Consider the following 57,671-nt stretch of genomic DNA (forward strand, 5'->3'; position numbering starts at 1 on the left):
GCTGGCTGCACACCTCGCGAAGCCGCATCGCAAGCGTGATGCGGGCTTCGCCAGCAAGGGCGCCAGTTCCCTTCTCGCGGAACTGGAACAGCGTGATGCCGCCGGCGATGGCTTGGCGCAGCACATCCACAGGGTCCAGCGTTGTATTCACGCTGCCCATCACCAGGTACACCTGCATGGCCTGGCGTACCGCCTCTGCATCCCATCTGCGCATCATTGCTCACCCCGCTGTCTGCGCTGATACGCAAAATGATTCGTTGGCCCGTGTCCGGCCCCAATCCCCAGTTCATCCTCAATGGCTGCTTGAATGAATGCTCGCGCAGTAGTTACGGCAGCCAGGACAGACGAGCCCTTGGCCAGTTCGGCCGTAATGGCGGCAGAGTACGTACATCCGGTCCCATGGGTGTGGCGTGTCACAATGCGTACGTTCTCCAGATAGTGAAAGGACGTGCCGTCATAGAGCACATCAACAATCATCCCGTTACCTTCAGCATGTCCGCCTTTGACCAGAGCATACGCAGAGCCCATGTGCACGATTCGTCTGGCGGCTTCTTCGCGATCCGCCAGATTGCGGATGGTCATTCCGGTGATCAGTTCGGCTTCCGGAATATTCGGCGTTGTGATTAATGCATGTGGAAGCAGATCCGTGATCAGGGCGTGCACCGCCTCCTGCTGAAGCAACGGGGCACCACCTTTCGCTACCATGACCGGATCAATGACCAGATTGGTCCAGCCGAATTGCCGCCATTTCTCGGAAACCATCCGAATGGTTTCTGCACTGAAGAGCATGCCTGTTTTTACCGCTCCGGGCTGGAAATCTTCACCTGTGGAATCGAGCTGCTGGGCAATACCTTCCAAAGGAACCGGATAGACTCCCTGAACGCCTAGTGTATTCTGTGCGGTAACGGCTGTAATGACAGACAAGCCGTAAGCGCCCAGCTCCTGAAAGGTTTTCAGATCCGCCTGAATGCCGGCCCCGCCGCCATTATCCGACCCGGCAATCGTAAGTGCCTGCGCCATACTCATTGGGTATCACCACCAAGCTGTCGAATCCGAGCCTGCTGAGCGACCCCGTCCGGAGTTACCAGCGCAAGCTGGTTTAACAGCTCGATCTGGAAACTGCCTGGCCCGAGATGGGCTGTGCGCGCTGCCGCGATCTCGGCTGCAACGCCATAGAAGGCAAGTGCTTCAACAACACTGCTTAGCAATTCTTCTCCTGAAGGTGCAATCGCAGCAAAGGCACCTATGATGGAGCTAAGCAAACATCCTGCACCAGTGACCTGGGTGAGCAGGGCATGTCCATTTTGCGTCAGGAACGTGGTCTGCCCATCCGTAATGATATCCTCGCGTCCAGTGATAACGACAATGCAGCCGAGCTTCTGCGCTGCCCGCTCGGCGATCCCGGTGCGGTCACCTTCGCCTTGGCCTGCATCGACACCCTTGATGCTCCAGTTCTCGCCTATGACATTGGCGACTTCCGCCACATTACCGCGCAGTACGGTAAGTCGAAGCTCGCGCACGAGCATCTGAACCGTATCCGTGCGATAGGCCGTAGCGCCAGCTCCCACCGGGTCAAGTACAACTGGCACATGATGGGCATTGGCTGATTGTCCGGCGAGGCGTATGGCCTGGACAACCTGGTCATCGAGTGTGCCAATATTGAGCACGACCGCTCCGGCTATTTTAGCAACATCGGCTACCTCTTCATGCGCGTAGGCCATGAAGGGAGAGGCGCCAAGTGCGAGCAGACCGTTGGCCGTAAAGGGAGCAACCACGAGGTTGGTGATATTGTGAACCAGTGGATTTTGAGTACGAACACGTGCTAGATATGACATTTGAAATTCCCTCCTGATAAGCCAATATTTTTTAGCAGCAACTGTACTTTTTATTTATCCTGCAAGTTGATAAACGCATCCACGGCCTGTACCGAATCCGGAATCAATTCACGTTGTACCAACCACATCCGCACGTTTTCCCAGGAGGAAGACTCCTGCCAGCCGAACGGGATACCTTCTTCAGTCATGAGCGGAAGCAGAATGTCCAGGCTCTTTGTTTCAATTTCCCGATCCAGCGGGGACGTCTCATTTTCGTGTGTGAGCAGGATGTTCAACGCTTCATCGGGATGCTCGGTCACATAGTTCTGACCTTCCTGGATCGCTTTGACGAAGCGGGTGAGCTGATCCTTCTTCGCCTCAATTCCCTCGTCGCTTGCCGTGAGAACGAGTTCGTAATAATCCGGCACGCCGTAATCGACGGGGTTAATTGACTTAACGGGATGACCTTCTTTCTCGAGAATCAACTGTTCATGATTGATAAAACCACCCATGATCGCATCGGCCTGACCGGAGGCCAGTGAAGGGATCAGATCGAAACCGACATCCACCAAATTCATGCGATCCGGATCACCGCCATCCTGACTAATCATCGTACGCACCATGGCTTCATATAGGGGAACGGAGGAATACCCTACCGTCAGTCCTTCAAGATCCTTGGGTGAGTTCACCCTCCCGTCCGTTTCTGTCAGCAGATGAACGAGTGGATGCCGAACGACAGCGGCAATGGATCGTACGGGGATGCCTTCTCCACGGGCTAGCAGAATTTGCGGCTGATAGCTCAGCGCCAGATCGACTTTGCCAGCGGCTACAAGTTTGAGCGCATCATTCGTATCGGCAGGCATCTGAATGTCCACATCGAGCCCTTGGTCTGCGAAGTATCCCTTTTCCTGAGCTGCGTATATAAAGGAATGGACTGCGTTCGGATACCAGTCAAGCATGATGGACAATGAATCATGGTCACCAGACGATGATCCGGTTGCTGTTGAATCTGTGCTCTGTACCTGGGGATCGGAATCGGACGATGATGGGTTCGCACCCGTATTGCCACAACCGCTGACGATCAGCAATAAACAGATGAGGGCAGGAAGCAGGATATGAATGAGTTTCTTTTTTCTCATGGATAAATGGGCCTCGTTTCGTTCATTTTTGTTTGGTTCCAATCGCTGATATGTTTCAAAGAGATCTACAGGAAGGAGCACGTGTTATCTCATTGCGATTGCCTTTTCATCGACTTTCCTCTGCCTGCATGGTCTGCATTCCGTTTCAATCCGAGGGTTCGCTCCAGCCAGGCTATATACACGAACAGTCCGATGCCCAGCAAGGATAACAGCAGAATGGAGGCAAACATGGCATCGGTATTCATGCTGCTGGACATTCTGCGGCTGAAATAACCAAGACCTTTGCTGCCTCCGAGCCATTCGCCAATGGTTGCGCCGACCACGCAGTACACCACCGACATCTTCAATCCTGAAAAGAAAGAGGGCAGCGCAAGAGGTACCTGAAGCTTGCGAAACAGATCCCACTTGCTTGCTCCCATGGTCATCAGCAGTTCGCGCTGTTCCGGGTCGCCTTGACGGAGACCATCATAGGTGCTGACCACAATCGGGAAGAATGCGATCAGAAATACCACAGCAACTTTGCTCCAGAGTGTGTAGCCAAACCACAGAATGAATACAGGAGACAGGGCAATCAGTGGAATGGTCTGGCTGATTACGATGAAAGGATACAGCGCCTTTTCAATCGAAGGGCTGAGGTGCATGCCCGCTGCCAGAGCGCTTCCGGCCACGATGGACAAGCCGAAGCCAACTGCTACCTCCATCAATGTGGCAGGTAGATGGGTTCCGAGGAGCAGACGCCGATGCTCAACTAGAGAACTTACTATCGATGTAGGTGCAGGGATAATGAAAGAAGGAACCCAGCCTAATCGAACGATGCATTCCCAGCTGGCAAGCATCAGGAGGAGAAGCGCAGCGAACAGGCCATAGCGGGCAAACCATCTGCTGACGTTAAAGCTTCGCATGTAATTGTTCCTCCAACCGTTGTCGCATCCGTATAAGATCCGGATCGTAGACCATGCCCGAATGTCTCGGACGGGGCAGAGGTACCGTCATGTCCAGCAGCTGCCGACCGCCAGGAGTGAGAAGGATAATCCGGTCACTTAATAACAGGGCTTCTTCGATATCATGCGTGATAAACAGTACCGTTTGGCGGAGGCTTTCCCACAATTCAAGCAGCCAGCGATGCATCTCCCGCTTGGTCATGGCATCGAGCGCGCCGAAGGGCTCGTCCAGCAGCATCAGCTGTCCTCCCGTCAGCAAGGTACGCAGCAGGGCGACCCGCTGCTTCATGCCGCCGGACAGTTCGTCCGGGTAGGCATGCTCATAGCCGGATAAGCCGAATCTGTCGAGTCCGGCCATAATGTCAGCTCGCAGCTTCACCTTGTCCTGCTTCCTCGGGGCAAGCTCCGAGGGAAGCAGACAGTTCTCCATAACCGTCCGCCAGGATAACAGCAAATCCTTCTGCGGCATGTAGGCAACCCGCCCGAGTCGCTGTCCTGGCGGCACCCCAGCAATTTCGATCGTGCCATCTGTGGGTTCAAGCAAGCCTGCCAGCAGCTTGAAGAGTGTACTCTTGCCCGACCCGCTGGAGCCGATCAGCGAGACGAATTCTCCCTTTTTTACACACATCGACACATTGGAGAGCACGGGGGAATGTCTCTGATCCGGAAAAGTGAAGGTCATGTTGTTAATCTGTACATCGTTGCTCATCTGGTTCCTTGACCCCCTTGGAATAAAAACTGCCTGAACGGAAATGCACGTTGTTTGCGATCTGTTGTAAGTAAACGCGAAAAAGCCCGCCCATTTCCGGAGAAATGAGTGGGCTTGTTAAGTTCAACCGACATTCATGTACATATGAATATGAAGAAAATCCGTTAACTGAAAGTCCGCTCCACTTCCCTCCGCTGGTATGATCCAGATCAGGTTCAAAGGGTCCGAATACATTCATTCGTCTCAGCCGCAAGGCTCCCCTAGTGCAATCGTTCAAAATATGCAGTTGTGTACACAGCATATATCACGTGCCCGCGAGATGTAAAGAGGGCTTAGTGACAAAAGTTAAACGTTAAACCCATTCGCGGATTTACCTTGGCTTCCTAACCCGATATAATGGTGATGGCACATATGGGCCGGATTACAAATGAGGGTGGGACTGTTCTCCCTCCTAAGCAGAATGGGGACCCCGAGTTGAAAACGTTCAAGAAAGTATATATTGAAATTACAAGCATATGTAACCTGGCATGCAGCTTCTGTCCGCAGACCAAGCGTGCCAAAGGATTCATTGACCCTGAAGTCTTCAACAATATATTGGATCAGATTAAGCCACATACCAAACACATTTATTTGCATGTCAAAGGGGAACCGTTACTTCACCCCAAAATTGATTTGTTACTGGATTCCGCACACGAGAAGGGATTCAAGGTAAACATAACAACGAACGGAACATTGCTGCCCAAGACCCAGCATAAGCTGCTTGGCAAACCGGCGTTGCGACAAATGAACTTCTCGCTGCACAGCTTCGACGGGCACGAGGGATCGACGGACCGTGAGGGTTACCTCAGCAACATTCTATCTTTTGCCCGGGAAGCTGTGAAACATAATGTGATCATCTCGTTCCGGCTCTGGAATCTGACGCAGGATAACTTCACGAATGCCCAGATGAATCGGAACCGGGAAACACTGGAGGTACTGGAGCGCGAGTTCAATCTGGATTTCCGCATTGAGGAAAAGGTGGTTCCAGGCAGCGGCGTCAAAATTGCGCCGAATGTCTATCTCAATCAGGACCACGAGTTCCAATGGCCAAGTCTGGATGCACCAGAGGATGATGGCAAAGGTTTCTGCCACGCGCTGCGCAGTCAGGCGGCCGTACTGGTGGATGGAACGGTTGTTCCGTGCTGCCTCGATGGCGAAGGTGTCATTAATCTCGGTAACGTCCATGAGAAGTCATTCTCGGAGATTGTCGAAGGTGAGCGGGCGAACAATCTGGTTTATGGTTTTTCCAAGCGGGAAGCCGTGGAAGAACTATGCCGGAAGTGCGGATATCGTCAGCGGTTCGGAGCCTAGTCAAATAAAAATGTGTTTAGAGCGTGCCATTCGAATCTTTATTTCGGGTGGTGCGCTTTTCTATTTTTATTGCAGAATAGTTTAGATGATAAAAATTGAAATCAATCCAGGATAAAAACTTTTTTGTAAAATCATAGTTTAATAAACTTGTTTTTATGAGTTTACATGGTATTATTATCCTATTGATCAGGAGGTGATATAGTTCCTAAGATTCATATGTTGTTATTCTTTTTTACTAGAAGTCTATTGAGGAGTGTGTTTTAGTTTTGAATTCAAAATGGAAAAAGTTTAATCGCAAACTATCATTAATGCTTTCTACGTCGCTGGTTGTCTCCATGTTATCTCTTAATTTATCCGTATCGGCAGAAGTAGCTACTTCTAAGAATTCTTTTACTGATATTGATCATTCGTATGCCAAAACTGAAATAACCAAATTGGTGGAACAAGGAATACTTACAGGTTTTTCTGATGGGACCTTTAAGCCTTCTGATTCCGTAACAAGAGCTCAACTGGCAAAAATCATGGTTGGTGCGCTTCATTTAAATCCGGATACTGCTGAGGCAAGCCAATTCAAGGATGTTAAGGAAGATCAGTGGTATGCCGGGTATGTAGGCGCACTTGTCAAATCTGGTATTGCTCAAGGTACTTCGAAAGATAGCTTTTCACCTAATAAGAACGTAACAAGAGAAGAATTAGCTGTATTTTTCGTTAGAGCTTTTGGTTGGAAACAGCAAAACGTACCGAATCCGTCATCCAAACCTCAACTTTTTGATTTGGATCAAGTATCGAATTGGGCAAAAGATTCTGTGTCACTGGCCTACCAATCTGGTTTCATCAAAGGATTAGTTCAAAAAGATGGAACAGTAAAATTTAATCCTTCGGGAATTGCAGATCGCCAAGCATTAGCGAGACTTGCATATGAGTTTGTAATGAATAAATCTACATATGATAGTTACATGACTCCTGCCAAGACAGGGGATGAAACTGAAGATTCTAATGAAGCCAAACCGGAAACGACAAAACCTTCTGAAGGTAGTAGTAAAGGAAGTAGTGGTAGCAGTTCCGGAGATAAAGGGAACGGTAGTAACAATGGTGGAAATAATGGAGGCGGGGAACAAGCTCCTAGTAAAAACCTTACCGCTCCAGGTGAATATACGCTTGGGGATGTAACTGGAAATGTAACTATTAGCTCGCAAGGTGTCACTCTAAAAAACACCAAAATAAATGGTAATTTGAAAATACTTGAGTCCGTAGAAAACGGTGACGTGACTCTTGATAATGTTAATGTTACGGGAACCACTGAGATTTATGGCGGAGGACCTAACAGTATTCATGCGGTGAACTCCGTTCTAGCAACAGTGATCGTTGACAAAGCTGATGGCAGTATCCGTCTGGTCCTTGAAGGTGGAAGTGATGTTCAGCAGATTGAAATTAGATCTGGTGCGATTGTACAGAATGTTTCCACGGGTCAGGTTGGACCAATCGATATTGCTGAGTCGGTTCCGCATAATGCTTCGGTAGCTCTGAGCGGCAGTTTCGACTCCGTAATGGTTCATGCGGAGCAAATTTCAGTGGAATTCGGAGATAACTCCACCATTGGCAATCTCGAAGTATTCGAACAAGCATTGAACACCTCGTTTAAAATTAACCATGGTGCGGTAGTGAATCGGGCGATATTGAATGCAATCGTACAATTTTCTGGAGAGGGAGCATTACATTCGGCTCTGGTTAATGTAGAAGGCATTGATTTCAGTCAACTGAATCAGTCCCCAACCATTGAAGCAGATCCTACGGTGACGAGTGTCGTTTATTCACCGGAAGCAGCAGAGTTTTCAGCAATTGACTCGACACGTCAGATCGTGCTCACGGGCAACGCTGGCTCAGCATTCAAAGATATTACTTCCTTTGCAACATGGGAAGTCGATGATAGCAACATCGCCGTCGTTAACTCAGGCAAAATTCAGGCCAAAGGTAACGGTACGACTGTTGTAAAAGCTGAATATGGAGATTTCAAGATTCATGTTCCAGTAACCGTTGCAGTTTATAACGAAGGAGCAGCCTATCCAACACTCACAGGGATTCAAGTTACCAATGGAAGTGCCAAATTGGTATTTACTGAAGGGTTTGAGATCTCTGAACTAACAGCAGATGATTTTGTAGTTCATGCCTATTTGAATGGTGCAGAACAACAATTGAATAATTTGCAGTACGATAATGGCGAGTTTACTTTTGACGCTGTTAACAGTTACGGGTCCACTTTATACATCACAGTAGAGTCAGATGTTAATAAAACACATTTTGCAGGAAGCCAAAGTGGTGCGATTAAGCTGACCGGATTCGGCGGTCACATCAAAGATGTTGCTGGAGAAGCAGTTGCTAATTTGCAAATTGCATTTAGAAAAGGTCTGGATAACAAAACAGGTGAAGTTGTGGGTACTGTAACAACCGATACTTATGGTAACTATCGCATTTATCTTCCACCAGGCATCTACACAGGTGAACTGGGAGGGGGAGATACGAAATATATTAAAACGTATCTGATTGGTGTTTCGGCAGTAAATGTGGAAAATAGTAATGAAAATCAAACAGCTATTGAAATACCTACGCAAGATGAAACACGTATTGTTATGACATGGGGGAAAGACCCAGCCGATTTGGACTCACACCTTGTAGGTCCTGCAGGTGACAACGGCGTGTTCCATACGTTCTTCGCGGATAAGCAATACTATAATAATGACGAACTTATGGTAGATCTGGACTTGGATGATGTCACGTCCTATGGACCTGAAACGACTACAATACGTCACCTGCTTCCTGGAACATATACGTTCTATGTGCATCATTTTTCAGGAGTGAGTACAATCAAGAGTTCTGGCGCCAAAATTGAAGTGTTCCACGGAGCTGTAGCTGCACCAAGTGCCTCGTTTACAGTAGAGGAAGGGAGCGGCAACGAGAGATACTGGGTCGTTTTCAAAATGATCGTATCGGATAATGGTTCAGTAACATTTGAATCTGTGAATACATTTACGGATATCAACCCGTACAGCTCTCTTCAATCACCTATTGAAAATAGTGAGGAAGAATTGTAGATATTAATAGCATTTGGCAACCATCATGACACAATAGTATTTATAGAAACCCTGTCTTTCATAGACGAAGGGTTTCTTTTTTTATTCTACGTTTTTTTACAGATTGTAAATGAAGCATACCGAAAGTTAAGATCAGCACATTCCATGCGGAATGGATCGACAAATAATGCGAAGAATGCAGGTATTATGCCGACAATTGGATACCTAATCTAATGATTATTATCATTACACTCCTGTTTTGGTAGGATCAGGGTAGGGTCCAGGAAAGAGGTGCACCTCTTAAGGGATCCGGGAAGACAAGCTGGCTTGAACACTAATATATCCGTATAGGGAGGATTTACGCATGAGAAAAATGTTATCGCTGCTGCTCTCTGCAGGTCTGGTCGCTTCAGTATTTGGTGCATTACCCGTGTCTGCTGCTCCCGAGATTGTGAAGACAACGATTATTGTCAAATCAGGTGAGACTTATGATGGCAAAGGCAAAAGCGTAGCCGCAGATCCGAACACATTGGGAGATGGCAGTCAGGCCGAGAATCAAAAACCCATTTTTCGACTTGAGGCAGGAGCTACACTGAAAAATGTAGTGATCGAGGCACCGGCTGCCGATGGCGTCCATTGTTATGGCAACTGCAATATTCAGAATGTAACCTGGAATGATGTCGGTGAAGATGCACTCACGCTTAAATCCGCAGGTACGGTTAATATTACGGGCGGTGCCGCTTACAAAGCATATGATAAGGTGTTCCAGATGAACGCTTCGGGGACAATTAACATTAAAAACTTCAGAGCTGATGATATCGGCAAGCTGGTACGACAAAATGGGGGAACCTCTTACGCGGTTACCATGAACGTGGACAGCTCCAACATTTCCAATGTGAAAGATTCCATTCTGCGCACAGACAGCAGCTCGACGGTCGGCAAAATAACGAATACCCGTTATTCCAAAGTGCCTACCCTGTTTAAGGGATTCGCATCGGGTAAGACAAGTCAGTCGGGGAATACGCAATATTAAGGATAGCCATGTCAACGAAAAGATAGAGCGGGGACAATTGCATAGTTCAGACCCTCTTAAGTTTATATTACGCAAAAAGGCACCCTCAAGGATGCCTTTTTGCGTTTACCATAAAACTAGATGAAGAGATTTTGAAAATGCTGCATTCTCTGCTATCTTTCAGTAGTCATTCGTTTTCTTCTGGAACGGCAACGATGATTTTGTCTTTTTCCGGGGCAGAGGAACCTGAATCAATGGAGCCAGACTTATTTATGACCTCATAGGAAGTCTCTTCGAGCATGCGAGAGTATTGGAACGATACAAGAGTTTGGCCTGCTGCCGATGGTCGTTTCCCTGCTTCTGCTAGAGCTTTGGTTTTGATGAAGAATAGATCTCCGATTGTTCCGGCTGCACTGCTCACGTTGGCCTGCCATTTCAGCAGGGCAGTTCCATTTTTGATTTCGTAGTAACTGATGAGATCATTATCTTCGTTGACGAAAAAGCGGTCCTTCTGTCCTTTTTCAAAAATGTAAGTCATCGATGAGTCGACAGGACCCAGTGGATTACGGATGTCCAGGCGTGCCTGTTTTAAATCCGAAAAACGCGGAAGACGAAGCGCAGCCTCACGTGCGATGGTCAGGTCAGAACTGTTGTACTCCTCAATAATCGATACATCTGGCGTATAGATATAAGCTTCTTTGGCCGCCTGATTCCATCGAACTTCTGCACCGAAGGTTTCACCGATTGCACGAAGCGGTAGCATCGCTTTGCCATTAACCAGAATCGGAGCAGAGGACAGCGCCGCATCCTGGCCGTTTTTCTTAATGGTTTTACTGTTAGGAGTAAGTATATACTTGTCGCTTCCTGTACTAATGCTAATTTGTTTCGTTTTGTTGTTGTACCCGAAAGTATAGTCACCCAGAAATTTCAGTTCAGTGAGCGCCACATACGTAACTCCCTGACGAATAACCATATCATATTCGGCAGGAATATTGTTAATATAGGCTGCAGGCTGGTGTATTGCTGCCGCTTCCACTACATGGGATGACATTAGTGCAGGTGCCGTTCCTGCGGTAACGATCGAAGCGGCAAGGATCCATTTCCACTTTTTTTGCTGCCAGGTTGTGTTGGTTGTATTCATATCATCAATCCCCTTTCCCGTATATAGACGGCCAATATCTCCTAAATGTTTCATATTAATGGAATTGACATCCTTTCTTTAAACGGATTTCTCCAGTGAGAAACTTTGTCCGACTTATATGTTATTGCCACAAATACCCATGTGGTGTACATTAGTAGCAATGAAATAAAGTGAACCGGGAGCTCAATGAAGTTGGGCTGAGATTGGGGCCTTATGCCGCTGACCGTATATCTGATCTGGGTAATGCCAGCGTAGAGAACATGAATTCATGATAAGTAACTTGGGGGATGAAAATGGGAACGGTTGATCTCGGAATGCGAGCGGAAGCAGGCTTGCCTCGTGAATTGACCGGATTTCATTTTATTCTGAGTTACTTCAATCATGATATGTGACACTGTGCGTAAGGCTTTCCCGGAACCGGGGAGGCTTTTTTTATTTTCGTTTCATAACCTTATGGGGAGCAGAGAAAGGAAGTAGAGAACATGTCAACAACAGTGCGCAGCAACAAATTGAAGTTAACCGATATTTTGGTGACGATCGTGATCGCGGTCGTATTCGGGGTCATCTACAAGATATGGGGGCCGACGTATGATCTGATGAAGCCTTTCGGCGTGCATGCGGAACAGATGATCTATGGCATGTGGTTTATGGCGGGCACGTTCGCCTATATCATCATTCGCAAGCCGGGAGTGGCTATTTTGGCTGAAGTTGCAGCCTCAACCGTCAGTGCTTTTCTCGGGAGTGAATGGGGGATGTCCACCTTGGTATACGGTCTGTTACAGGGGCTGGGCGCAGAGATCTTCTTCGCCGCATTCCTGTACCGCAAAACGAATCTGTTCGTCACCTGCCTTGCAGCCATTGGGGCAGCAGCGGCTTCGCTTTTGCTCGATTACCAGTACGGTTATATTGACTCGTTATCAGCGTGGAATTACACATTGTTTATCGGCTTCCGCTTCATTGGAAGCATTCTGATTGCTGGTGTATTTGCGTATTATCTTGCGAAAGCACTTGAACTCACAGGCGTGACCCGGTCATTGAGACCGGTCTCCAAGCAGGATTATGAGGCACTGGACTAAATGAACGGAGAAGGGAATACGCAGGCGGTAGGCGTTACCAATCTAAGGTGCAAGTTCCCGGGAGAGCAGGACCTGGTATTCCAGGGCTTGTCTCTCTCCGTGCATAAAGGGGAAAAAGTGCTGCTGCTCGGTCCAAGTGGTTCAGGCAAGTCCACCCTGCTGCAAATATTGAGCGGTCTTATTCCGCGTTCCGTGGAGATCCCCATGAAATGCGATGAGATTCAGGTGCCGATTCAGCCAGGCATTGTATTCCAGGACCCGGATACCCAATTTTGCATGTCCTATACGGATGAAGAGATTGCGTTTGTGCTTGAAAATCGGAATATCCCAAGGGACCGGATGCCTGAGCTGATTCAACATTATATGGAGCTTGTTGGCCTTTCTTTTGAACATAATCGTGCATGGATTCAATCGATGTCCCAGGGGATGAAGCAGCGCCTTGCGATTGCCTCTATTCTTGCCATGGAGCCGGATGTCCTGTTTCTGGATGAACCAACTGCACTGCTTGATGATGAGGGAACCACGCAGGTGTGGGATACGGTGAAGCAGGTCGCACAAGATAAGACGCTCATTATCGTGGAACACAAAATTAATGAGGTTGTGGACGTGGTTAACCGAATCATCGTGCTATCACCCGAAGGGAAGATTGTGGCCGACGGACAGGCGGAACAGGTCTTTGCTAACGAGAGGGATATGCTTAAGGAGTATGGCATCTGGTATCCGGGAGTATGGGAGGAACGTGGTGCCCGGAAGCTGGAAGCGAAACCGCAGGATTCTCAAGATGCCTTTAAACATATGACGTCCGGATCCGGCAGTCGCGCAGAAGTCGAAAAAGATGATTCCAGGGAATCGGGTGTATACCATCCAGCACTCGAATTGAGGCAATTCACAGGGCTGCGAGGGAAGAATCCGGTTGTACAGATCGATCATGCTGAGGTATTTCACGGGGATTGGGTAGGAATCGTTGGAGTTAATGGCGCTGGAAAAAGTTCATTATTGCTTTCCCTGATGAATATCCTGAAGACGACAGGGCATTATCGTGTTGAAGGACAACGGCCCGGCAGGACCAGAGAGCTGGCTGACCGCATTGCATTCGTGTTTCAGAATCCGGAATTCCAATTCGTTACGAATTCAGTTCTGGATGAGGTGGAATTTTCCTTGCTCGGAGGAGAACTTACTGCGAAAGAGCGACGGGCCAGAAGCATCGATATGCTGGAGGAATTTGGACTCAGGGAGCTGTCTGGGAGGCATCCGTATCAATTGTCGATGGGACAGAAACGCCGTCTGAGTGTAGCTTCTGCTATGATTCGCAGACAGCGGATATTGCTGCTGGATGAGCCCACATTTGGACAGGATGCACGTAATACGTTTGCGATGCTGGAACAACTTGAGCGCCTGCGTCGCGCGGGGACGGCCGTTGTCATGGTGACACATGATCAGGAGATCGTAAACAGATATTGTACGAAAGTGTGGACTGTAGAAGAAGGGAGGGTTACGCATGCAGCTGTCGTTTCCCCATCGTGAAACCTGGCTGCACGCCGTGAATCCGGGCCTTAAAGTTATTTTCCTGACGCTGATGTTTATCCTGGTTATTCTTATTCACAATCTGAACGTCATGATCAATGTAGCGGTTGTCATGCTTCTGTTACTATGCTGGACGGGGCATCCTTGGCATCGGCTGCTGCTCTATGCGTCGCCTTTTATATTGATCTTTATCTCTACCTCCACAGGCATGATGATGTTTGGTAAAGGCGAGACGACGTGGTATAAATATGGACTGATCCATATCACGGAAGAGAGCTTCTATCGTGGGCTGCACCTGGGGTTTCGTTCCCTGAGCATGGCGGCTGCTGGATTGTTGTTTGGCCTGACGACACGTCCGGTTCGTCTATTCTACTCGCTGATGCAGGAGTGGCGTCTGCCGCCCAAGTATGCCTATAGCTTTTTGGCCGCCATGCGCATGATTCCCATTCTGCTGGACGAATTCCAGACGCTGCGTTATGCCATTCGCATCCGCGGTACGCAGCAGCGTGTCTCATACTGGAACGTCTATGGAACCTTGAAGCGGTATGCGATTCCCCTGCTTGCGCAGAGCATTCGGCGGGCAGAGCGCATGGCCATCGCCATGGAGGCAAAAGGATTCGCAGATGGCGCCAGCCGGACGTATTACATCCAGACCGGGTATTCCCGTGCAGATCTGTATTTTGTGTTTTATTTTATAACAACCCTTACTATGGCTTACACGCTAGGCTGGCAATTCCCTTATTACCCGGCAATGCTGGATGTCAGATGAAGAGAAGGGACAGACATTTTATTTTGGCAGTCCAGTAACTTTTTCTTGTTCAAAACGTCTTTAATGGAAATAACTTCAAAAGGATGGAGTGAACCAGCGTGAAGACAGGCGGGAACTGGCGAAAAAAGGGTTACAGGTGGATCACCATTACCGGAGTAGCTGCTGTGATCGTTACAGGATACATGCTGCTGGATCTGAATGTGGCTGCCCGTGAAGGCCAAGCCCCAGAATCAGTTACACAAGCCCTATCGGCATCCATAACCTATAAAGCTGGAGAAACCGTCACTTTGGGAAAAGGCCTGCCTAGGTATGCCCAACCGATTGATCACAAGGTTCCCGTCGATCTGATGAGAATATCTACATATACCTCCGGCGGGGAAAAGATGAAAGTACAGGTTGTTCGCGGAGATTGGATTAGGTTGAATCATAGCGAGTTCGCGAGTTTCTGGGTACCGGGATGGTACGCATCCAAGGAAAGCCAGACGATGAAAAGGTCCACTCCACAGAACTTTACACTCCGGGCGGGAAGTAAACTGTATCTGTATCCTGGAAGCCAGACAACCTGGCCTTCTGCCAGTTCTCTAACGGATCATGCGCTAATTGTTGCATCGACGAAGGATTGGTATGGTGTCTCCGTTCCTCCGCGGACCTGGAACAAAGAGTCGAACGTATACCGTCCAGCCATAATCTGGGTTAGGGCGAAGGACGTACAGCAGCGCGTGAACGTAACGGACGGCTGGTTCGGGAATCAGGCCTCCATGTCTACAACGGATGTTCGTCATCTGACGGATATTTTATTAGATAAAAGCACGACTTCAAAACAAGCTGCACAGTGGCTCGGGGAGCCGGATTGGAAAGAGCATTCCCAGAATCTGAATGAAACCAATGTTTCCATGAGTATTGGACAGACCTGGCGATATGAGCGGGAAGATGCACAGCTTCTGGTCACGTTCAGCAAGACGGGAAAGCTGGTGCAGACACGCTGGAACCTCCCGGTGGATGATCGTAATAATGTGGTCCCTTCGGATTGGAATTTTAGTCGTTCGGACGACTATCAGTTCACAACCAAAATTCTTGGCCAAACACTCCCTGCAACGTTACCGTGGAAATCCACATGGACCAATCAGGGCAAGCTGAATTATCCCTTTTTGCAAGCAGCAACAGCGGATGTGCTTCTGATGAAAGGAGACGACGGTGGATTTAGCGGCATGCATTATGATAAATCCGTGTACGCCCTCGATCGATATACCGGAAAAAATGTGTGGGAGATCCATGCAGGCTACGGCGCACTCCAAGCGCAGGTGGATACGAAACGCGAGGGTGTGACAATCTATACGTCTTATGCTCCGGGAGATAAAGAGTACAAGGATCACATACGCCACATTAGACTATCGGATGGGAAAGTGCAGTGGGAGTACAAAACCGGCTCCAAACTTTCACTTCGTGGTATTACAGCTGCGGAGAATGTTGTGGTGGTGGATAGCCCGGTTAAGGAAGGCTCCAGTCAGGGACGAATCACCGTGCTGAACAGTTCTAATGGCAAAACCCTATGGACAAGGAAGCTAAGTGCCGGATATCAATTGTTTAACCAGACGGCAGCTGACCCGTATGTGATGTATTGGGAGAAAAATCAACTGGTTGCAGCTGACCCGTTATCAGGTCGTACGGTATGGAGTATCAAAACGGGTAAGCCTACTGTGGATCATATCGAGAATGATCCGTACTTCGACGGAATAACCCGTCTTGATCCATTCACAGAGCCAAAGCCTGAACGTTGGATGCTGCTCGGGGATCAGTGGGTGTTGCTCGATCTGAATTCAGGCAAGAAACTTGCTCACTTTCAAGCCCGGAATGGACAACGCTTCGAGGTGCTGAATGATGGCATGCTGTTGATCCGCGAAAATAAGCAAGGTGAGCATTACGGGGATTATTCCGATTTCACAACGATGCTGTATGATGCCAAGAACGATAAAAAACGATGGACGTTAAATGACAAGGTTGAGCGAGGGCTTGTGGCAGACGATCGGATATATGTAATCAAGAACGGATATCCGGCTGCACTGGATTATCATACGGGAAAAACGCGCTGGGACGCACGATATACGATCTCTTCCTTGAGATACCCTACCAACCAGGGAAGTTACCTGGTTATCGATGATCAACTTCTGTTACCCATGGGTGAGGATCTTCTGATCATGAATAAAGAGGATGGTACGCTGGTCGGCCGAGTGCATGACGTGGTCATGGGATCGCCGGAACACCGCGATCGGGATGCCAAGAATGGCACAATAAATCGGGTAGGGGATGAAATCTACATCGGTTCTTCGAACGGCAGATTTAGCTTGTATCATGTAAACGATTTAAAAACAGATATCTCTCGTTAAGGCTTGTTTCACACAGAATGTTGCTTTATTATAAATGAACAGGATTGCTCGCGCTCCGGTTATCGGCTGTGCGGGCTTTCTTCATGTGTTCTCGAAGGACCATGCATGATTAATCGCAGGAGGAATCTCCATGATTTCATTATACGGCGTAAGCAAGCGTTATAACGAACGCGGGTCCCGGGCTGATCAGGGATTCGAGGCGTTAAGCTCTGTCTCGCTTGAAGTGGGACAGGGAGAGATTCACGGTATCATTGGTTCCAGCGGTGCGGGCAAATCAACGCTTCTCCGCATGCTGAACGGGCTTGAAAAGCCGGACTCCGGTGAAGTAACCGTAGGCGGACAGCAGCTGACCCGGATGAGCGAAAGTGCTCTTCGTCAGGCGCGTCGTTCCATCGGCATGATTTTTCAGCACTTTAATCTGGTGAGCAACCGAACGGTGATTGGCAATGTATGCATGCCTCTTGAACTGGCGGGTGTTTCCCGGAGTGAACGGGAAGAACGCGGACTTGAGGTGTTGAGATTCGTGGGTCTCGAGGATAAGGCGAAACAATATCCCGCCCAGCTAAGCGGAGGACAGAAGCAGCGCGTGGCTATTGCGAGGGCTCTTGCGAGCCGGCCTGATGTATTGCTCTGCGATGAACCAACGTCCTCGCTCGATCCTCAGACAACGAACGGTATTCTGGATGTGCTGCGCCATGTCAATGATACACTGGGTGTGACCATCGTACTGGTTACGCATGAGATGGAGGTTGCGCGCAGACTCTGCCACCAAATTTCCGTGATGAAGGAAGGGCGCATTGTCCGAACGCTAACGGAAGCGGAAGTTCGCAGTATTCCCGCACCACAGCGGGATTTGCTGACGTCCTTGCTTACGGGTGAAGAGGCGGCACCATGGGAAACGGAGGACGAGGAACGATGATACCTGAATCCATATTGAAGTACCAGGATGAGATATGGAAGGCGATCGGAGAGACCTTTGTCATGGTTGGCATCTCGATTGGAGCAGCTGTCCTGATTGGGCTTCCACTCGGCACGCTGCTGTATTTGTTCCGAAGAGGACAACGTTATGAGAACAGGCCGCTGTTCACGATTCTGGGCAGCCTGGTCAATATCATTCGTTCGTTCCCGTTTCTGCTGCTGGTCGTATTCATGATTCCGTTCACGCGGATGATTGTGGGAACGGCGATGGGGACATTGGCAGCGGCGGTGCCGCTTTCCGTTATTGCGATTGCCTACTATGCCCGCCTAGTAGAACAGGCACTGCTCGATGTGCCCAAAGGTGTGGTTGAGGCGGCATCGTCGATGGGTGCATCAACCATGCAGCTTGTGCTGAAATTTTTGTATGTGGAAGCACGTTCAGGTCTCGTACTCGGACTGACCACGGCAACGATCAGTTTTATCTCCTATTCCACGGTGATGGGCATTGTCGGCGGTGGAGGTGTTGGCGATTTTGCCATTCGTTACGGATATCAGCGGTTCGAGACGGAGATCATGGTATTTACGATCATTATTATGATCATTCTGGTGCAGATGATCCAGTTTACCGGAAGCAGATTGTCCCGCTGGCTTGATCGCAGATCATGAGGTACACAAGGTTAACAGACGAGAAGAATTTAGGATGACATTACAGATTACACGATGAAGGGGTTAGAATGAAAATGAAATCAAAAATGATCCTTATGCTGCTCGCAGTCATGCTGGTTGTATCCGCATGCGGCAAAAAAGAAGAGACACCCGCTGCGGAGGGGAATAATGAAGGCAGCCAAGCGACTCAGGAAGTGACGTTGAAAGTGGCTACATTGATTCCACCAATGACCGATGTACTGGATATTGTGAAGCCGCTGCTTAAGGAAGATGGTGTGAATTTGGAAGTTGTCGTTCTATCCGATAACGTTCAACCGAATACGGCATTGAAAGACAAGGAAGTAGACGCTAACTTCTTCCAGCATGTGCCTTACATGACTCAATTTAACGAAGCCAATAATGGGAATCTGGTTGCCGTACAGCCGATCTACAACGCGATCTACGGTGCTTATTCCAAAAAGTACAAAACCACTGAAGAACTGCCTGAAGGGGCAACGGTTGCTATTGCCAATGACCCTTCCAACATTGGACGTTCACTCGTGATGATGGAACAAAACGGTCTGATCAAGCTGAAAGAAGGCGCAGGATTCAACGCAACACAGGCGGATATTATCGAGAATCCGAAGAACTTCAAGTTCCAGGAAGTGGACCTGCTCATGCTGGCCCGCATGCTGGATGATGCAGATCTGGTTGCCATGACACCGGCGTATGCAAGCCCGCTGGGACTTACACCGAAGAAGGATGCGCTGTTCACGGAAAAGGATGACTCCCATTTTGCCATCACTTTGGTTGCACGTGAGGACAACAAGGATTCCGAAGCCATTCAGAAGCTCGCCAAACGCATGGCAGGCCCTGAAGTGAAGGCTTTCTTCGAAGAGAAGTATGCAGACATCGCCATTCCGGCGTTCGAATAACATTTGCTATGCGTAGATTGATCTGATCCATATCCGATGAAAAGGGCTGGATGATCACCAAAAAAGATCCGAGCGAAACCGCTCGGATCTTTTTTCGTTTGGTTGCATTGGAATGCCGTTTAAACGTTAGGTCTGGCTTGACGCTCCTTCTCACGTTCCATAAGGCGCACCAATTTCCGCTCGGTGGCCGTATCCTGTGCAGGAGTGTATATACTGCATCGCAGATCGGTATTACCCTGAACCTGCAACGAGGTCAGATTGAACAACATTTTGCCGGCTCTGGAATGTCTGAATTCAATCAGTACGTCTGGTGCACTGCTCACGCTGCTTTGTTTCCACAGGGACTGGAATTCCGGATATCGGTCCATCATTTCATTCAGAAACAGATTGTACCATTCATCGTCGACATATTGGCCGTAATAGGCACGGAAGATCGCAAGGTATCCGAGGACAAAATCCTCCCAGTTGACTGCCAGTCTCCGAAATTCCTTTCGTTCAAATAATAAACTAATCATGTTTCGCTGTTCGGCAGGAATCTGCTCAAAATCAATGAAGACATGACTGGCTGCTTCATTCCAGCCAACAATGTAGCAGCGGCGATCAGAAATAATGGTGGGACAATTCTGGAGCTCCTGCAGTATTTTTTGCAGGGAAGGATGGAGCTGGTAAGGTTCTTCCTCACGGATATGCAGTTCGGAGTAATGCTCCATGGCAAGGGAGAACAAGTACTTGCGTTCATCAGGGGTCAGTTTGAGTGCAGAAGCAATGTTATCCAGCACCGAATGGGAAACCTGAATATCTCTTCCTTGTTCAAGCCAGGTGTACCAAGTTGTGCTTACGCCCGCCAATTGGGCTACCTCTTCTCTTCTAAGACCCGGTGTTCTGCGCCGGGTGCCTTCCGGCAAACCGACTTCTGCGGGAGCTATTTTGGCACGTTGAGTTTTCAAAAATACGGATAATGCCTGAAGCCTGACATCCTGGTTCATCTTATTCCACCCCAACCTCATTTATCATGGTAGTCATTATACTATTATAATTCACAACTTGTAATAGGATACTGCACATGCCAATATAAATGCAGAAGTTCAGTCGGTTAGCCTGAATGGCTAGGGAGGATGAGTTAGATATGGAACGCGAACGTGTTGTGATTACGGGTATGGGAATTGTCTCGCCGCTGGGCAATGATGTAGATACATTTTGGAACGGACTTGTGAAAGGGCAGTCAGGAATATCATTAATTAAAAGCTTCGATACCACTTCATATAAAACCAAAATGGCAGGTGTTGTCCGAGATTTTGACGGAGAGGGCCGATTCGGACGCAAGGAAGCCCGCCGTATGGATCGATTTTGCCAATTTGCTGTAGCGGCAGCTGACGATGCTCTTGTGCATTCGGGACTGGATATGGAGAAAGTGGACAGGGAACGGGTTGGTGTATACATTGGTTCCGGCATCGGCGGCATTCAAACACTGATGGAGCAAGGAAAACTGTTATCCGAACGTGGTCCCGGAAGGGTTAGTCCGACCCTTGTGCCAATGATGATTTCCAATATGGCAGCTGCCATGGTGAGCATGAAATTCGGATGTTGGGGACCGACTCTTTCACCTGTGACTGCCTGCTCCATTGGAAATACAGCCATAGGTGAGGCCTTCCGGCTGATTCGTGACGGAGGTGCAGATGTCATTATTGCCGGGGGAACCGAAGCAGCCATCACGGAAGTTTCGCTGGCCAGCTTCGGTAATGCTACCGCGTTATCCACAAGAAACGAAGCCTATGAAACGGCGAGTCGCCCCTTTGACGCTGGAAGAGATGGGTTTGTGATGGCTGAAGGTGCTGGGATTGTGGTGGTAGAGTCTCTATCACATGCCCTGGCTAGAAACGCAAATATCCTCGCTGAAATTGTTGGATATGGTGCCAGTTCAGACGCATATCATATGGTAGCAACCCATCCGGAAGGACGCGGAGCATTCCTGGCCATGAGAGCTGCACTTGCTGACGCGAAGCTTCAGCCTGATGACGTGGATGTGATTAATGCCCACGCAACCAGTACCGAAGCAGGAGATCTCTCGGAGACCCGAGCGATTAAACAACTCTTCGGTGAAGCTGCTTATCGTATTCCCGTGACGGCCAATAAATCGATGACTGGGCACATGTTAGGAGCCGCCGGTGGAGCGGAAGCTATCTCACTGATTCAAACCTTGCAGCATGGCATCATTCCACCAACGATTAACCAGGAGCAGCAGGACCCGGACTGTGATTTGGATTATGTACCTAATGAAGCCAGAGAGGCAGAGATGCAGATCGGAATGTCCAATTCTTTTGGTTTTGGCGGGCATAATGCCGTCGTTGTTTTTCGCAAATATTCATCCTGACAACAAGAGAACAGCAGCAGCCGAAGGGCTGTGCTGTTCTCTTTTTAGATGCGATTAGTCACCTGTATTCTTTATGACGAGAGGGATGTGGATTCCGTTTTGCTGGTAAAAGATTTCTTCAGCCATTGGCCGCGCCATTTGGACTGCATAACCAGTACGAGCAGCATGGATGCGGCTGCGATTAGACTAAGGATGACGAATCCCGGCGTATAGGACTGGTAGGAACTGTACAGTTGACCAAGAATCAGCGGGAGTGCGTATCCGCCCAGGCCACCTGCCGCGCCGACAATGCCTGTCATCAGACCGATTTCATTGCCGAAACGTTGTGGAACCAATTGGAACACGGAACCATTACCAGCCCCAAGGCACATCATGCCCAGGAATAACATGACGACGACCACAGGAAGTGGAGGGAGGAAAGATACACCTACAAGCATGACACAGGCACCAGTGTATAGGAATGTCAGCATCCGCGTACCACCGATCTTGTCTGCCAAGTAACCGCCAACAGGTCGGAAGAAGCTTCCGGCAATAACGCAAAAGGTTGTGATATCAGCGGCTCGGACAGGAGATAAGCCATATTGGGTGTTGAAGAAGATGGTCAGATAGTTACACAATCCCACGAAACCCCCAAAGGTAACACAATAAAATGCACAGAATACCCAGGCATCCCTTTGTTTCAGCAAGGTGCCGTACTCAGAGAGCTTCTTCGGTGCTGGCCGGTTGGGACTGTTACGGGCGAAGATGGAGAAAAGGATGAAAACGACCACGATTGGTATGATGGCGAGTCCAAAAACGACTTCCCAGCTGCCGAAATGAGTAGCCAGCCGATTGGCAAACAGAGTAGCGAGTACAGTACCGCTATTCCCTGCGCCGGCAATCCCCATGGCAAGTCCCTGATGTTCCTTGGGATACCATTGCCCTGCGAGTGGAAGAGCAGCGGCAAATGAGGCACCTGCAACGCCAAGCAGGAGGGCAACAACGTATAACTGGCTTAGCGAGTCTACCCACAGCCAGCCCAGCAATAGAGGTATGAGCGTGACGCCCATGCCGATCTGAGCCGTGAGCTTTGGACCGATATAATCGGACATAAAACCAAGTACAAGTCTAAGAATGGAGCCGCCAAGGATGGGCAGTGCCACCAGGTTGGCTTTTTCAAGAGGGGTCATCGGGTAATCCATGGCAATAACAACCGCGAGGGGGCCAAGCATGCCCCAGATCATAAAACTGATATCAAAATACAGAAATGCCCCGAACAGGCTGGGCTTATGCCCGCTCTTCCAAAAACTTTTGCTCTCCACCATTCAGCATCGCTCCTCATCCAATTGAATAATCTTACCCTGTCTTTGTGCAGTTCAGGCAGAAAAAGGCCGCAATTCGTCCAGATGATGAACGATTTGCGGCCTCATTGCCGGCAGGCAGGACACGTCATTGTGTTCCTGCACCTGATTTGATCACAGCACGGTGATTTTGATTCAAATTATAAAAAGAGAATTTATGTATGTCAAGAAAAATAACATTAAATTTTTAAATAAATCATTTTGAAAGTTAATTCAGAATTATATGTTAATTTTGTTGACATATAATATGGTTTGCCGTAATCTGAATCTAATATGAAATCACACAATGGCGTGTGAATTCCGGAGGCAACGGTGCCCTTTTCCGATCCATGGAGAAGGGATTTTTCTGTTTATTTTTAACTCAATATGTCACAGAGACAGGGGGCAGCCCATGAGCAAGAAGAGACTGGTCGTTATCGGAAACGGGATGGCAGGTGTTAGGTGTGTGGAAGAGATTATAGCCGTATCTCCGGATACATATGAGATTGTCATCTACGGAAGTGAACCACGTCCCAACTATAATCGGATCATGTTATCCAAAGTGCTGCAGGGTGAACACGATCTGCAGGACATTATCATTAACGACTGGAGCTGGTATGAGGATCACGGCATCCGGCTGTGTGCGGGAGAGACGGTCCACAAGATTGATACTCCGTCCAAAACGATTGAAACGTTATCCGGAATGAGGGAGTCCTACGATATTCTAATCCTTGCGACAGGGTCTGCTCCATTTATTCCACCCATTCCTGGTGTGGATAAAGAGAGGGTGATGTCTTTTCGCACCATAGATGACTGCACACGTATGTCCGCGTATTCCAAAGTACATCGTAAGGCGGCCGTTATTGGTGGCGGATTGCTTGGGCTTGAAGCTGCCCGCGGACTCCTGCATTTGGGGATGGAAGCCGTTGTGGTACATAACGCACCTTACATTATGAATCGGCAGTTGGATCTACAGGCAGCGACCATGCTTCAGCATGAGCTGGAAGCTCAGGGTATGACTTTCCTATTAAACAAAAACACACAAAAAATTGTGGGTCGGTCCCAGGCTCAGGGGCTTCAATTTACAGATGGAACCAAGCTTGAAGCACAGGTAGTCGTTGTGGCCGTGGGCATTCGTCCCAATGTTGATGTGGCCAGACGGAGCGGAATCAGGACCCATCGGGCGATTGTGGTCGACGATTACATGCGGACCAGCGTACCTGATGTGTATGCTGTCGGTGAATGTGCCGAACATCGGGGTATCAGTTACGGTCTGGTAGCCCCCTTATATGAGCAGGGTAAGGTACTCGCACGTTTTTTATGTGGGCAGGCGACAGCAGAGTATAAGGGTTCTATTCCATATTCCCAACTGAAGGTCTCTGGCGTTGACGTGTTCTCGGCCGGAAACATTAGCGGAGAAGAAATGCGGACAGCTGTACAGATGCTTGATGGTATTCGCGGTACGTATAAGAAAGTATTGATGAAGGAAGGACATGTAAGTGGAGCGATCCTGTTTGGGGATACGACGGAGAGTGCCAGCCTATTGGGACTTGTTCAGCGTGGGGCTGGCATCGAAGAACTCGCTCCCCGCGAGGAAGAGACGAATCCAGCCGAGAAGGCGGCAGCAGCATTGCCTGATCAGGAGACGGTGTGCGCCTGTAACAATGTGAGTAAGGTGATGATCATGAGGGCCATAAAGGATAAGGGGCTGCAGACTGCTGAACAGGTTAAGGAGCATACCAAAGCCTCCGGTTCCTGCGGCGGATGTCGTCCAATGGTTACGGCACTGGTGAAGCATACGCTGCATCTCCAGAAAAACGGCGGTGGTGCAAGCGAAGCAGCAGCTGCGGCGAAAACGACAGAATGGCCCGTTTGCAGTTGTACGGATCTGGGTCATGCCTCACTGAAAGAAGCGCTCAATCGGTTGTCAGATGGTAATTCCTCTGAGCTTGCAGCTTCGACAGACCATCACCATCTGTATGCCATTCAAGAGGGTGATGGAATGAGAAGAATCATGCAGCAGCTGGACTGGAGAACAGAAGAAGGCTGCGATATCTGCCAATCTGCACTTCGTTACTATTTGAAGATAACCGGAAAGTGGATAAGTGTGCAGCAGCCTGATCGGGCTGGAAACCGGAACGATATCCTGCGGGGTACGGTTGTGGGTATCGAGGTCCATGCAGGCGATCTGACGTTCGAAGCCATGGCAGAAGACCTTCAATTCAGGTGGGTCAATGCGGATATGCCTGCTCCCGTGAAGGTGGCGCTGTCGGGTGGAGCAAGCTCATGGATAAGCCCGATTGTGCAGGATATCGGTTTGCAAGAATCTCCCGCTGGCTGGGAAATTTACGCGGGTGGTCACGCAGCCCATCCGGTAAAGGAGGGGGGACTCCTCGGACTTGCCGAAACGGAAAAAGATGCAGTGCGGCTGATCTCGGCATGCCTGGAGTGGTATCGCCGAACGGCCTGGTACGATGAACCCCTCTGGGCATGGGTAGAGCGATTGGGGTTCATATCGATCCGCGAAAATCTGCTGGATCAACAATTCCAGAACGAGCTGGCGGGCAGAACGGTAAGCGAATTGAGTTTTACTTGATCCAAAAGGTAGGGAAGGGAGTGAAGATGGGAATGAAGACATCAATGGAAGACAGTTCGTTTGTTTCAAAACTGCATGTACGGGAGACACAATGCCCCTATTGCAGCGTACAGTGCAAAATGACCGTCGAGGAAGTGGCTGGGCCCATCGCTGGTGAGCGCCGTGCCGCGTACATCGTTGAAGGCGTGCCGAATGAAGCTTCACAGGGAAGATTGTGTGTCAAAGGCATGAATGCACATCAGCATGCACTGAGTGGACAGCGACTTCTGCAGCCTCTCATCCGCCGGGATGGTGAACTGATACCTTCTTCATGGCCTGAAGTCACAGCATATATCGCAGGACGTTTTACAAGTCTTCAGAATCAATACGGTGCCGATGCAATCGGTGTATATGGAGGGGGTTCCCTCACTAATGAGACAGCCTATTTGCTAGGAAAATTCGCAAGGGTTGCTCTAGGGACACGATATATTGATTATAACGGTCGCTTCTGTATGTCTGCCGCTGCCTCTGCAGGAAGTAAGGTGTTTGGCATGGATCGAGGGCTGACATTCCGCTTATCCGACATCCCGCTGGCCCAGTGCATTGTACTTGCAGGGACAAACATTGCAGAGTGCCAGCCCACTCTGCTGCCTTATTTCAACCAGGCGAAGGAAAATGGAGCGTACATTATTGTTATTGATCCGCGCAAGACAGCTACTGCAGCCATTGCCGACCTTCATTTGCAGATCAAACCGGGTATGGATGCACTGCTTGCGAACATCATGCTGAAGGTCATTATGGAAGAGGGACTTGTGAACGAGCATTTTATTGATGCAAGAACCCAAGGCTATGAGAGTTTGCAGAATGCACTGAGCGAGATAGACCTGGAAGAATCCGCAGTGCAATGCGGGGTGGACTTAACCCTGATTCGTCAGGCCGCAATGGCCTATGGTCAGGCAGAGACAGGCATGATCATGACTGCGCGCGGAGTGGAACAGCAAACGGATGGACATCTTGCGGTCCGTCATTTTCTTAACTTGGTACTGGCAACTGGAAAAATCGGCAGACCAGGTTGTGGTTATGGCGCGATCACTGGACAGGGAAACGGACAGGGCGGAAGAGAGCACGGGCAGAAGGCCGATCAATTGCCGGGATATCGTTCCATAGAAAATGCACAGGACCGCGCACATGTAGCATCCGTCTGGGGAGTTGCACCTGAGACCTTGCCGGGAAAAGGTGTATCTGCCTATGAAATCATGGAACGGGTTCACGAGCAGGAGATCCGAGCCCTGCTTGTGATGGGCTCCAACCCGGTTGTATCCAATCCCAATGTGCGCTTGGTGGAAGAAGGGCTTCGTAAGCTGGATTTTCTGGTCGTGGCAGATATGTTTCTGTCCGAGACAGCGAAGATGGCTGATGTGGTGCTTCCAGTCACGGCTTATCTGGAGAACGAAGGTACGCTGACCAATCTGGAAGGCCGGGTGCTGTTACGAGAACAGGGCAGACCGGCACCGGGAGGGACCCGCCATGATTGGGATATTCTATGCTCCATTGCCAGCGGACTCGGCAAAGCGTCTTATTTTCAATATGCATGTGCTGAGGATATCTTCAATGAACTCAGACTGGCCAGCCAGGGCGGGGTTGCAGATTACTATGGAATGACCTACGAACGTCTACGGAGGGAGAAAGGTATCTACTGGCCCTGCGTTTCTCTGGAGGATGAGGGTGAAGGGCTGCTGTTCAGTGAGCGATTTGCTCATGAGGACGGCAGGGCTACATTTACAAGTGAATTAAGTGCTGGTTGGCATGATGTCTCGCGGGAATTTCCTCTGATTCTGACCAATGGCCGCGTCCTTCCTCACTATCTGACTGGCGTACAGACCCATCGGAGCCCAACACTGGAAGCCCGTGAACTGGAGAATTTTGTGGAACTTCATCCGGGTACAGCTGCACGTCATCGAATTATGGATGGGGAGTGGGTCGAGATTCAATCAGTGCATGGGAGCTTCACGGTACGTGCCCGTATTAAGGAACATATTCGCGAAGACACGCTGTTTGTACCGATGCATTGGGGCGGCATTCAGAACGTCAATCGGGCGACAAGGCCCGATTTGGACCCTTATTGCCGTATGCCAGGCTTCAAAACGGCGGCTGTAACGATTCGCCCTATGCGATTGGCCAGATGAATCCAAAGCTGTTCTCATAACACAAATCAGGTCTGATTGATTGAATGCTGATGTGGCTGGGAGTTCCAAGGTAATTGGAACAACCCGGCTTTTTTTTGCGTAAGTACGTTGGGGTTCAGTAGTTCGCAGGTTTCAGGTAAACGTGAGGAATGGCTCATGATTGTGTCGGAAATATTGGTTATGATGCTAATAAGGGGTACATGTGTACGTATTTTTAGTTTTTACTAGACTGGTGAGACGTAGCTAGTCAGTTCATATAGAAGAAGGAGGGGGCGTTGTGAACGTATGGGTCACGGTCAAAAGCCTGGGCAAACGCAAGCCTGCACTTGCCAAGCAAGCCAAAGAACTTCCGGAAACAACCGGAACGTTACGAGAGCTAATCAAACATATGGTACACGTGCAGGTGAACGCTCTTCAGGAGAAGAAAAACAGTGCGGCATTACTCACCTATCTTATGCCTGAGGAGATTCAACGTAAGGGATCAACGGGAAAAGTCGGTTTTGGTGAAGTGTACAATGAGGAGATTCAAGACCTGGAGCATGCGGTTCAAACGGCTATGATCGCTTATGAAGATGGACTGTACAAAGTCTTCCTCAATGATGAAGAATTGTCCGAATTGGATGCACCACTGGAGTTGCAGGAAGATGACGAATTGGTGTTTATCCGGTTTACCATGCTTGCCGGCCGCTTGTGGTAATAAACGATAAGGAGGAGATTGGATGAATCAGAAAGATAATGAACAGGTGTATATCAACGGAATGCAAGAGAAGGCAGAGTCATTGAACGGGTCCTGGCAGGAGCTTGCAGGATATGTGGTGGAGATGGCTGGTTCCACGTATTTACGCGGAGATGAAAAAGTATATCTGAATACAGAGAAATTTCTGCAAAAGCAGGCAGCTGAAACGGGAAAGCCCTTATTCGAACCCTTGCTGAACGTGCTTGAGCAGCTGACGAATGAATGGGTGGTCGAACGATTCCGTTATATTACTGACCGTGTCACCCATTTTCCATACAGTGTCATGTACGAACGCCGTCCTTATCGAACTGCCAATCCTGAGCAGCATTTTGGACAGGTAATCCGTAAGCTCATTGGATTGCTGCGCATGGAGATTCGCCAGTTCTCCCTGGACGAGTATGTATCGATTCGTGAATACAAGTTTGATCATTTGTACGAGGTTCGATCCGTACTTCCGGATTGCATCGCATATGATCTGGATCATGACAACGGGGGTATGAAGCAGGCCTTACACGAGATTATATATGGCGATAATCAGTCAGCATTACTTACTGGTGAGATGATCAAGGGTATATTCATGAGTGACCAGCCAGAGGCGTACCATATGGTGGGTGAGCTGCTTGTGGCAGCAAGGCTGCAGGAAGGACTGCGCCAGAGTATCGTTGAACGGATGGATGAAGGAACCATTGAAGCATTTATATACATATTAAAAGTTATCATCGATCACAATCTGATTCGTTACAGTTCAGTGGTTCGAGCATTGGCTGTATGGACAGGGCTCGGAATTGAAGCCGCCAATTCGCGCGTTGCATCACAGTTGATTGAGAAAGCCTATGAAGCGCTGACCGAGGCAGCTGTTCGTGAAGATTGGGAGCAGGATTCCAATGCCAATAAGATATTCATCAGTCTGTGGGCAACGGCTGTTATTGAAGAGGATCATCTTAATGACAAATTGATCCGTATTATGGATCACGGCCAACTGTATCAGAAAATCGTTGCGCAATATGTGCTTGCGAACAGTCAGAATCGTGACCTGCGGCTAAGTATTGCCCGTCGATATCTGGACGTACAGGATGTGGAGTTGATGCACTGGATTATCCAAAACTATGATGCCATGTACATGCATAACTGGCATTTCGAGGATGGAGAGAATCAGCGCAGCATTCACATTTCGCCCCTGCCTGTCTTCGAAGACAAGGTAATTCGGCATCAGGACTTCGATCAATTTAAGCAGCTGCTGGACCGCATTCCTCTGGGAGGGGAAGGTGGACCATCTGGCGTTCTTGAATATGTCCATTACCGGATTGAACGGAATGATGTGGTCAAAAAAATGCTCTACCTGGCTGCGTATGATATGGACCCCGATTGGATCGGAGAAGTCATTGCAATCAAGGACATGCTGAGCCCGGAACTTCGAGGTGAGCTGTTATCCCAGTTCGTTCAGCAGCCCGATAACGAGGTGCAAAGACAGTTTGTATTTGAAAGCCTGTCTGACAAAAGCATGAGCAACCGGGAGATGGCCCTAGTCAAAGTGAGGAAGCTTGAGCTGACTACTGACGAGATGAAACAGATGGAGGCCTTGCTCAAACTCAAGACCGGGTCACTTCGGCAGAAGGTCATTCAGGTTCTTTTGCTGCAACCTGCGGATCAGCTGGCGGTATCACTGGAACGTTTGCTGAAAGCGAAGAATGAATTGCAGCGTCTTGGTGCACTTGAGCTGTTGACCGAAATTTCGGCGGATCCGGAACGTGCAGATCAGCATGAGCAATTACAGCCGTTAGCCGGACTGATCCAGAAGCCTACCGCGAAGGAGCAAAAGCTGCTGGACAAGCTGACGAAGGAGGGCAGCCGGTATACTTCTTCGAATGGTTTTGGATTGTTCGATCCATCCCGGGTGGAGCCGCTGCTGCAGGAGAAGCGTGATCTTAGTGATTTTAATGCCAAGGAAATCTTTACGCTTTCGCTGGAGAAGGCCAAACCATTTATGGAAGGATTAGATGCTCTGGTTCATCAACACAGGGATCATGAGTATGAGGTGGAGTATTATGCAGGCTACCGTGAGACCCTCTTGATTGGAGTCTGCCTGCGCTCCATGTTCTCCTATGCGGAACGAAATGAGATGAAACAGATGGAGCAATATCCTCTCCACGACGTTTGGGAGGCGTATGTTGCGCAGAGTGATCTGAATAGTCTTGAACTCATGCAGCTCTATTTTATTTTGCAATTCAGCACACTGAGCGGCAACTTGGATGAACATTACAGCTATTATCACGATCAATATGATTATAACGAATTAAGCAAAATCCCATTATTGGAAGGCTGGCGCAAGTCCTTTGCCGAACAGACCTATCCTCTCTCCTATATGGAAGAAATGAAGCGGATGGCGGCTTCGCTGACCTATACGGATCAGGTTGCCGAATTGATTGCAGCAGCGTTCAGGGACAGCAACCCTGCAGATACATTTGAGATCGCGGAGAAGACATGGGCTTCCATTATCGCCAGCATGCCTGACGATCAACTGGAGAAGGAAGCCGGCATGCTTCATATCCTGACAGAACGGTGGAACTACCTGGTAAGAAGCAGAATATATGATGATGCCAGTTTCCAACGCTTCTTCCAAACGGCGTATCAGTTCATCAACCTTGTGGGAAATACACAGCGTTTCTCCCTGTTATCATTCGATGATTACGTGCGGGCATTCAAACTGCGTTTGATTGATAAACAGACAATGTACCGCCAGTTGCTGACGGGCGGGGAGCGTTTTGCATTCATTCGTGAGCTGACGTCGACACGCACCGAAGGCATCACGGATGATCCGGAACTTATAGAGCTGCGGAATACTGTCGTTGAACGAATTCTGGAGATTGAACTGACACGAGGTGAGCTTTCCACCGAAGTCAGCACACTGGCCATGAAGTTTGAAAGAATTGAAGGCATGGAACATTGGGTGCATCTGGTCTCAGCCATGGATAAGGATACATTTGTACGAGGCTACATCTACAGCTACGGAGATAACACAACACGCAAGGAAACGTTCAGTCACCTGATTCAAGTTTGCCATCCACGTGAGAGTGAGGATGATACTCTCCTGGGCCAATTACTTGAGCAATATCCGATTCAAGAGAAAAAGCTTTTGGAAGCGGCCATGTACGCACCGCAGTGGATGGAGATTGTATCGAAGCATCTGGGATGGGAAGGACTTCGCAGTGCGGCATGGTACTTCCATGCCCACATTAATGAACGATTTACGGCTGAAAAGGAAACCATCGTCGCTCACTATTCACCGATATCGCCGCAGGAATTCAACGACGGGGCATTTGATATTGCCTGGTTCGAGGAAGCTTATGCTGCTGTCGGCGAGGAACGGTTCAATCTGTTATATGATTGTGCCAAATACATTTCCGGTGGAGCAAACCATCGCAGATCACAGTTGTTCGCAGATGCAGCGTTAGGGAAGCTTCGTCTGGAGGACATGCGTCAATCTGTACAGGAGAAGCGGAATAAGGACCATCTGCTCACATACAGTTTGATTCCATTCCGGGCGGAGCAGGAACAGGATCTGCGAGAACGTTATGATTTTATTCAGAAATTCCTGCTGGAGAGCAAGCAATTTGGAGCCCAGCGTCGTGCCAGCGAAGGTGCAGCCGCGCAGATTGCTCTTGGCAACCTTGCCCGCAATGCAGGGTATACGGATGTCACCCGGCTGATCTGGAACATGGAAGCGAGCAAGCTGGATGAGATGAAATCCTACTTTGAACCAAAGACCCTGGATGAGACAACGACAGCTCAATTGGTCATTGATGAGGATGGTCAGTCCGAGTTGGTTCTTGTAAGCAAAGGGAAGACGCTCAAATCGGTACCTGCACGATTCAAGAAAGACAGATATATTACGGAGTTGAAGGAATTAAAAGGGGATCTGGTACAGCAGTATCGCCGGGCAAAACAGGAGCTGGAGCGTTCCATGACGGCAGAGACTGCCTTTACCGTCCAGGAAGTGGCCAGCCTCATGCAAAATCCGGTCATTCGTCCGCTGATTCGCACGTTGGTGTTCCAGTCAGGTGACCGTTTGGGGTATTTCGATGCGGAATCTTCCTGCCTGACTGTGCCTGGGGAACAAAGTAGCACACATGCATTGCAGGAACAGGATACACTGGTGATTGCACATCCTCTGCAATTATTCCGCAGCGGGACATGGAGCGAATTCCAGCGGGATCTGTTCACCCGTCAGGAACGTCAGCCGTTCAAACAGGTCTTCCGTGAGCTGTACCTTGCAAATGAGGATGAGCTTGCGAATGGAACCGTATCCCGCCGGTATGCCGGGTATCAGATTCAACCGAAGAAGACGGTTGCCCTGCTCAAAGGTCGCCAGTGGACCGTCAGTTATGAGGAAGGCTTACAGAAAGTCAGCTATGAGCATAACCTGATTGCCAATCTGTATGCCATGGCAGACTGGTTCTCACCGGCGGATACGGAAGCACCTACGCTGGAGACAGTACAATTTTATGATCGCAAAACGTATAAGCCTGTAGCCTTGAAAGATGTACCGAAGGTCTTCTTCTCGGAGGTCATGCGTGATGTTGATCTGGTAGTCAGTGTTGCGCATGTGGGCGGGGTGGATCCGGAAGCCAGCCTGACAACCATTGAAATGCGTCATGTTATCGTGAATGAATCCCTGCGTCTACTCAAGATAGACAATGTACGACTGGATGGCAATTATGCACGGATCGAAGGTGACCTCGGCGAATATGCCGTTCATCTTGGCAGTGGCAACGTGTTTAGACAGGCAACTGGTGCGCTATATATCGTACCTGTGCATAGTCAGCATCGGGGGAGGATCTTCCTGCCATTCCTGGATGAAGATCCAAGAACAGCTGAGATTTTATCCAAAATCATGCTGCTCGCAGAAGATAAGAAGATCAAAGATCCACAAATCCTGGCGCAGCTGAAGAGCTAGAAATAACTCGAGATCGCAGGCAAGATTAGGACAGAGCAGGTGACATGGTTAGTAAGAATGGATGTAAAATTTAAGGAAGTTTGACTAGAGAAATGCGACGCTATTAGAGGTCAGTTATGAAGAAATAGCAGCCGGGGTACCTGTTAAAAGGGACTTCGGTTGCTTTTTATTTTCCGTGTGGAACGAAGAAATTCATTGCATCCGTTTACAAATAGACTTTGGGCCCAGGTGTTTAATTTAATTTCCTAAATATAATAATTAATTGAATAAATTGTTAATTTAGAAATGGGACATAACGACTGTTTTCAAAAGTAAATGTTTTGTATGATTTGAGTTACAAAAATGTAATTAACTCGTTTTCATATGATGTTATACGAATTATATCTGACATCATACCTAAGAACTAATTCACTCCTTTCGGCTCCATTTCCATATTTAAGGGGATGTAATTGATCCGCAGGTCGGCTATCGTAAGAAAGCGAAATTGCTCGCTCGCTTGTCGAGCCGCACTTTTCGTAGCGATGTGCAGGGCTGCCTGAATGCTTGAAGGGCTGGGACAAGCCAGTTTGCATTCCCTTGTACACATGTATCCAACCATGTGTGCAAGAAAAATGATCAAGAGAGAAGGAGAGCTTACAAACATGAACAGAAGACTCAACCTGATTTTCCTCAAACGATGGTTTATGCTATTAATCATCGTGGCGGTTGCGGCAATGCCGTTACACGCCTTTGCCGCAGAAGCGGATTCCGGGGCAGATCGCCCTTGGATGAACAAATCCTTATCTGCGAAGGAACGCACCGAACTGCTGCTCAAGGCGATGACGCTGGAGGAGAAAGTCGGATTCGTTACCGGTAAAGTAAATAACTATTATGGTTTCTATAATGATGGATTGGAGCGGCTTGGCATTCCGGCATTGCAGATGGCGGATGGACCAGCAGGCGTACGTGTCGCGAATCCGGATGTGCAGGACAAAAAGTCCACGGCACTGCCTGCACCGATTGCCCTGGCAGCATCCTGGGATACCAATCTGGCCAAACAATATGGTGACCTGATCGGACAGGAAGCTCATGATACAACACATAACGTTGTTCTTGGTCCTGGTCTGGACATTGCACGTACACCATGGGGATCACGTAACTTCGAATCCTTGGGTGAGGATCCGCTGCTGGCTTCCGGCATGGGTGCAGCGTATGTCAACGGAATTCAGAGCAACCCGGTGATTGCAACGGCGAAGCACTACATCCTGAACAATCAGGAAACGGAGCGTTTTACAACGAATGCAACAGCCAGTGAGCGTGCCATCCAGGAAGTCTATGCACGTCCATTCCAGGCTATGGTTGAAAAAGCGGATCTCGGTTCCGCCATGTGTTCATTTAACCAGGTGAACGGTACATATGCTTGTGAGAACAAGGAGATGCTGACCGATCTGCTCAAGGACCAGTTTGGCTTCGAAGGGTTTATCATGAGTGACTATGGTGCCAATTTCAGTACAGCCAAATCAGCTAACGCGGGTCTGGATCTGGAGACACCAGGGGAGCCTTATGGCAAATGGGGAACGCAACTGCTGGAAGCCGTGAACAAAGGTGAAGTCAGCGAGCAGACCATTGATGAGAAGGTTCGCCGCATTTTGCTCCAAATGTTCGAGAAAGGGCTGTTCGACAACCCTGTAACCAATACGCAAATTAATGCGAAGGCAGACGGTAAGCAAGCAAGGGAAATTGCTGAGCAGAGCATGGTGCTGTTGCAAAATAACAATGACGTGCTGCCGCTTTCCAAGAAAGAACTGAATTCCATTGCAGTAATTGGACCAGATGCAGACACGGCTTCTGCAGCAGGTGGAGGCAGCAGCCTCGTTAACCCGACATACACCGTGAGTCCGCTTGAAGGGATTCGTAACCGTGCAGGCAATGGCGTCGAAGTGAATTATGCAGCCGGAACGGATCCTATCTCCGCCGGGGATGCATTTAACGGTCCTTCCGCAGTACCGTCCACCCTCTTGTCTCCGGCAGATGCCGAGAAGAGCGAGCAGAATGTTGGTACGGACAAAGCGGAGTATGGTCTTCGTGCTGAATACTGGACCAATACGAACATGGAAGGTGACCCTTCACTGGTTCGTACAGACAATCAGGTCAACATGAATCTCGGATTTTATAACTATGAAGGGTTCAACGCCCAGTCATCCAAGCTTCCGGTTACACCAACGGAATTCAACAGTAAAATGTCCGCACGTTGGACAGGTTCCATTACAGCACCCAAAACGGGTGATTACAAATTGTCTCTGACCAGCCTGGGATCTGCGAAATTGTACGTGGATGATCAGCTGCTCGTAGAAAATCAAGGTGAAACGCTGAGCACAACGAAGAAAGCAATTACGTTAAAAGAAGGCGAATCCCACAACATCAAGATTGAATACCGTACTGACTTCCCGGTACAGTCAAGCCATGACATGGGTGCCCAAATGCGTTTCGGCTGGGAAGCACCTGAAGATGCCGTGGATGCCAAAATGCAAAAAGCAGTTGATTTGGCCAAAAAATCCGATGTTGCCGTTGTCGTAACACGTACGTATGACAGCGAAGGTTATGTGGACCGTTCCGATCTGGAACTGCCGAACAACCAAGAGCAATTGATTCGTAAGGTCGCAGCAGCAAATCCGAAGACGATTGTTGTTCAAATGAGCGGCCGTGCTGTGGAAATGGATTCCTGGCAAAAAGAAGTTCCATCCATTGTTCAAGCCTGGTACGCAGGTCAGGAACAAGGTAACGCTGTAGCTCGCGTTCTGTTCGGTGATGTGAACCCTTCTGGTAAATTGCCAGTGACGTTCCCGTCGGACGATTCACAAAATCCGATCTCCACCGCGGAACAATTCCCGGGTGTGAATGGCGTGGGCACGTACTCTGAAGGCATCTTTGTAGGCTATAAAGGGTATGACAAAGAAGGCATGACACCAGCGTTCGCATTTGGACACGGATTGTCTTATACCGATTTTGACTACCGCAACCTGCATGTGAAAAACACAGGTAAAGGGGACGATGCTACCGTAGAAGTGTCCCTGAACCTACGGAACACCGGTAAAGTTTCTGGTGCAGAAGTTGTACAAGTCTATGTAGGCAATCTGCCAACGAGTGTGGAAACACCGGAAAAACAACTTGCTGGCTGGGCCAAAGTCGATCTGAAGGCAGGCAAACAGCAGCGCGTTAAAATCAAATTGGATCGCAGCGCACTGTCCTATTGGGATGAAAAGTCGCATGAGTGGGTAATGCCTAAGGGTAAAGTATCTGTTTATGTCGGCAGTGCATCAGACGATGTCCGTCTGACAGGCAGCGTGAATATCGGAAGTCCATCCGGTAAATAAGAGGAAGAAGCGAAGAGTCGTGGCCGAATGGCCGCGGCTTTTTCCACAATTGGAGAGGGGGACAAGATGAACACGCGATGGAGCAAGAAGAAAACAGGATGGATGATCCTGCTGATCGCGGTATGTATTGGGGCTGGTTTCGGCGCTTGGTGGATGGCAGACCACAGTGAAGAAGATGGCATCCAGCCTCCACCTATAGGGAAGAGCCCAACAACAGTAGAAGCTTGGCTGACAACAGGAGATCAGCAGCACCTTCTGGAACCGCAGCAGCCGATTCCCTGGACAAAAACAACAACCGAAGCGAACCATTCTGAAGCAGATCACACCATCACCATTGATCCATCCCAAACGTATCAAACGATGGATGGATTTGGTGCCGCCATGACAGGCTCGACCACCTATTTACTCGATCAGCTTCCGCAGGAACAGCGGGAACGATTACTCAAGGAGCTGTTTACAAGTGAAGGATTGAATTTGGATATGGTGCGTCATACGATTGGTGCTTCTGATTATTCGGTGGATGCATCTGGTGGACCATCAAGTTATACGTATAATGATATCGAGTCCGGCACGGATTATAATATGGATCACTTCTCGATCGACAAAGACCAGGAAGTGGTAAATATGCTGAGACAGGTCGCTGTGCTGAAACCGGACATCAAAGTGTTGGGCACACCCTGGACCGCCCCGGCCTGGATGAAATACGGTGAAAAAACAATGAATGGCTGGTATCTGGATTACAATAATCCTCAAGTTTATGAAGCCTATGCACGTTATTTCGTAAAATATATCAAGGCTTATCAGGCTCAGGGGATACCAATCTATGGAATGACCTTGCAAAATGAACCGGAGTTTACTACGGCTAATTATCCGAGCATGAGTATGGGGGCCGAAGAACAGGCCATGTTTATTCGTGATTACCTTGGGCCTGCAATACAGGATGCAGGACTGGACACACGAATCATCACGTATGACCACAACTGGGATCAGGCGGTAGAATACACGGGCAGTGTGCTTGGGGACGAAGCGGCTGCATCATATATTGATGGTTCGGCATTCCATTGTTATAAAGGGGACCCGTCCTCCATGACGGAAGTGCATGATCGCTTCCCGGATAAACATATCTATTTTACTGAGTGCAGCGGAGGGGATTGGAGTTCTGATTTTGGTGAAAATTTAGGCTGGCAGATGTCCAATCTAATGATCGGTGCTCCGCGAAACTGGGCTCAAAGCGTACTGCTCTGGAATATTGCACTGGATCCGCAAGGTGGACCCACCAATGGCGGCTGTGCGAATTGCCGTGGGGTAGTGACCATTGATCCGGAAACGGGTGAAGTGACACGCAATGTCGAATATTATGCACTGGCACATCTTAGCCGTTACGTTCGTGCAGGAGCTGTAAGAGTGGAATCTACGGAGGAACGGGACGAATTGAAGAATGTGGCCTTCCGCAACCCGTATGGAACCATGGTACTGGTTGCAGCTAACACAGGTAACGAAGATGTTGCTTTCCGTGTCGTCATGGAGGGGGAATCGTTTCAATACACACTTCCGTCTCAATCGGCTGTCACGTTTCGCTGGAAGCCGGAGGATACCTCGAATAGCTGAGTCGGGTCTTTTTAGCCATCAGCCGCATTCGATTTCTCCCACTCCTTGGATTTATGCAATATAATTAACACTACATAGGAGGGGAGGAATTAAAAATGATGGTTACATCATACAGGGCACTGGATCATGCCAAGCTGGTTGCCATTTGGGAACGGGCTGTACGGGCTACTCATACATTTCTGGCCGAAGAGGATATTGTCTTCTATAAAAGTGTGGTGAGTGAAGCTCTGTCAGGCATGGAAGTATGGGAAGCGGTGGACTCGGCGGGAGAGCCCGTTGGTTTTATGGGGCTGGATGGTAAAAACATGGAGATGTTATTCGTAGATGCGGATCAGCATGGGAAAGGGGTCGGACGGATGCTTGTCATGCATGCCATTGACCTTAAGGGTAACGATCTCAAAGTGGATGTGAATGAACAAAACGAGGGAGCTGCCCAATTTTATAACCGAATGGGATTTGTGCAGACAGGCAGATCGGAGCTGGATGGCTCAGGTAATCCTTTTCCCATATTACATCTGGAATTAAAATAGAAGTCCCCCGTAACCAACATCTTGAGATGGATGGTCGCGGGGGATTTTTCATACGTTAGTGAGTCTCATCATCGAGAAATGGTTTGTTCACCGCATAATACATGAAGCCCATCAGCAGTACGCCTCCCACCAGATTGCCGAGGGTTACCGGAACGAGATTATGAATGACCCCGCCAAACGAGATCGTTCCCGGATGATTCAGTACCAGCGCGATGGCGAACGTGCACATATTGGCTACGCTGTGTTCATATCCCGAGATGAAAAAACAGAAGACAAACAGCATCATGGCGAACATTTTGGCGCCATTCTCCTTCATGAACATCGGCACGAAAAATGCCAGACATACGAGCCAGTTACACAGGATTCCCCGGAAAAAGAGCTGCATCGCCGGTGCCTCCATCTTGTGCTCCACCACACTTAGCAGAAATCCATTGACCTGGGACGAATCGAATAACCCCGTCAGATAGATTAATAGAGCGAAGACGGCCGCGCCCATCAGGTTCCCGCTGTAACTGGCAATCCACAGCTTCACCACTTCGAACCAACGCAGCTTCTTCCTGAGTGCGGCGTACGTGTAATAAAATGTATTCCCAGTAAAGAGGTCACCCCCGCCATACGCAATCAGAATAATAGCCGCTCCAAACGTGAGTGCTGCCATGGGGTATGTAAATGGGGACTGCTCCATGTAAAAGAAGTTACCTGTCTTAAACGCTACGATTACGCCAAATCCGATAAACATGCTGGCTAGCATGGAGCGTGCAAGGTACCGGATCAAACTTTGTTTGTAAATCTTGTGCTTCTTCAAGGCTAGTTGTTCAACATTGCGTAAACCTTCGGTTTCCATAACTCGCCTCCCATCTCTCGGTGTAATGCTTACATTATAACGAAAATTTGGAAGAAGTGTGGTATAAGTTTAAACTACCACGGCAGCAGTTCAGCTAAACAATCACTATCTAATCATACAGATACCCAGACATACTAATGCTATTTCACTGGAAAAGGGTACATGCAGGCGCCTAGAATTTCAGCCAGTTGTTCTGCTGTTCGTTCACGTGGGGCTAATTCTTCTGCGTAGGAACGCTCCAGTTTGGCTCTCATAAAACGTTCGGCATATTCATTGGGACGAGAGTGAAAGTCTTTGGTGTACTCAGCATAGTCATGCGCATCCCGTACCTTTTCCAGCACACTGTTCAGCAGAGGACTGCCTGCGTAGAGGAGAGAGTCGGTTTCCTCGCATTCAAATTTCAGGAACATGATTGCCTTCTGCAAAGCATTGATCTCACCCTGGGTCAGGTAGATAGGCTTCACGGCATGTTCTCCCGATGCAGCTTTGGTCTGATCCATATTTTTATACGCTTCATGTTCATGAAAGGAAGATGGGTCATGTTTGTTCATGGGTTGTCACTTCCTTGGTTCGATTGTAGTACCCGCTTCGCAGAAGAGCCAAAATCGGCATCGGATTGAAGTGACTCTAGCGCCGACCTGGCACCGGAAACGTGTTGATGTGCAGCAAGAACAGCAAAGGCAGCTCCCTTGACCAGGATGTAGGCATTCCTCTGCAAAACCTCCAGAGCCAATTGAATCTCGGCTTCGGTGATGGGCAGTAGGGCTAAAGTCTGCAAAGCGTAGTTTTGTACATCCTCATCTTCGTCCGGGTCACGAACAAGCTGCGCAGCAGCATGCAGGACTTCATCCAGGGGATCAGAGGAGCTTGCGATAACAAGTGCACGCCAGGCTTCGATGCGCACCAGATCTTCTTCTTGAGAATTCATTCCAATAGCAAGAACTTGCTGCATGAGATGATGGTCTGTTAGCTCGGTCAGATTACGAAGAGCCTGCCGCTTTTCTTCTTCACTGAGTGCGTCGAAATCTGGCTGTTCAAAGTTACTATAATTCACATCAGACATAGTAGATCATTCACCTCCTGAATGAGAAGCTAGGATTGGGGCGGAAGCTGAATAGGACGGGCAGCCAGTGCTTCTTCCACAATCTGCTCGGGGGTCAGGTCTCGATCATCCCAGAAAATGAGATTACTGATCTCTGCATAGGGCAGCTGCTGCTGCAGCTCAGTCAGCATATCATCCAGTTCCGCTTCGGTTCCTTCGGCATTCATCAGCTTGCGAACCCGTTCTACCAATTGTGCATGGTCAGACATAATAAAACCTCCTGAATAATTCATATGATTAGTTACTTAACTAGTCTTTCACAGATGAACTCCTGCGTACAACTTCGTTTTCCAGAATCCGAGTTCCAGTTCCCGGCGGAACATTGTTTAATCTACCAATCTCTCCTAGTTAGCTTCATTATAACGAAATTTCAAGACAGAGACGCAGTACTTTTCTGAAAGAAAACAAGTTGATTTCAAATGTGTACGTATTATATGGGGAATGTTATTTGTATTTTTTCGTTACATATTTTATTTATTTCACTTCGAATTTCAAGCTATATTGCATGCGTTGACATGAATCCATGTTATGGGAAGTGCCTCCAGATCAACATTAATAACCTCCTTTTTAGTGGATAATATGTTAATCATTTTGTTCAGAATTGGTTCAGAGCCCCTTGCTATAATATGGGCCGAAACGAAGTATTTTTGGGGGGAACGGACTATGAATCAGGACTGGAAAAAGCTGCTGCTTACTGTCAGTGTAATTGGCATGCTGTGGGGGAATCAAAGCGTTAGTGCAGCAGAAGAAGAAACAGGAGGCGCTAATCCGATATCATCGGTTTTTACAGACGAAATTGATATTCGTTCAACTTCCCTGCAAGCCGTACAAGTGGCTGTGAAGCAAGGATTAATTTCAGGCTACCCGGATGGATCATTTCATCCACGTCAGTATCTGACCCGGAGAGAAATGGCTGTATTGCTGGCCAAAGCATCTCAATTACCCTTGGAGGAACAATCGGGTGCTGGCCTTAAAAACAAAGACTGGGCAGCTCCATATATAGATGCTATTCGTAAGGCAGGCTGGATGACGGGGGATGCTTCGGGGGATTTTCGTGCAAATGATCCAATCCGCCGGGAAGAGCTTGCTTCCATATTGGTAAGAGTCACAGGGGCACAACAAATAAAAGGAGGTCTTCCGCAAGCGATCTCAGATGAGTCTACGGTGAGTGGCTGGGCTAAAGAACAGGTACAAACGGCTTTGAAGCTTGGATTATTGGAATCAAGTGAGGGTAAATTCGAATCCAAAGCTTTGGTTGAGCGGCAAGATATTGCAGCAATTCTGGTGGATGTGTTCCATACAGGGGAGCGAACGGCTTCCTTAACCGAATTGGACGGAGATATTGCTTATATAGATGGGCGTCCTTTTGTGATTGGGAAGGAACTGCAAAGCATTTTGAATGAAGGAAACAAGGAAGCATTACAGGATGCGGTAATTACCTATGATGCAAGAACTCGCAATCTCTCCTCCTTGTCCGAAATTCAGATTACACAGCCGGGTACGGCTGATAAGCCAATTACATTGAATCTAAAAGATACAACCTATCAGGGTGCAATTGTAGTCTCTACAGACCATGTCACTCTAAAAGCCGATACATTATCCAAGGTTATTTTGAAATCTGGGTCAAGTACACTCACTATCGAAAGTGATATTGATGAAGTAACGGTTGATACCACCGACAACATTATTGTTCGGGGAAGTGGCACGTGGAAACAGGTTGTACTGAAAAGTACGAAATCTATCGTTCAATTGCCTGCCAGCGTGAAAACAGAGAAAGTGATCCTTGCAGAGGGCGGAGCATTATCACAGATCATTCGTAATACGCCTTCGGCACCGACAGCATCGGCTTCTACGGGAACAAGTAATTCAAGTTCTGGTTCAGGTTCATCAGGACCAACAGCACCAGAACCGACACCAACGCCAGAGCCTACACCAGAACCAACACCAGAACCAACACCAGAACCAACGCCGGAACCAGAGCTAGAACTGCCTGTTGTTGTGCCACCTTCTCCTGTAAATCATCAACCGATTGTTCAAGCGATTATTCCCAACAAGACCGTTTTTTTGGGAGAAGGTGCACAAGAGATTGAACTGAGCACTGTATTTACGGATGCGGACGAGGATGAACTGAGTTATGAAATTTCAGAAATGGATCAAAGGATCGCTTCTGGCGAAATTCAGGGTTCCAAATTAAAAATACAGCCCATTTCCATAGGGAATACAAAGGTAACGGTGAAAGCTGAAGACGGAAAGGGAGGAAGTGAGATAACGTCATTCCTCTATGTAGTCCAACCTTTCTTTATTCCGCCGATGCCACCGATTGTGATCCCGCCAATCATCCTGCCTCAACCGCCAGTAAACCATGCTCCCGAAGTGATTGAAGCATTGCAAGCAGTTGAAGTTGAATTGGGGGCTGCAAATGGTCCAACAGACTTGAAGACCATTTTCTCTGACCCCGACGGAGATGAACTGACCTTCGTTGCAACCTCTTCGAATCAGCAAGTTGCGGATGCTGATATTACAGGCAGTATGCTGACGTTGAACACCTACTCTCCTGGTAGCGCTGAAATTACGGTAACTGCCAAGGATAGTAATGGTGGGGAAGTGGAGAGCAAGTTTAATGTTGTGGTCAAAGCACCCGCCGCTGTTAATCATAAGCCCACAGTAGCAAGACAGATTACTAAAATGAATGTAACGCTGGGAAAGGTTAGCGATACAGTCAATCTGGCCGGAGTATTCGAAGATGCAGATGGAGACAATCTGACGTACACGGCTGAATCTTCGGACCCTAATGTAGCAGAAGCGATGGTACAGGAAGACGCGTTAACACTAACCTTCAAGGACGTTATAGGTTCAGCGACAATTACCGTCAAGGCTTCTGATCCGGATGGTGAGGAGACAGTGACAACATTTGTTGTAGATGTTCAAGACCCTGATGCAGGAAAGGGACTGTTTATTTCCGAGTTGGTCTGGGGCGAGAGTTTTAATCAAGCTATTGAACTGTATAATCCGACATCCAAATCACTTAATGGAGGGGATATTACGATTGTTCGGAGCGACTCAGATACCCCGATTACGCTAGACTCGGGTACTATCATTCCTTCCACAAGTACGCTAGTTCTTGCAGAAGGGTTTAGTGATTTTACAGAGGATGAGTATTATTATCTGACTTTAGATTTGTTTAAAAATACCGAACCGGTTACATTGACGCTTTATTACAAAGGGGAAGTCATGGATAGGGCAGTTATTGTACCGGCTCAATCTTTGACAAGGAAATGGGATACTGTTCTAGGTGATAAGGTTTCTTATGAACCAGCTGAATGGAGCAATATTGGAGAAAACAATTATGGCAACTTGGGCAAATTTGTTCCTTTAATTAATCCTTAACTTCATTCGTTTTATAACAGATACAGAAGGGGAAACATGATGCGAAAAATGAGAAGGACAGCGCAATTAGCCATAGTTGCATTGCTTCTAAGCAATGCTCTTCCAGTTGCTGCACAGAGTCGGAATTCAGTAGAGCAGGTACTACCTTCATATAATACATCTTCGGATATTAATGTTACTAACCCACTAAATGATTCCATGAATAAAGCTGTGACAATGGGCTTCATCAAGGGAGATCCGAATGGTAACCTTCGGACAGCCGATCCCATTACCCGTCAAGAACTGGCGGTTGTTCTTGCAAAGTCTCTGGGACTGACAGCAAGCAAGGCATCATCATCACCTTTTGCAGATGTAAAATCGACTAACTGGTCAGCCCCTTACATTCAAGCGGTGAAGAAGGCTGGTCTTCTACAGGGAGATGCAGCAGGACGCTTCAGACCACAAGCGCAGATCACCGGGCAAGAACTGATAGCTGTTCTGGTGCGAGCCACAGCCTTTGCCAAACAGGAAACGGAGGAAGACTCTGTTCCACAAGAGTGGAAGGGAACAAGTTCTTGGGCTATACCTTACGTCCAGACGGCTGTAAAGGCAGATCTGTTGAGTGAGTATCCAGGAGAAACCAAAGTTAAACAAGGACTTATTCGTGGCGAAGCGGTAAGCATGATTCTGTCGGCCATGTTCCCGGAAAATCGCCTATCTGTTATTCAACAGCTCCAAGGCAATCAGGTCCAGATCAACGGAGTAAAGTATCATATCTCTGACAACGTGGCGGGACTTTTGAATGATCGTAACAGGACTGTACTGGATCAAGCTGGAATACAGTTCAAGAGCGAAGATCATTATCTTACCGAAATCAATGCTTTGGAAATTAGAAAAGGCGGAGAAGCTGCACATACAGATGAGGCAGAATTCAGCCGTAATCTGTTATTGAATGGTGGAGACACCACACTTGATGGTAATCTGACGATTAAAGCAGACTTCACCTCGGTGCAAGGAATTACAATTAAAGGTAAGCTGACAATAGTCCCGGAAATGGAGCATGACTTTTACGCCAAAAATGTAAAAGTAGAAGGTTCTGTTTGGGTACAGGGCGGAGACAGTAATACTGTTGTATTTGAGAACTCAGCTCTAAAAGACGTGAATGTGGATAAAAGTGATGTGCATGTGTCCCTGGCAGGAAGTACCCATGCTCAAGAGATTAGCGTCCAGTCAGACAGTAGAATTGATATTGAGCAGACAGCTACTCTTCCGCTGTTGAATATCATTGAAGGTGCAAGCAGAGTGGAACTTCAAGGAACTGTTGATACCGTTTCTCTGAATACGCCTAAGTCCATGCAGCTTAACGGGAATGTAACTGTGCAGCAGCTCACGGTAGATGGGGCAGGACCGATCAGTATTAATGCTGCAGGCACCATCCAGCAACTCCAGGTAAATAATCCCGCTGCACAGATCAATGTATCGGGAAATGTGAAGGTGGCTGAGGTCAATTTGGCAGCTGGAGTACCAACTTCCGCGGTTAGTGGAGGTACAGGGATGGCTTCTTCCAACACTGCATCGCCATCATCATCAGGTGGAACAGGGGGAAGTGAGACTCCTGTTGCTGCCAATCGTGCACCTGAACTGCTGAAAGCATTTGAAACCCGCAAGTTCACGGCGAACGGACAAGGTGCCACTTTAAATCTAAATGGCTATGTAACTGATCCGGATGGTGACCCGTTAACGTATACCGTTGCTTCATCCAAGTCTTCCGTCGCTAAGGTAGTGCTTAGCGGGTCCAATCTCGAGATCACACCAATAGAACATGGAACAGCTACAATAACCGTATCCTCTAATGATGGGCGAGGCAAAAGGTTAAGATCTACATTCGAGGTCAACGTGAATGCACCTCCTCTTGCATCTCCTATCCCTGATCAGGAGCTTGTTGCCGAGTCAGGCACCAAGGAAGTGGATCTCATGGTTTATTTTATGGATGATGAGAAATATGAATCGGAGCTGCTCTACAGGGTGACGAATAATGCCTCGGATATCGTAGACTCCGAAATCGTCGGAAGCAATTATGCAGAATCCGTACTGAGGTTAACGCCTAAGAAGGCAGGAGAAGTCGTTCTTAAAATAAGAGTTGATGATGGGCAAATTGCTGATGATGGAAGTACGGGTGCTACGGAGGTTGAGATGCGGGTTGTCGTTCTCCCACCGCTTAACCGTGCGCCTGTGGGGGAAGCTCCCTCGAATATGGACGTATACCTGGGCAATAACATCCCTATAGTAAAATTGAATGAGCTATATACTGATCCAGACGGTGACCCTCTGACGTATACGGCGACTTCATCCAATTCTGATGGGGTTACTGTGGAGGAAGATGCAGGTAAGTTGAAGTTCACTGCTCTTCAACTAGGGACGTATACGATTTCATATTCCGTTAGTGACGCTAAAGGCGGAATAACAAGTGGAACATTTGATATCAATGTAGATCCTATCCCGAATTTGAATCCGATAGGACAGTCACCTGGTTGGGTTACCGCATACTTAGGTTTCCTATCAGAGTCTATTCCTACTGTTAATTTAAATGATTATTATACAGATCCTGACGGTGACCCACTTACATTCAGCGCCACTTCATCTGATCCTGATGGATTGATCGTTGAGGAGAATTCAGGGATACTTCGTTTCACTGCTCTGAAATTTGGAGAATACACCATTCATTTTTCGGTGGAGGATGGCAAAGGCGGTTCCATTTCATCGGCATTTCAAGTAAGAGTTAATCCTAAGCCTAATGCTTCTCCAGTTCTTACTAGTAATCTACCTGCTCAAACGTTGTTTCTGGGTAAGGAGGATACTGTCATTGATCTCTCACAATATTTTAGTGATCCAGACGGAGATGCGTTAGAGTTTCAAACGCCACTTGACTTCAATAATTTCCTCATCGCTGAGCTGAATATTCAGGAAAACAAGCTGATTATTCATCCCAAGCAAGTTGGTAAATTTCAAGCTACCATCCAAGCAAAAGATGTTTATGGAAAAGAGGTGACAGCCTCTATTGATATTCAGGTTATTGAGTCCGGAAGTTTCGGTGCCATCCCTAATCAAACAATAACGTGGCCTTGGTCTACTTTGGATATAGACCTTACTCCGTATTTGCTGAATTTTGACATCGGTACTTTAACGGTGGATGCTGCTTCTACAGACATAAATATTGCGACAGTGTCGGCGAATGGAGCACAGGTTTCGGTTAATCCAGTAGCAGAAGGACAAGCTACGGTAACACTAACCGTATATGATCTTGCAGGACGAAAAGAACAGACCTCTTTTAACGTAACTGTACAAGCCGAGCCGTCAGTCAATAACTCTGTACCTGAGGTAGTAAGTAGTATTTACGAACAAGTATTAACGCCGAATGTAACAAATGCACGCACCTATGACCTGAGTCAATTGTTCAATGATCCGGATGGAGATGTGCTGCAATATACAATTAGCAGCAGCTCAGCCGAAGCAGTGGATGCGAGCATTAACGGCAATCAACTAACAATTAAGCCTGGAACAGGGAATACAGTAGCTCCTTTAACCATAACAGCGAAAGATGGAAAAGGTGGGCAGGTTGAATACTCCTTCAATGTCCGGACTGCTTCTCTGGTGAACGGTGGGGTCATACAGATTAATACAAAATCCGGAGTTCAGGATGCTTTGACCTATTCAACCTCAAGTCTGTTCCCGGGTCAAACAAGCTTCAAAGTCTACAGTGGTACGCCAGATTCAACGTTCACAGGGCCGGATACCATGAATACGAATCGAATTCCAATAACAGTATCTCCGTTGAACTACTGGATTATTGGAAATGATGGTAGAGCTGTGGTAGTTCAAGTGAATTCGCTGCCTCAAGGAACGCCAGAGCTATTTTTCTCTCAATACGTTGATGCAGGAGATGGGCGCGGTGTTGTGCAACTTTATTACACAGGTGATGGAGATCCATCACATAAAGCAACTGGATACCAAGTAGAAGTTTATAAGTGGATGAAAAAAACATCAACGATGCAAGTGACGCCTTACGGTGTATTGGATGTGATTCCAGGCGTACCTTATATCTATATCGATACTATATTCTATGACTTCTTTGATATTACCAATGCTTCTTACTATAACGATGAATTAGCTCTCTATAATCCGAATGAATATAACGTCGTAGCTCTCGTTCTCAAAAAGGACGGCCGAATTGTAGATGTATTGGGTGATCCAGCTTCTCATGATCAGTTCATGCCTGCCGGCGGGACATTTATCCGCAAACGTGGGATATACACGGGTTCACAGCAGTTTTCATTGACAGGGGAGTGGAATGAGTTTCCGAAAGGAACCCTTCAATTTGTTCCTTTTCACACTCCATAGGTTAATGAACTAAAGGCATCTTTTGATATGAAACCTTGTAATAAAGTAGGCCGACCTCCATGCTCTTGAAATGAGTATGGAGGTCTTATTTATTTCTACTGGAAAAGGATCATGCCGGAGTTGAAGTTTATCTTGGGTCAGGAATTCGTATAGCAAGATTGCCAAACTGCTCTCCCTTTTCCATTCGTTCGAATGCTTTCGCTGTATCCTGTAGCGCATACACTCTATCGACTACAGGATGTATATCATGATGTTCCACCCATTGCAGCATCTGGACAAACTCTTCATGGCTTCCCATGGAAGTACCGATCAGGCTAACTTGAGGGAAGAAGATGGATCGGATCGGAATATTCAGATCATCTCCGGAGCTTGCGCCATACATTACGATTCGGCCACCGGGTCGGATAATATCGAAATATTGGGGGAAAAGGGCTTGTCCGATGCTATCCAAAATCAGATCCACAGGGTCAAGTTCGTTATGCTGACTCCAATCCTCGTGACTGCCAAATGCTTGTAAAGCTCCCAATCGAATGGCTTCCTTTCGCTTCCTTTCGCTCCTTGAGGTTACGGTTACCTTGGCTCCGGCTGATACTGCCATGAGAAGAGCATGGGTGGCTACACCACCTCCAATGCCGGGAATCAGAATATGTTCTCCCTGCTGAAGACCACCACGGGTGAATAACGCACGGTAGGCCGTCAATGCCGATAGGGATAATACCCCTGCTTCCTCCCAAGTTAGATGAGATGGTTTTGGTAATGCATTTTCGGCAGGGACAGTAATATACTGTGCAAGTGTTCCATCCGTTGGTCCACCTACGATCTCAGGTACAATCGGCACATCTGCTGCACACGTCCAACCGAGAGTTGGATGAATAATGACTTCTTCACCTACAGAAGGGTGTACAACTCCTTCGCCAGTTTCTACTATTATACCAGCCCCATCGGAGCCTAGAATGAGCGGAGCGTCATGGGTTGTGCGACCTGCCATAATGAAGAGGTCGCGATGGTTAAGGCCGGCGGATTTTAACTGGATTTTGACTTCGCCGAACCCTGGTGCTCGACTTGTGAATGATGTATATTGGAGCCCCATGAGGCCACTTCGGCCTGAATGTATAATAGCTTTCATAATGTTATTCCTCCCGTTGATGTAATTAAAGGTGATGATTGAACCTCATTGTACAGTTGGGGTGGTTTCACGTAAAATGAACAGAATTGAATGTGGGTATCAATAAAAACAATAGCTAGCAAGCAGGTGATTATCGTGGATGCAGGAGATCTGAAAATATTTCGGACAGTTGCTCGAGAGGGAAGTATTAGTAAAGCGGCATTGGCACTGAATTATGTGCAGTCCAATGTTACAACGCGGATCAGGCAGCTGGAAAGTCAACTTCAAGTTTCGCTTTTTCATCGCACGAACCGGGGAATGGTACTCACACCTGCTGGAGACCATTTGCTCGAGTATGCGGATAAAATACTGGATTTGCTGCATGAAGCAGAATTGTCGACTCAGACAGGAAGTAAACCTGCAGGAAAGCTTCGTTTAGGTTCCATTGAGACAGCGGCCTCCAGTTTTCTTGCTCCATTCCTGGCTAAATACCATTCCTGTTATCCAGAGGTACAGACTTCACTTGTCACAGGAGGGACCCATGAGCTGAATCAGAGAGTCATGCAGCATGATCTGCAAGGCGCCTTAGTCTATGGGCCAGTCGATCACCCTGAACTGAACTATATCAAGGTGTTTGATGAAGAACTGGTTCTGATTGCGGAACCCGGCTTGCATCAGATGGCCGAAGTATTAGGTAAACCGATGTTGTTCTTTGAGATCGGCTGTACGCACAGAACTCAAGCTGAAGCTTTTCTACATAGCCGTGGGGTCCATACGCTCAATGTAATGGAATTTGGTACATTGAACACGATCCTAAGTGGTGTATCTTCCGGAATAGGGGTATCTTTACTCCCGCGATCTTCGGTTGTTCAAGCCGAATTGAGAGGAGAGGTTTCAGTGATATCTTTGCCAGAGCCATACTGCAGGTTGGAAGTCGGACTTGTACATGCCCGAAGTGAACATCTATCGGCCGCATTACGTGGCTTGCTGGAGATGATGACAACCAGGCCAGAAACAAAGAAGGAAAATGAGATTTAATTTAGCAAACTAAATTGAACTGAGCACTGTTATTAATAGTGAGAGAAGAAACTCAAATTTTTATGAATAGTAAAGTGAGGTTCAACGATGAGCTTGTTGATCATACCCAAACTAATCTGTGCAGCAATCATTGCTCTACCGGGTTATCTTCCTGTTCCCAATCAAGAACGAACTGTATTGGCAGAGATCAAAGAAAATCAACAAGACATTACATTACGCGCAGCAACCAAATCTGTTCAAGGGATGTACTCCGGAATTACAGTCACGTGGAATAACCAAACGGAATTATTTCCATGGGAAAACATCAGCGAACCAGCTTATTACCCGGAAGTGGTTACCGCCAATATAGATGGCGAAGGTCAGGACGAAGTAATCATTATACTTACGACTGGAAAAGGTACCGGGGCGCGGGGCTCAGCCATTCATGTGTTACAAGAGGATTGGACCGAAATCCCTATCGGGGACCCGATAGCGAAAGCTCAGAATTCGTTGTCTTCGGTGTACAAGGAACACCAGGCAACGGTTGAATACACGGTGAACATTGCAGGTAAAGAGTATGTCTATTCTTATCCCATGGATGACGCAGGAACATGGTTTGAAGAGGCAAGCATTGGTCGTATTCTGAGGTACCGGGTTCAGGACAACAAACTGATTGCTGAAATGCCGGTGCAAGTTTCCCCGGGCACGTATACAGGTACGATTGAAGTTGAATTCAGGGCGTACAATGGCAAATTAATTCCCTCAGAAGTCAGTTACATTGAGGACCTTTAGTCAGTAACTATGCTCATATCGAGATCATTTGGATAACTTTATCTAATGTACAGAGGAGAGGATGTTTCGTGGAATCTAATGCTCTTGAACCGATCCGAACTCTTTTGGATCAGGCGTATCAGACTGTAATGGGGAAGAGCTGTACGCCGGAATTGGAGCAGGCAATAGCTGACTTTGAGAAAAAGCACAACGTTCATCTTCCCGAAGCATACAGGGAGCTTTTGCTCTATTATGGCGCCTGTAACTTCGGCGATCCTGCTCTTTATTCCGTACAAGAATTGGACTGGGCATACCCCGCATTTGTGGAAGCGTACCAAGAATATAAGAGAGAGTATGACCTGTCTGAGGATCTGATTCCGTTCCCGATTGGCGGTTTTGGAGAAGGAAGCATTGCTGTTCTGGAACAGAATTCAGGTAAAGTTCTGATGCTTATCCACGACTATGCAGGAGACCATCCATTTCAGGAGGTCGCGCCTCACTTTAACGGATTGATGGAGATGCTGGCCGAGTCTGCGATCTGGGTTCAGGAACAGATGAAATAGTCAGACTAGGTGACAGATTGCTCTTGAATGTATTTGCGATAAAGGGCAGGCGTTATCTCTTCGAATTTTTTGAAAATTTTGATAAAATACCCCGATTCGTTAAAACCCAGCTCATCACTGATCTGTGAGATTGGCATGTCGGTAACCTCCAGCAATTGCTTGGCCCACTTGATTTTGAGCTTGGCCAGATAGGTTGTAAAATTCTCCCCTGTCTCCTTGGCGAACAGTCTGCTGAAATAGCTTGGACTAAGGTGGCATAGATCTGCCATGTGTTTCAGTGTCACCTGCTCACTCTTGTGACTGTGAATATATTCAAATGCAGGCTGTAACGCAGGGCTGGTACATGCATTATCGCTTGGACTGTTTTTGAGATAGGCATCTGCAATCGCATTGGTCATTTCCTTTTTGATGGATTCAATATTGCGAATGGAGTACCCGGGCAAAATCGTGGATAGATTAACGGATTCCTGGGAGCCGGAAGCCTTCTCGAACATCTCCACCAGCAAATTTTTATTAAGAGCTTCCTCTACAATATAGTTGCACAGCAGGGACAGCATGTTGGAGATTTTTACAATCTCTTCATAGGTCATGACAGGCAGTTGATCATAATCATCCTGAAGCTCCTGCAGCTTCGCTTCATGCATGGGCACGTTTTTGGAAGAGACGATCTGTTCCAGATCGGTGCCTTTGTCCGGATCTGCAAGCTTAACTTGCCCTGCCATCACGGCTCCAATGTATTTTCCATCGATGGTGATGGGAATGGCGATATCAATAATATTGAAATGACATAAGTATACATAAGGTTCATTCAACCGAACCGCTTCCAGCCCGCCACGTGAATCGCATTTTTGGCAGTAGGGAAGAAGCTCGGGATCTTTGCGTACATTTTGGCAGAACGTTTGGCAGCTGCTGTGGCTGGTCACTGGAATACCTTTGTAGTCGACGGTCAGAATGGCCAGTTTGGTTACATTTGCCAGTGAATCCTGTAGGCGCTTCCATTTAGTTAGGTCGAGGATTTTATTAATGTGCAAGTATTCTTTAATCATTGTGTGAACCTCCATAGCTAACCTGATTAAAGGCCCTTAAGCGCTAAAAAGTTAGCAAGTTGTACATATTAGAATAGGATGCAAACGGGTAATGTAAGATGATGTCAACATTCAACCATCCAATGACAATAACATACCATGAATTCAGAAAAAAGCAAAAAATTACGATTGGAAGTTATAATAATTTGTTATCAAAGTCCAATGTGTCTCTCGCATTCATGAGATATATTTAGGTTAATTGTGAACCATTCAAATTTGATGCATTAACACGACCACTCTATTAACTATCTTTAGGAGGCATACCATTATGAGAAAAGCATTTATCAGCCCAACCAAATATGTGCAAGGCGAAGATGAACTGTTGAACCTTGGTTACTTTGTAAAATCCTTCGGAGATTCCGCTTTATTGATCGCACATCCGGATGATGTACAGCGTGTAAAGGCAAAGCTTGATGCAACAGCAGAAAAGTTCAATATTACTTTTGTTGAAAGCGGTTTTAGAGGGGAGTGCTCCCGTCAGGAAGTGGCTCGTCTGCAGGAAATTGCGAAGGAAAAAGGATGCACCTGCACCATCGGTCTTGGAGGCGGTAAAGCCATTGATGCAGCCAAATGTGTAGCGGAAGGCGAAGCATTGATCATTTGCCCAACTATCGCTGCTACCGATGCACCAACAAGTCACTCGGCAGTATTGTATACACCAGAAGGATCTTTTGATGACTATGCATATTTCAAACAAAGTCCAAGCGTAGTGCTGGTGGATACAACCGTAATCGCTAACGCACCAACACGCTTCCTGGTATCCGGTATGGGAGATGCGCTCTCTACGTACTTCGAAGCAAGAGCAACAGCGAAATCATATTCCCGTGTAAATGCAAGTCTGCCAATGGGATCCCGCGAAGGATATACTCCATCTGCTGTAGGTACGAATGCAGCACTGGCGCTGGCAAAATTGTGCTATGAAATGCTGTTGACTGACGGAGCAAAAGCAAAAGTAGCCAGTGACAGCAACGTTGTAACGCAAGCGCTGGAAAATATCGTTGAGACCAACATTCTGCTATCAGGTCTTGGATTCGAAAGTGGCGGTCTGGCCGCAGCACATGCTATCCACAACGGATTGACGGTTCTGGAGGGTACACATCACTTCTTCCATGGTGAAAAAGTATCCTTCGGTACGATTGCACAGCTTGTCCTTGAAAATGCACCAACCGAAGAGCTGCATGAAGTCATGGACTTCTGCCTCGAGGTGGGACTGCCTGTAAGCTTGGCAGATATCGGTGTAGATACCATTACTCAAGAAGAGCTGCTGAAAGTGGCAGAGATCGCATGCATTCCGGAAGAATCCATTCACGCTATGCCGTTCCCGATCACCGTTCCTGAAGTAGCTGCTGCCATTGCAGCGGCGGACCGTATGGGACGGGAATACAAAGCTCGCCGGGAGGCTAAGTAATGAAGAAAATTATTAATCAGGCTGAAAATGTCGTGATGGAAATGTGCAACGGGATTGCGCTGGCACACCCGGAGCTTGAATTTTTGAAAAAGTATAAGGTCATCAAACGCAGAGAGATTAATGCAGACAAAGTCAGCCTCATTAGTGGCGGCGGTAGTGGCCATGAACCGGCTCACGCTGGCTATGTGGGGAAAGGCATGCTGGATGCTGCGGTATGTGGAGATGTATTCGCATCTCCTTCCCAGATTCAGGTATACCAGGCAATCAAGGCAACGGCCAGCAGCAAGGGCACACTCTTGATCATCAAGAACTACAGCGGTGACATGATGAATTTCAAGAATGCAGCACATTTGGCGGAGGAAGACGGTATCGATGTACAGTATGTGCGTGTTGAAGACGATATTGCTGTACAGGACAGTCTGTATACCGTAGGGCGGCGCGGCGTTGCCGGAACGGTTCTTGTGCATAAAATTGCCGGAGCTGCAGCTGAAGAAGGGCGTAGTTTGGCAGAAGTGAAGTTGGTTGCCGAGAAGGCAGCCCAGAACGTACGCAGTATTGGTTTTGGATTTACGTCCTGTACCGTACCTGCCAAAGGGACACCAACGTTCGAAATTGCCGACGATGAAATGGAGTTCGGTGTAGGAATCCATGGTGAACCTGGTATTCGCCGTGAGAAAATTGTATCTGCTGATGAGCTGGCAGGCCGGATGGTTGAGGCCCTGCTGGCAGACATGAAGCTGGATGGCGGCACATCCGCTGAGATTGCCGTGCTCGTGAACGGTTTTGGTGCAACGCCGCTGCAGGAATTGTACCTGCTTAACAATTCTGTTCAGCGTGAGCTGGCAAGCCATTCGGGTCTCCAAGTAGCTACCACCTTTGTTGGCAACTATATGACCAGCATCGATATGGCTGGCGCATCGCTAACGATCCTGAAGCTGGATGATGAGCTCAAGTCATTGTTATTTAAGGAAAGTGACACACCTGCATTCAAGGTTTCCGGTCCTCCGGCTGCACAAGCAGCCTACTCCGAAGCACTTGAAGCAGTTGTAGGTGAAGACGCTCCGGTTTCCTATGAAGTGGAGACAGCCGCATCCGCTGCAGTCATTAACAACAACCAATTCTCCCTGGACAATATCGTGTACCTGATCGATAAGATGGGTGAGATCATTATCAAGAACGAGGTGCCGTTCTGTGAGCTCGATTCCCATGCAGGGGACGGCGACTTCGGGATGAGCGTGGCGAAGGGATTCCGTCAGCTAAAACGCGAATGGAATCATATTATCAGCGAAGAGAAGAAGGATATCGGTTCGTTCCTGGATGCCTGCTCGCTCGTTATTATGGAGTATTGCGGCGGGGCATCCGGTCCAATCTGGGGTTCGGCATTCCGCGCAGCGGGCAAAGCTGTAGGAGATAAACAGCAGCTGACGGTATCTGACTTTGCTGAAATGATGCAAGCAGCCGTGCAAGGCATTCAATCCACGGGTGAGCGGTCCTTCGGACGCGGCGCAGTTGTAGGTGACAAGACGCTGATTGATGCACTCGTGCCTTGTGCCGATTCCTGGGCACAAAGTGCAAATGCTGGTGATGACTTCAAAACAGCATTTGCCAAAGGGGCACAAGCGGCAGTCGAAGGTGCGAAGAAAACTGAAGACATCGTGGCACGCATGGGCCGCGCAGGTACGGTTGGAGATCGCAGTCTGGGGTATCCGGATGCCGGTGCATACGCACTAGGAGTTATTTTCACAGAGCTCTCTGAGTCAATGAAATAAATAGGAAATGCCAGTGGTCGTTTGATCACTCCGATGGCAGGCCATACTTTTGGTAGCTGTTTAGTTAGCGTCTACGTTCCAGTGTAATCATGTTTCACAACCTTTCCAACGTTTCGTCCATTGGAGGTGAGGGAAGAAAGACCACTCTGTAGTTTGGTTACAGAGTGGTCTTTTTGGTTTAAGAAGCTATAGCAGCAGGGCAGAAATTTGGTGTCCTCATGCCAAATAGTGTAATCTGGAGAACAGATACTTAGGAATGTGTATGGATCAGCACTCAAATTGAACGAGAAGGGATCAGGATCAGTTAATGACACAAAAGTTATATTACGACTCCGCATACACGCGGGATTGGCATACACAAATTACGGGTAGAGCGGACAAGGAAGACGGTACATATATCACGCTTGCGGAGACGGCGTTTTATCCGCATGGGGGTGGACAACCCTGTGACCTGGGCCGAATCGGAGGTATCGCTGTTCTTGATGTAAACATCGAAGATGGCGAGGTATGGCATAAAGTCGATCAGGCGCCTGAGCAGAAGGAGGTTCACTGCGAGATTGACTGGGAGCGCAGATTCGATCACATGCAGCATCACACAGGGCAGCATCTGTTGTCAGCGATCACGCTGAAGCTGGCTGATGCGATGACGCTCAGTTTCCATCTGGGGACCGAATATGCAACGATTGATGTAGCCGCAGAACTGGGAGCGGATCAATTGACAGCCATTGAGCAAGAAGTGAACCGCCAGATTTACCGCAATGCCCGCATTAGCAGCTCCTGGGTTACTGCGGAGGAAGCAGCGCGTCTGCCGCTCGTGAAGCAGCCTACTGTGACAGAGGACATCCGTATTGTCGAGATGGAGGGTGTGGAATACAACGCTTGTGGCGGCACACATGTGGCGGCAACAGGCGAGATCGGCATCCTTAAGGTGCTGAAAACGGAGAAGGTTAAAGGTGGCACGCGCATCTATTTCAAATGTGGATTCAGAGCATTAAACGAATTCACGGCAGCACAGCAGGTGTTAAACGGCATTTCGGTGAAATTAAAAACCAGCAGGGAAGAGCTACTTGATCGTATCGACAAAATGGAAACAGACCAGAAACAGCTTTTGTCCGAGCTGAGTACAGTCAAGTCGACCAATGATACGTATTATGCTCAGGAACTCCTATCTGCACGGGAAGGTTTG

The 57,671-nt window shown here is 48.1% G+C and carries 41 protein-coding genes and 1 riboswitch (1 of these 42 running past the window's edge); of the genes, 26 read left to right on the top strand and 15 right to left on the bottom strand.

Going from position 1 to position 57,671, the window contains the following annotated elements; genetic code table 11:
- From CHH60_RS21205 to CHH60_RS21230, 6 genes are all read right to left on the bottom strand, one after another.
- On the bottom strand, nucleotides 1-217 hold a 217-nt coding region (locus tag CHH60_RS21205; RefSeq protein WP_255248032.1), incomplete at its 3' end, for a thiamine phosphate synthase.
- Entirely contained in the window at nucleotides 214-1,026 is an 813-nt protein-coding gene (gene thiD / locus CHH60_RS21210; protein ID WP_095361026.1) for a bifunctional hydroxymethylpyrimidine kinase/phosphomethylpyrimidine kinase, read from the bottom strand. The genes CHH60_RS21205 and thiD, both read right to left, overlap by 4 nt.
- Nucleotides 1,023-1,835: a hydroxyethylthiazole kinase gene (gene thiM / locus CHH60_RS21215; RefSeq protein WP_095361027.1), complete on the bottom strand. Its 813-nt coding sequence runs from the start codon at nucleotides 1,833-1,835 to the stop codon at nucleotides 1,023-1,025. The genes thiD and thiM overlap by 4 nt, the downstream gene beginning before the upstream one ends.
- Before the next feature lie 50 nt (nucleotides 1,836-1,885).
- Nucleotides 1,886-2,953 carry an ABC transporter substrate-binding protein gene (locus CHH60_RS21220; RefSeq protein WP_095361193.1) on the bottom strand — a complete coding sequence of 356 codons (1,068 nt, stop codon included), beginning with the start codon at nucleotides 2,951-2,953 and terminating at the stop codon, nucleotides 1,886-1,888.
- 89 nt (nucleotides 2,954-3,042) lie between these two features.
- Nucleotides 3,043-3,855 carry an ABC transporter permease gene (locus CHH60_RS21225; protein ID WP_095361028.1) on the bottom strand — a complete coding sequence of 271 codons (813 nt, stop codon included), beginning with the start codon at nucleotides 3,853-3,855 and terminating at the stop codon, nucleotides 3,043-3,045.
- Nucleotides 3,842-4,603: an ABC transporter ATP-binding protein gene (locus tag CHH60_RS21230; protein WP_095361029.1), complete on the bottom strand. Its 762-nt coding sequence runs from the start codon at nucleotides 4,601-4,603 to the stop codon at nucleotides 3,842-3,844. Before CHH60_RS21230 ends, CHH60_RS21225 begins: the two co-directional genes overlap by 14 nt.
- A 169-nt stretch (nucleotides 4,604-4,772) precedes the next feature.
- Nucleotides 4,773-4,875: riboswitch (TPP riboswitch) on the bottom strand.
- Between the two features lie 202 nt (nucleotides 4,876-5,077).
- Between CHH60_RS21230 and CHH60_RS21235 the strand changes: the two genes are divergently transcribed.
- The 3 genes from CHH60_RS21235 (at nucleotide 5,078) to CHH60_RS21245 (ending at nucleotide 10,054) form a co-directional block, all read left to right on the top strand.
- Nucleotides 5,078-5,953, top strand: a complete 876-nt coding sequence (locus CHH60_RS21235) for a radical SAM/SPASM domain-containing protein (protein WP_095288619.1) — start codon at nucleotides 5,078-5,080, stop codon at nucleotides 5,951-5,953.
- A 266-nt stretch (nucleotides 5,954-6,219) separates the two neighbouring features.
- Nucleotides 6,220-9,042 (top strand): S-layer homology domain-containing protein, encoded by a 2,823-nt coding sequence (locus tag CHH60_RS21240; protein WP_095361030.1) that lies wholly within the window; start codon nucleotides 6,220-6,222, stop codon nucleotides 9,040-9,042.
- Between the two features lie 343 nt (nucleotides 9,043-9,385).
- A complete protein-coding gene (locus tag CHH60_RS21245; RefSeq protein WP_095361031.1) occupies nucleotides 9,386-10,054 on the top strand; it encodes a pectate lyase in 669 nt (222 codons plus the stop codon).
- A 166-nt stretch (nucleotides 10,055-10,220) separates the two neighbouring features.
- On the opposite strand, the gene CHH60_RS21250 is transcribed toward CHH60_RS21245, so the two are convergent.
- On the bottom strand, nucleotides 10,221-11,174 hold the full coding sequence (locus CHH60_RS21250) for a copper amine oxidase N-terminal domain-containing protein (RefSeq protein ID WP_176476157.1): 954 nt from the start codon (nucleotides 11,172-11,174) through the stop codon (nucleotides 10,221-10,223).
- A gap of 482 nt (nucleotides 11,175-11,656) precedes the next feature.
- Between CHH60_RS21250 and CHH60_RS21255 the strand changes: the two genes are divergently transcribed.
- The 7 genes from CHH60_RS21255 (at nucleotide 11,657) to CHH60_RS21285 (ending at nucleotide 19,425) form a co-directional block, all read left to right on the top strand.
- Nucleotides 11,657-12,250: an ECF transporter S component gene (locus tag CHH60_RS21255; RefSeq protein ID WP_095361033.1), complete on the top strand. Its 594-nt coding sequence runs from the start codon at nucleotides 11,657-11,659 to the stop codon at nucleotides 12,248-12,250.
- Nucleotides 12,251-13,774: an ABC transporter ATP-binding protein gene (locus CHH60_RS21260; protein WP_095361034.1), complete on the top strand. Its 1,524-nt coding sequence runs from the start codon at nucleotides 12,251-12,253 to the stop codon at nucleotides 13,772-13,774. It begins immediately after the preceding gene.
- Complete coding sequence (locus tag CHH60_RS21265; protein WP_095361035.1) at nucleotides 13,749-14,543, top strand: energy-coupling factor transporter transmembrane component T family protein; 795 nt, start codon at nucleotides 13,749-13,751, stop codon at nucleotides 14,541-14,543. Before CHH60_RS21260 ends, CHH60_RS21265 begins: the two co-directional genes overlap by 26 nt.
- Nucleotides 14,544-14,641: 98 nt before the next feature.
- Nucleotides 14,642-16,927 carry an outer membrane protein assembly factor BamB family protein gene (locus CHH60_RS21270; protein ID WP_095361036.1) on the top strand — a complete coding sequence of 762 codons (2,286 nt, stop codon included), beginning with the start codon at nucleotides 14,642-14,644 and terminating at the stop codon, nucleotides 16,925-16,927.
- A 130-nt stretch (nucleotides 16,928-17,057) separates the two neighbouring features.
- Complete coding sequence (locus tag CHH60_RS21275) at nucleotides 17,058-17,846, top strand: methionine ABC transporter ATP-binding protein (RefSeq protein WP_095361037.1); 789 nt, start codon at nucleotides 17,058-17,060, stop codon at nucleotides 17,844-17,846.
- The gene (locus tag CHH60_RS21280; protein ID WP_227779605.1) at nucleotides 17,819-18,511 is read left to right on the top strand and encodes a methionine ABC transporter permease; all 693 of its coding nucleotides are present in this window, start codon (nucleotides 17,819-17,821) and stop codon (nucleotides 18,509-18,511) included. Before CHH60_RS21275 ends, CHH60_RS21280 begins: the two co-directional genes overlap by 28 nt.
- A gap of 74 nt (nucleotides 18,512-18,585) precedes the next feature.
- Complete coding sequence (locus CHH60_RS21285) at nucleotides 18,586-19,425, top strand: MetQ/NlpA family ABC transporter substrate-binding protein (protein WP_095361194.1); 840 nt, start codon at nucleotides 18,586-18,588, stop codon at nucleotides 19,423-19,425.
- A gap of 119 nt (nucleotides 19,426-19,544) precedes the next feature.
- Here the strand turns inward: CHH60_RS21285 and CHH60_RS21290 are convergent, their stop codons facing one another.
- A complete protein-coding gene (locus CHH60_RS21290) occupies nucleotides 19,545-20,411 on the bottom strand; it encodes a helix-turn-helix transcriptional regulator (protein ID WP_095361038.1) in 867 nt (288 codons plus the stop codon).
- A 140-nt stretch (nucleotides 20,412-20,551) separates the two neighbouring features.
- Between CHH60_RS21290 and fabF the strand changes: the two genes are divergently transcribed.
- Nucleotides 20,552-21,796, top strand: a complete 1,245-nt coding sequence (gene fabF, locus CHH60_RS21295) for a beta-ketoacyl-ACP synthase II (RefSeq protein WP_095361039.1) — start codon at nucleotides 20,552-20,554, stop codon at nucleotides 21,794-21,796.
- 71 nt (nucleotides 21,797-21,867) lie between these two features.
- Here fabF and CHH60_RS21300 read toward each other — a convergent pair whose 3' ends face one another.
- On the bottom strand, nucleotides 21,868-23,097 hold the full coding sequence (locus CHH60_RS21300) for a nitrate/nitrite transporter (protein WP_095361195.1): 1,230 nt from the start codon (nucleotides 23,095-23,097) through the stop codon (nucleotides 21,868-21,870).
- Nucleotides 23,098-23,527: 430 nt separating this feature from the next.
- Between CHH60_RS21300 and CHH60_RS21305 the strand changes: the two genes are divergently transcribed.
- The 7 genes from CHH60_RS21305 (at nucleotide 23,528) to CHH60_RS21335 (ending at nucleotide 39,057) form a co-directional block, all read left to right on the top strand.
- The gene (locus tag CHH60_RS21305) at nucleotides 23,528-25,711 is read left to right on the top strand and encodes an FAD-dependent oxidoreductase (RefSeq protein WP_095361040.1); all 2,184 of its coding nucleotides are present in this window, start codon (nucleotides 23,528-23,530) and stop codon (nucleotides 25,709-25,711) included.
- Between the two features lie 32 nt (nucleotides 25,712-25,743).
- Nucleotides 25,744-27,876 carry an assimilatory nitrate reductase catalytic subunit NasC gene (gene nasC, locus CHH60_RS21310; protein ID WP_095361196.1) on the top strand — a complete coding sequence of 711 codons (2,133 nt, stop codon included), beginning with the start codon at nucleotides 25,744-25,746 and terminating at the stop codon, nucleotides 27,874-27,876.
- A gap of 277 nt (nucleotides 27,877-28,153) precedes the next feature.
- Nucleotides 28,154-28,573: a hypothetical protein gene (locus tag CHH60_RS21315; RefSeq protein WP_095361041.1), complete on the top strand. Its 420-nt coding sequence runs from the start codon at nucleotides 28,154-28,156 to the stop codon at nucleotides 28,571-28,573.
- A 22-nt stretch (nucleotides 28,574-28,595) separates the two neighbouring features.
- Nucleotides 28,596-33,566, top strand: coding sequence for a DUF4132 domain-containing protein (locus CHH60_RS21320; protein ID WP_095361042.1), 4,971 nt, complete (start codon nucleotides 28,596-28,598; stop codon nucleotides 33,564-33,566).
- Nucleotides 33,567-34,207: 641 nt separating this feature from the next.
- Complete coding sequence (locus CHH60_RS21325) at nucleotides 34,208-36,919, top strand: beta-glucosidase (RefSeq protein WP_095361197.1); 2,712 nt, start codon at nucleotides 34,208-34,210, stop codon at nucleotides 36,917-36,919.
- A gap of 66 nt (nucleotides 36,920-36,985) precedes the next feature.
- The gene (locus CHH60_RS21330) at nucleotides 36,986-38,527 is read left to right on the top strand and encodes a glycoside hydrolase family 30 protein (protein ID WP_255248033.1); all 1,542 of its coding nucleotides are present in this window, start codon (nucleotides 36,986-36,988) and stop codon (nucleotides 38,525-38,527) included.
- Between the two features lie 95 nt (nucleotides 38,528-38,622).
- Complete coding sequence (locus CHH60_RS21335; protein WP_095361043.1) at nucleotides 38,623-39,057, top strand: acetyltransferase; 435 nt, start codon at nucleotides 38,623-38,625, stop codon at nucleotides 39,055-39,057.
- 55 nt (nucleotides 39,058-39,112) lie between these two features.
- Here CHH60_RS21335 and CHH60_RS21340 read toward each other — a convergent pair whose 3' ends face one another.
- The 4 genes from CHH60_RS21340 to CHH60_RS21355 form a co-directional block, all read right to left on the bottom strand.
- Nucleotides 39,113-39,901, bottom strand: a complete 789-nt coding sequence (locus CHH60_RS21340) for a formate/nitrite transporter family protein (protein WP_095361044.1) — start codon at nucleotides 39,899-39,901, stop codon at nucleotides 39,113-39,115.
- A gap of 140 nt (nucleotides 39,902-40,041) precedes the next feature.
- Nucleotides 40,042-40,452, bottom strand: a complete 411-nt coding sequence (locus tag CHH60_RS21345; RefSeq protein WP_095361045.1) for a hypothetical protein — start codon at nucleotides 40,450-40,452, stop codon at nucleotides 40,042-40,044.
- Complete coding sequence (locus tag CHH60_RS21350) at nucleotides 40,449-40,964, bottom strand: hypothetical protein (RefSeq protein ID WP_095361046.1); 516 nt, start codon at nucleotides 40,962-40,964, stop codon at nucleotides 40,449-40,451. Before CHH60_RS21350 ends, CHH60_RS21345 begins: the two co-directional genes overlap by 4 nt.
- A 29-nt stretch (nucleotides 40,965-40,993) precedes the next feature.
- Nucleotides 40,994-41,212: a hypothetical protein gene (locus CHH60_RS21355; protein WP_255248034.1), complete on the bottom strand. Its 219-nt coding sequence runs from the start codon at nucleotides 41,210-41,212 to the stop codon at nucleotides 40,994-40,996.
- Between the two features lie 454 nt (nucleotides 41,213-41,666).
- Between CHH60_RS21355 and CHH60_RS21360 the strand changes: the two genes are divergently transcribed.
- Both CHH60_RS21360 and CHH60_RS21365 read left to right on the top strand, forming a co-directional pair.
- Nucleotides 41,667-44,390 (top strand): S-layer homology domain-containing protein, encoded by a 2,724-nt coding sequence (locus tag CHH60_RS21360; protein WP_176476158.1) that lies wholly within the window; start codon nucleotides 41,667-41,669, stop codon nucleotides 44,388-44,390.
- Nucleotides 44,391-44,426: 36 nt separating this feature from the next.
- The gene (locus CHH60_RS21365) at nucleotides 44,427-48,767 is read left to right on the top strand and encodes an S-layer homology domain-containing protein (protein WP_095361049.1); all 4,341 of its coding nucleotides are present in this window, start codon (nucleotides 44,427-44,429) and stop codon (nucleotides 48,765-48,767) included.
- Between the two features lie 127 nt (nucleotides 48,768-48,894).
- Here the strand turns inward: CHH60_RS21365 and CHH60_RS21370 are convergent, their stop codons facing one another.
- Nucleotides 48,895-49,893, bottom strand: coding sequence for a zinc-binding dehydrogenase (locus CHH60_RS21370; protein ID WP_095361050.1), 999 nt, complete (start codon nucleotides 49,891-49,893; stop codon nucleotides 48,895-48,897).
- 90 nt (nucleotides 49,894-49,983) lie between these two features.
- On the opposite strand from CHH60_RS21370, the gene CHH60_RS21375 reads away from it, so the two are divergent.
- The 3 genes from CHH60_RS21375 (at nucleotide 49,984) to CHH60_RS21385 (ending at nucleotide 52,223) form a co-directional block, all read left to right on the top strand.
- Complete coding sequence (locus tag CHH60_RS21375) at nucleotides 49,984-50,910, top strand: LysR family transcriptional regulator (protein WP_255248035.1); 927 nt, start codon at nucleotides 49,984-49,986, stop codon at nucleotides 50,908-50,910.
- Between the two features lie 87 nt (nucleotides 50,911-50,997).
- A complete protein-coding gene (locus CHH60_RS21380) occupies nucleotides 50,998-51,681 on the top strand; it encodes a hypothetical protein (protein WP_095361052.1) in 684 nt (227 codons plus the stop codon).
- Nucleotides 51,682-51,749: 68 nt separating this feature from the next.
- Nucleotides 51,750-52,223: an SMI1/KNR4 family protein gene (locus tag CHH60_RS21385; protein WP_095361053.1), complete on the top strand. Its 474-nt coding sequence runs from the start codon at nucleotides 51,750-51,752 to the stop codon at nucleotides 52,221-52,223.
- Nucleotides 52,224-52,228: 5 nt separating this feature from the next.
- Here CHH60_RS21385 and CHH60_RS21390 read toward each other — a convergent pair whose 3' ends face one another.
- Nucleotides 52,229-53,269: a PocR ligand-binding domain-containing protein gene (locus tag CHH60_RS21390; RefSeq protein WP_095361054.1), complete on the bottom strand. Its 1,041-nt coding sequence runs from the start codon at nucleotides 53,267-53,269 to the stop codon at nucleotides 52,229-52,231.
- Between the two features lie 307 nt (nucleotides 53,270-53,576).
- Between CHH60_RS21390 and CHH60_RS21395 the strand changes: the two genes are divergently transcribed.
- From CHH60_RS21395 to CHH60_RS21405, 3 genes are all read left to right on the top strand, one after another.
- On the top strand, nucleotides 53,577-54,716 hold the full coding sequence (locus CHH60_RS21395) for a glycerol dehydrogenase (RefSeq protein ID WP_095361055.1): 1,140 nt from the start codon (nucleotides 53,577-53,579) through the stop codon (nucleotides 54,714-54,716).
- A complete protein-coding gene (dhaK, locus tag CHH60_RS21400) occupies nucleotides 54,716-56,485 on the top strand; it encodes a dihydroxyacetone kinase subunit DhaK (protein ID WP_095361056.1) in 1,770 nt (589 codons plus the stop codon). The genes CHH60_RS21395 and dhaK overlap by 1 nt, the downstream gene beginning before the upstream one ends.
- Nucleotides 56,486-56,792: 307 nt before the next feature.
- Nucleotides 56,793-57,671, top strand: the 5' portion of a protein-coding gene (locus tag CHH60_RS21405; RefSeq protein ID WP_095361057.1) for an alanyl-tRNA editing protein. The gene runs 297 nt beyond the window's last position; the window shows 879 of its 1,176 coding nt (coding positions 1-879); the start codon lies at nucleotides 56,793-56,795; its stop codon lies off the right edge, out of view.

This window comes from Paenibacillus sp. 7523-1 (genome assembly GCF_002276415.1).
Classification (GTDB): domain Bacteria; phylum Bacillota; class Bacilli; order Paenibacillales; family Paenibacillaceae; genus Paenibacillus; species Paenibacillus illinoisensis_A.

What these genes read in the sequence shown, in the direction of transcription:
- CHH60_RS21370 (WP_095361050.1), bottom strand. Translation starts at nt 49,893, where the DNA reads ATGAAAGCTATTATACATTCAGGCCGAAGTGGCCTCATGGGGCTCCAA.
- CHH60_RS21260 (WP_095361034.1), top strand. Translation starts at nt 12,251, where the DNA reads ATGAACGGAGAAGGGAATACGCAGGCGGTAGGCGTTACCAATCTAAGG.
- CHH60_RS21225 (WP_095361028.1), bottom strand. Translation starts at nt 3,855, where the DNA reads ATGCGAAGCTTTAACGTCAGCAGATGGTTTGCCCGCTATGGCCTGTTC.
- CHH60_RS21320 (WP_095361042.1), top strand. Translation starts at nt 28,596, where the DNA reads ATGAATCAGAAAGATAATGAACAGGTGTATATCAACGGAATGCAAGAG.
- CHH60_RS21345 (WP_095361045.1), bottom strand. Translation starts at nt 40,452, where the DNA reads ATGAACAAACATGACCCATCTTCCTTTCATGAACATGAAGCGTATAAA.
- CHH60_RS21220 (WP_095361193.1), bottom strand. Translation starts at nt 2,953, where the DNA reads ATGAGAAAAAAGAAACTCATTCATATCCTGCTTCCTGCCCTCATCTGT.
- CHH60_RS21360 (WP_176476158.1), top strand. Translation starts at nt 41,667, where the DNA reads ATGAATCAGGACTGGAAAAAGCTGCTGCTTACTGTCAGTGTAATTGGC.
- CHH60_RS21375 (WP_255248035.1), top strand. Translation starts at nt 49,984, where the DNA reads ATGTGGGTATCAATAAAAACAATAGCTAGCAAGCAGGTGATTATCGTG.
- CHH60_RS21365 (WP_095361049.1), top strand. Translation starts at nt 44,427, where the DNA reads ATGATGCGAAAAATGAGAAGGACAGCGCAATTAGCCATAGTTGCATTG.
- CHH60_RS21335 (WP_095361043.1), top strand. Translation starts at nt 38,623, where the DNA reads ATGATGGTTACATCATACAGGGCACTGGATCATGCCAAGCTGGTTGCC.
- CHH60_RS21280 (WP_227779605.1), top strand. Translation starts at nt 17,819, where the DNA reads ATGGGAAACGGAGGACGAGGAACGATGATACCTGAATCCATATTGAAG.
- CHH60_RS21390 (WP_095361054.1), bottom strand. Translation starts at nt 53,269, where the DNA reads ATGATTAAAGAATACTTGCACATTAATAAAATCCTCGACCTAACTAAA.
- CHH60_RS21230 (WP_095361029.1), bottom strand. Translation starts at nt 4,603, where the DNA reads ATGAGCAACGATGTACAGATTAACAACATGACCTTCACTTTTCCGGAT.
- CHH60_RS21245 (WP_095361031.1), top strand. Translation starts at nt 9,386, where the DNA reads ATGAGAAAAATGTTATCGCTGCTGCTCTCTGCAGGTCTGGTCGCTTCA.
- CHH60_RS21305 (WP_095361040.1), top strand. Translation starts at nt 23,528, where the DNA reads ATGAGCAAGAAGAGACTGGTCGTTATCGGAAACGGGATGGCAGGTGTT.
- fabF (WP_095361039.1), top strand. Translation starts at nt 20,552, where the DNA reads ATGGAACGCGAACGTGTTGTGATTACGGGTATGGGAATTGTCTCGCCG.
- nasC (WP_095361196.1), top strand. Translation starts at nt 25,744, where the DNA reads ATGAAGACATCAATGGAAGACAGTTCGTTTGTTTCAAAACTGCATGTA.
- CHH60_RS21255 (WP_095361033.1), top strand. Translation starts at nt 11,657, where the DNA reads ATGTCAACAACAGTGCGCAGCAACAAATTGAAGTTAACCGATATTTTG.
- CHH60_RS21250 (WP_176476157.1), bottom strand. Translation starts at nt 11,174, where the DNA reads ATGAATACAACCAACACAACCTGGCAGCAAAAAAAGTGGAAATGGATC.
- CHH60_RS21325 (WP_095361197.1), top strand. Translation starts at nt 34,208, where the DNA reads ATGAACAGAAGACTCAACCTGATTTTCCTCAAACGATGGTTTATGCTA.
- CHH60_RS21340 (WP_095361044.1), bottom strand. Translation starts at nt 39,901, where the DNA reads ATGGAAACCGAAGGTTTACGCAATGTTGAACAACTAGCCTTGAAGAAG.
- CHH60_RS21355 (WP_255248034.1), bottom strand. Translation starts at nt 41,212, where the DNA reads ATGTCTGACCATGCACAATTGGTAGAACGGGTTCGCAAGCTGATGAAT.
- CHH60_RS21380 (WP_095361052.1), top strand. Translation starts at nt 50,998, where the DNA reads ATGAGCTTGTTGATCATACCCAAACTAATCTGTGCAGCAATCATTGCT.
- thiD (WP_095361026.1), bottom strand. Translation starts at nt 1,026, where the DNA reads ATGAGTATGGCGCAGGCACTTACGATTGCCGGGTCGGATAATGGCGGC.
- CHH60_RS21285 (WP_095361194.1), top strand. Translation starts at nt 18,586, where the DNA reads ATGAAATCAAAAATGATCCTTATGCTGCTCGCAGTCATGCTGGTTGTA.
- CHH60_RS21350 (WP_095361046.1), bottom strand. Translation starts at nt 40,964, where the DNA reads ATGTCTGATGTGAATTATAGTAACTTTGAACAGCCAGATTTCGACGCA.
- CHH60_RS21395 (WP_095361055.1), top strand. Translation starts at nt 53,577, where the DNA reads ATGAGAAAAGCATTTATCAGCCCAACCAAATATGTGCAAGGCGAAGAT.
- CHH60_RS21330 (WP_255248033.1), top strand. Translation starts at nt 36,986, where the DNA reads ATGAACACGCGATGGAGCAAGAAGAAAACAGGATGGATGATCCTGCTG.
- CHH60_RS21290 (WP_095361038.1), bottom strand. Translation starts at nt 20,411, where the DNA reads ATGAACCAGGATGTCAGGCTTCAGGCATTATCCGTATTTTTGAAAACT.
- CHH60_RS21265 (WP_095361035.1), top strand. Translation starts at nt 13,749, where the DNA reads ATGCAGCTGTCGTTTCCCCATCGTGAAACCTGGCTGCACGCCGTGAAT.
- thiM (WP_095361027.1), bottom strand. Translation starts at nt 1,835, where the DNA reads ATGTCATATCTAGCACGTGTTCGTACTCAAAATCCACTGGTTCACAAT.
- dhaK (WP_095361056.1), top strand. Translation starts at nt 54,716, where the DNA reads ATGAAGAAAATTATTAATCAGGCTGAAAATGTCGTGATGGAAATGTGC.
- CHH60_RS21275 (WP_095361037.1), top strand. Translation starts at nt 17,058, where the DNA reads ATGATTTCATTATACGGCGTAAGCAAGCGTTATAACGAACGCGGGTCC.